52 protein-coding genes and 1 pseudogene (2 of these 53 running past the window's edge) are annotated in these 55,649 nt (G+C 69.5%); 28 read left to right on the top strand and 25 right to left on the bottom strand.

Annotation, left to right across the window (positions count from 1 at the left end; all coding sequences use genetic code 11):
- The 4 genes from gshA to gshB form a co-directional block, all read left to right on the top strand.
- A protein-coding gene (gene gshA, locus AC1RLW_RS24190; protein WP_062477724.1) for a glutamate--cysteine ligase crosses the window boundary here: on the top strand, positions 1–1,101 show its 3' portion. It extends 216 nt beyond the left edge of the window; only the last 1,101 of its 1,317 coding nucleotides appear in the window; the start codon falls outside the window, past its left edge; it ends in the stop codon at positions 1,099–1,101.
- Positions 1,102–1,256: 155 nt separating this feature from the next.
- The gene (locus tag AC1RLW_RS24185) at positions 1,257–3,125 is read left to right on the top strand and encodes a potassium transporter Kup (protein ID WP_159273598.1); all 1,869 of its coding nucleotides are present in this window, start codon (positions 1,257–1,259) and stop codon (positions 3,123–3,125) included.
- 41 nt (positions 3,126–3,166) lie between these two features.
- Positions 3,167–4,450 carry a benzoate/H(+) symporter BenE family transporter gene (locus AC1RLW_RS24180; RefSeq protein ID WP_493195437.1) on the top strand — a complete coding sequence of 428 codons (1,284 nt, stop codon included), beginning with the start codon at positions 3,167–3,169 and terminating at the stop codon, positions 4,448–4,450.
- Positions 4,450–5,403 carry a glutathione synthase gene (gene gshB / locus AC1RLW_RS24175; RefSeq protein WP_095743317.1) on the top strand — a complete coding sequence of 318 codons (954 nt, stop codon included), beginning with the start codon at positions 4,450–4,452 and terminating at the stop codon, positions 5,401–5,403. The genes AC1RLW_RS24180 and gshB overlap by 1 nt, the downstream gene beginning before the upstream one ends.
- Here the strand turns inward: gshB and AC1RLW_RS24170 are convergent, their stop codons facing one another.
- The 13 genes from AC1RLW_RS24170 to AC1RLW_RS24110 form a co-directional block, all read right to left on the bottom strand.
- Positions 5,404–7,620 carry a TonB-dependent receptor gene (locus AC1RLW_RS24170; RefSeq protein WP_493195436.1) on the bottom strand — a complete coding sequence of 739 codons (2,217 nt, stop codon included), beginning with the start codon at positions 7,618–7,620 and terminating at the stop codon, positions 5,404–5,406.
- 115 nt (positions 7,621–7,735) lie between these two features.
- Positions 7,736–8,503, bottom strand: a complete 768-nt coding sequence (locus tag AC1RLW_RS24165; RefSeq protein ID WP_493195435.1) for a class II glutamine amidotransferase — start codon at positions 8,501–8,503, stop codon at positions 7,736–7,738.
- A 20-nt stretch (positions 8,504–8,523) separates the two neighbouring features.
- A complete protein-coding gene (locus AC1RLW_RS24160; protein WP_493195434.1) occupies positions 8,524–9,144 on the bottom strand; it encodes a CHAP domain-containing protein in 621 nt (206 codons plus the stop codon).
- 63 nt (positions 9,145–9,207) lie between these two features.
- Positions 9,208–10,320, bottom strand: a complete 1,113-nt coding sequence (locus AC1RLW_RS24155) for a class II histone deacetylase (RefSeq protein WP_493195433.1) — start codon at positions 10,318–10,320, stop codon at positions 9,208–9,210.
- Complete coding sequence (locus AC1RLW_RS24150) at positions 10,317–11,351, bottom strand: branched-chain amino acid ABC transporter permease (RefSeq protein WP_493195432.1); 1,035 nt, start codon at positions 11,349–11,351, stop codon at positions 10,317–10,319. Before AC1RLW_RS24150 ends, AC1RLW_RS24155 begins: the two co-directional genes overlap by 4 nt.
- Before the next feature lie 10 nt (positions 11,352–11,361).
- Positions 11,362–12,228 (bottom strand): branched-chain amino acid ABC transporter permease, encoded by an 867-nt coding sequence (locus AC1RLW_RS24145; RefSeq protein WP_062477701.1) that lies wholly within the window; start codon positions 12,226–12,228, stop codon positions 11,362–11,364.
- A 12-nt stretch (positions 12,229–12,240) separates the two neighbouring features.
- Entirely contained in the window at positions 12,241–12,939 is a 699-nt protein-coding gene (locus AC1RLW_RS24140) for an ABC transporter ATP-binding protein (protein WP_493195431.1), read from the bottom strand.
- On the bottom strand, positions 12,926–13,681 hold the full coding sequence (locus AC1RLW_RS24135; protein ID WP_159278774.1) for an ABC transporter ATP-binding protein: 756 nt from the start codon (positions 13,679–13,681) through the stop codon (positions 12,926–12,928). Before AC1RLW_RS24135 ends, AC1RLW_RS24140 begins: the two co-directional genes overlap by 14 nt.
- A 10-nt stretch (positions 13,682–13,691) precedes the next feature.
- On the bottom strand, positions 13,692–15,002 hold the full coding sequence (locus AC1RLW_RS24130) for an ABC transporter substrate-binding protein (RefSeq protein WP_307636095.1): 1,311 nt from the start codon (positions 15,000–15,002) through the stop codon (positions 13,692–13,694).
- A gap of 107 nt (positions 15,003–15,109) precedes the next feature.
- Positions 15,110–16,093 (bottom strand): Bug family tripartite tricarboxylate transporter substrate binding protein, encoded by a 984-nt coding sequence (locus tag AC1RLW_RS24125; RefSeq protein WP_493195430.1) that lies wholly within the window; start codon positions 16,091–16,093, stop codon positions 15,110–15,112.
- A 65-nt stretch (positions 16,094–16,158) separates the two neighbouring features.
- Positions 16,159–17,613: an amidase gene (locus tag AC1RLW_RS24120; protein WP_493195429.1), complete on the bottom strand. Its 1,455-nt coding sequence runs from the start codon at positions 17,611–17,613 to the stop codon at positions 16,159–16,161.
- A 101-nt stretch (positions 17,614–17,714) separates the two neighbouring features.
- Complete coding sequence (locus AC1RLW_RS24115; protein WP_447740509.1) at positions 17,715–18,710, bottom strand: helix-turn-helix domain-containing protein; 996 nt, start codon at positions 18,708–18,710, stop codon at positions 17,715–17,717.
- 125 nt (positions 18,711–18,835) lie between these two features.
- Positions 18,836–19,366: a MarR family winged helix-turn-helix transcriptional regulator gene (locus AC1RLW_RS24110; RefSeq protein ID WP_070063702.1), complete on the bottom strand. Its 531-nt coding sequence runs from the start codon at positions 19,364–19,366 to the stop codon at positions 18,836–18,838.
- A gap of 143 nt (positions 19,367–19,509) precedes the next feature.
- On the opposite strand from AC1RLW_RS24110, the gene AC1RLW_RS24105 reads away from it, so the two are divergent.
- From AC1RLW_RS24105 to AC1RLW_RS24070, 8 genes are all read left to right on the top strand, one after another.
- Entirely contained in the window at positions 19,510–20,952 is a 1,443-nt protein-coding gene (locus AC1RLW_RS24105) for an NAD-dependent succinate-semialdehyde dehydrogenase (RefSeq protein WP_493195428.1), read from the top strand.
- Positions 20,953–20,984: 32 nt separating this feature from the next.
- Complete coding sequence (locus tag AC1RLW_RS24100; RefSeq protein ID WP_493195427.1) at positions 20,985–22,364, top strand: aminotransferase class III-fold pyridoxal phosphate-dependent enzyme; 1,380 nt, start codon at positions 20,985–20,987, stop codon at positions 22,362–22,364.
- Entirely contained in the window at positions 22,361–23,605 is a 1,245-nt protein-coding gene (locus tag AC1RLW_RS24095; RefSeq protein WP_493195426.1) for a Tm-1-like ATP-binding domain-containing protein, read from the top strand. Before AC1RLW_RS24100 ends, AC1RLW_RS24095 begins: the two co-directional genes overlap by 4 nt.
- A complete protein-coding gene (locus AC1RLW_RS24090; protein WP_493195425.1) occupies positions 23,602–24,273 on the top strand; it encodes an HAD-IA family hydrolase in 672 nt (223 codons plus the stop codon). The genes AC1RLW_RS24095 and AC1RLW_RS24090 overlap by 4 nt, the downstream gene beginning before the upstream one ends.
- An 11-nt stretch (positions 24,274–24,284) precedes the next feature.
- Positions 24,285–25,676, top strand: a complete 1,392-nt coding sequence (locus AC1RLW_RS24085; RefSeq protein ID WP_493195424.1) for a transaminase — start codon at positions 24,285–24,287, stop codon at positions 25,674–25,676.
- The gene (locus AC1RLW_RS24080; RefSeq protein ID WP_493195423.1) at positions 25,673–26,470 is read left to right on the top strand and encodes an SDR family oxidoreductase; all 798 of its coding nucleotides are present in this window, start codon (positions 25,673–25,675) and stop codon (positions 26,468–26,470) included. Before AC1RLW_RS24085 ends, AC1RLW_RS24080 begins: the two co-directional genes overlap by 4 nt.
- The gene (locus AC1RLW_RS24075) at positions 26,467–27,237 is read left to right on the top strand and encodes an SDR family NAD(P)-dependent oxidoreductase (protein WP_493195422.1); all 771 of its coding nucleotides are present in this window, start codon (positions 26,467–26,469) and stop codon (positions 27,235–27,237) included. Before AC1RLW_RS24080 ends, AC1RLW_RS24075 begins: the two co-directional genes overlap by 4 nt.
- A 61-nt stretch (positions 27,238–27,298) precedes the next feature.
- Positions 27,299–27,718, top strand: a complete 420-nt coding sequence (locus AC1RLW_RS24070; protein ID WP_493195421.1) for a hypothetical protein — start codon at positions 27,299–27,301, stop codon at positions 27,716–27,718.
- 19 nt (positions 27,719–27,737) lie between these two features.
- Here AC1RLW_RS24070 and AC1RLW_RS24065 read toward each other — a convergent pair whose 3' ends face one another.
- Both AC1RLW_RS24065 and AC1RLW_RS24060 read right to left on the bottom strand, forming a co-directional pair.
- On the bottom strand, positions 27,738–28,823 hold the full coding sequence (locus AC1RLW_RS24065) for an ABC transporter substrate-binding protein (RefSeq protein WP_240531278.1): 1,086 nt from the start codon (positions 28,821–28,823) through the stop codon (positions 27,738–27,740).
- A gap of 137 nt (positions 28,824–28,960) precedes the next feature.
- Positions 28,961–30,451 (bottom strand): DHA2 family efflux MFS transporter permease subunit, encoded by a 1,491-nt coding sequence (locus AC1RLW_RS24060; protein WP_493195420.1) that lies wholly within the window; start codon positions 30,449–30,451, stop codon positions 28,961–28,963.
- 139 nt (positions 30,452–30,590) lie between these two features.
- Between AC1RLW_RS24060 and AC1RLW_RS24055 the strand changes: the two genes are divergently transcribed.
- Positions 30,591–31,934, top strand: coding sequence for a zinc-binding metallopeptidase family protein (locus AC1RLW_RS24055; protein ID WP_493195419.1), 1,344 nt, complete (start codon positions 30,591–30,593; stop codon positions 31,932–31,934).
- On the opposite strand, the gene AC1RLW_RS24050 is transcribed toward AC1RLW_RS24055, so the two are convergent.
- From AC1RLW_RS24050 to AC1RLW_RS24030, 5 genes are all read right to left on the bottom strand, one after another.
- Complete coding sequence (locus AC1RLW_RS24050) at positions 31,925–32,143, bottom strand: cysteine-rich CWC family protein (protein WP_095743338.1); 219 nt, start codon at positions 32,141–32,143, stop codon at positions 31,925–31,927. The genes AC1RLW_RS24055 and AC1RLW_RS24050 overlap by 10 nt on opposite strands.
- Complete coding sequence (locus AC1RLW_RS24045) at positions 32,140–33,396, bottom strand: 6-phosphofructokinase (RefSeq protein ID WP_095949760.1); 1,257 nt, start codon at positions 33,394–33,396, stop codon at positions 32,140–32,142. The genes AC1RLW_RS24050 and AC1RLW_RS24045 overlap by 4 nt, the downstream gene beginning before the upstream one ends.
- A gap of 58 nt (positions 33,397–33,454) precedes the next feature.
- A complete protein-coding gene (locus AC1RLW_RS24040; RefSeq protein WP_493195418.1) occupies positions 33,455–34,612 on the bottom strand; it encodes an acyl-CoA dehydrogenase family protein in 1,158 nt (385 codons plus the stop codon).
- A gap of 7 nt (positions 34,613–34,619) precedes the next feature.
- Positions 34,620–35,450: an enoyl-CoA hydratase-related protein gene (locus AC1RLW_RS24035; protein ID WP_493195417.1), complete on the bottom strand. Its 831-nt coding sequence runs from the start codon at positions 35,448–35,450 to the stop codon at positions 34,620–34,622.
- 165 nt (positions 35,451–35,615) lie between these two features.
- Positions 35,616–35,972: a DUF2917 domain-containing protein gene (locus tag AC1RLW_RS24030; RefSeq protein WP_062479754.1), complete on the bottom strand. Its 357-nt coding sequence runs from the start codon at positions 35,970–35,972 to the stop codon at positions 35,616–35,618.
- Positions 35,973–36,054: 82 nt separating this feature from the next.
- Here AC1RLW_RS24030 and AC1RLW_RS24025 point away from each other — a divergent pair, with 82 nt between their 5' ends.
- A complete protein-coding gene (locus AC1RLW_RS24025) occupies positions 36,055–36,981 on the top strand; it encodes a LysR substrate-binding domain-containing protein (RefSeq protein ID WP_062479753.1) in 927 nt (308 codons plus the stop codon).
- A gap of 1 nt (position 36,982) precedes the next feature.
- On the opposite strand, the gene AC1RLW_RS24020 is transcribed toward AC1RLW_RS24025, so the two are convergent.
- Complete coding sequence (locus tag AC1RLW_RS24020) at positions 36,983–37,552, bottom strand: fasciclin domain-containing protein (RefSeq protein ID WP_101488342.1); 570 nt, start codon at positions 37,550–37,552, stop codon at positions 36,983–36,985.
- Between the two features lie 397 nt (positions 37,553–37,949).
- Between AC1RLW_RS24020 and AC1RLW_RS24015 the strand changes: the two genes are divergently transcribed.
- Complete coding sequence (locus AC1RLW_RS24015; RefSeq protein ID WP_062479749.1) at positions 37,950–38,177, top strand: hypothetical protein; 228 nt, start codon at positions 37,950–37,952, stop codon at positions 38,175–38,177.
- Positions 38,170–38,952, top strand: coding sequence for a hypothetical protein (locus tag AC1RLW_RS24010; RefSeq protein WP_493195416.1), 783 nt, complete (start codon positions 38,170–38,172; stop codon positions 38,950–38,952). The genes AC1RLW_RS24015 and AC1RLW_RS24010 overlap by 8 nt, the downstream gene beginning before the upstream one ends.
- A gap of 16 nt (positions 38,953–38,968) precedes the next feature.
- On the opposite strand, the gene AC1RLW_RS24005 is transcribed toward AC1RLW_RS24010, so the two are convergent.
- Both AC1RLW_RS24005 and AC1RLW_RS24000 read right to left on the bottom strand, forming a co-directional pair.
- A complete protein-coding gene (locus AC1RLW_RS24005; protein ID WP_493195415.1) occupies positions 38,969–40,246 on the bottom strand; it encodes an MFS transporter in 1,278 nt (425 codons plus the stop codon).
- A gap of 153 nt (positions 40,247–40,399) precedes the next feature.
- On the bottom strand, positions 40,400–42,574 hold the full coding sequence (locus AC1RLW_RS24000; RefSeq protein ID WP_493195414.1) for a malate synthase G: 2,175 nt from the start codon (positions 42,572–42,574) through the stop codon (positions 40,400–40,402).
- Positions 42,575–42,829: 255 nt separating this feature from the next.
- Between AC1RLW_RS24000 and hisC the strand changes: the two are divergent.
- A pseudogene (gene hisC / locus AC1RLW_RS23995) lies at positions 42,830–43,813 on the top strand (histidinol-phosphate transaminase); the annotation flags it as partial.
- A gap of 53 nt (positions 43,814–43,866) precedes the next feature.
- The gene (locus AC1RLW_RS23990; RefSeq protein ID WP_493195413.1) at positions 43,867–44,835 is read left to right on the top strand and encodes a Bug family tripartite tricarboxylate transporter substrate binding protein; all 969 of its coding nucleotides are present in this window, start codon (positions 43,867–43,869) and stop codon (positions 44,833–44,835) included.
- A 3-nt stretch (positions 44,836–44,838) separates the two neighbouring features.
- Here AC1RLW_RS23990 and AC1RLW_RS23985 read toward each other — a convergent pair whose 3' ends face one another.
- The gene (locus AC1RLW_RS23985; protein ID WP_493195412.1) at positions 44,839–45,579 is read right to left on the bottom strand and encodes an IclR family transcriptional regulator; all 741 of its coding nucleotides are present in this window, start codon (positions 45,577–45,579) and stop codon (positions 44,839–44,841) included.
- Positions 45,580–45,668: 89 nt separating this feature from the next.
- Between AC1RLW_RS23985 and AC1RLW_RS23980 the strand changes: the two genes are divergently transcribed.
- From AC1RLW_RS23980 to AC1RLW_RS23965, 4 genes are all read left to right on the top strand, one after another.
- On the top strand, positions 45,669–46,604 hold the full coding sequence (locus AC1RLW_RS23980; protein ID WP_493195411.1) for a hydroxymethylglutaryl-CoA lyase: 936 nt from the start codon (positions 45,669–45,671) through the stop codon (positions 46,602–46,604).
- The gene (locus AC1RLW_RS23975) at positions 46,597–47,787 is read left to right on the top strand and encodes a CaiB/BaiF CoA transferase family protein (RefSeq protein WP_062479735.1); all 1,191 of its coding nucleotides are present in this window, start codon (positions 46,597–46,599) and stop codon (positions 47,785–47,787) included. Before AC1RLW_RS23980 ends, AC1RLW_RS23975 begins: the two co-directional genes overlap by 8 nt.
- 41 nt (positions 47,788–47,828) lie before the next feature.
- Positions 47,829–48,755 (top strand): LysR family transcriptional regulator, encoded by a 927-nt coding sequence (locus AC1RLW_RS23970; RefSeq protein ID WP_062479733.1) that lies wholly within the window; start codon positions 47,829–47,831, stop codon positions 48,753–48,755.
- Between the two features lie 65 nt (positions 48,756–48,820).
- Positions 48,821–49,273: a DUF2214 family protein gene (locus AC1RLW_RS23965; RefSeq protein ID WP_056584391.1), complete on the top strand. Its 453-nt coding sequence runs from the start codon at positions 48,821–48,823 to the stop codon at positions 49,271–49,273.
- Between the two features lie 90 nt (positions 49,274–49,363).
- Here the strand turns inward: AC1RLW_RS23965 and AC1RLW_RS23960 are convergent, their stop codons facing one another.
- Positions 49,364–49,732: a hypothetical protein gene (locus AC1RLW_RS23960; RefSeq protein ID WP_493195410.1), complete on the bottom strand. Its 369-nt coding sequence runs from the start codon at positions 49,730–49,732 to the stop codon at positions 49,364–49,366.
- A 132-nt stretch (positions 49,733–49,864) separates the two neighbouring features.
- Between AC1RLW_RS23960 and argS the strand changes: the two genes are divergently transcribed.
- The 6 genes from argS to rpoN form a co-directional block, all read left to right on the top strand.
- Positions 49,865–51,550: an arginine--tRNA ligase gene (gene argS, locus AC1RLW_RS23955; protein WP_369631028.1), complete on the top strand. Its 1,686-nt coding sequence runs from the start codon at positions 49,865–49,867 to the stop codon at positions 51,548–51,550.
- Positions 51,551–51,564: 14 nt separating this feature from the next.
- Positions 51,565–52,329, top strand: coding sequence for an SPOR domain-containing protein (locus AC1RLW_RS23950; protein WP_095949698.1), 765 nt, complete (start codon positions 51,565–51,567; stop codon positions 52,327–52,329).
- A gap of 156 nt (positions 52,330–52,485) precedes the next feature.
- Complete coding sequence (locus tag AC1RLW_RS23945) at positions 52,486–53,130, top strand: thiol:disulfide interchange protein DsbA/DsbL (RefSeq protein ID WP_070063733.1); 645 nt, start codon at positions 52,486–52,488, stop codon at positions 53,128–53,130.
- Between the two features lie 122 nt (positions 53,131–53,252).
- Positions 53,253–53,972, top strand: coding sequence for a lipopolysaccharide transport periplasmic protein LptA (gene lptA / locus AC1RLW_RS23940; RefSeq protein ID WP_493195409.1), 720 nt, complete (start codon positions 53,253–53,255; stop codon positions 53,970–53,972).
- Positions 53,969–54,763: an LPS export ABC transporter ATP-binding protein gene (lptB, locus tag AC1RLW_RS23935; protein ID WP_070063734.1), complete on the top strand. Its 795-nt coding sequence runs from the start codon at positions 53,969–53,971 to the stop codon at positions 54,761–54,763. The genes lptA and lptB overlap by 4 nt, the downstream gene beginning before the upstream one ends.
- Positions 54,764–54,780: 17 nt before the next feature.
- On the top strand, positions 54,781–55,649 hold the 5' portion of the coding sequence (gene rpoN, locus AC1RLW_RS23930) for an RNA polymerase factor sigma-54 (RefSeq protein ID WP_493195408.1). Its footprint extends 721 nt past the window's final position; the window shows 869 of its 1,590 coding nt (coding positions 1–869); it begins with the start codon at positions 54,781–54,783; the stop codon falls past the right edge of the window.

Here is a 55,649-nt window from a genome sequence, read left to right as displayed (position 1 = left end):
GAAATGCTGCCGCTGGCGGTGCAGGCCGCGCAGGCGGCCATCGAGAAGATCTGTCCGGAGGCGCGCAACCTGCTCGTCATTCCTGAAAACCACTCGAAAAACACCTTTTATCTCGCCAACGTCGCGCAACTCGTGCGCATCTTCCATATGGCGGGCCTCAATGTGCGCATCGGCTCGATCGATCCGGCCATCAAGTCGCCCAAGAAGATCGAGCTGCCCAACGGCGAGACCGTGACGCTCGAACCGGTGGTGCGTTCCAAGCGCCGCCTGGGCCTGAAGAACTTCGATCCCTGCACAATTTTGCTCAACAACGAGCTTTCTGCAGGAACGCCCGGCATCCTCGAAGACCTGCACGAGCAGTACCTGCTCCCGCCGCTGCACGCGGGCTGGTCGGTGCGCCGCAAGAGCAACCACCTGCACAGCTACGAAGAGCTGTGCAAGCGCTTCGGCAAGCTGCTGGGCATCGACCCCTGGCTGATCAACCCGATCTACGCGCGCGCCGAAGGCGTCGACGTGGCCGAGGGACGCGGCATCGACGTGCTCACCAGCCATGTCGACGCGGTGCTCACCAAGGTGCGCCGCAAGTACAAGGAATACGGCATCAACGAGAAGCCCTTCGTGGTCGTCAAGGGCGGCCACAGCGGCAGCGGGAGCCCCGGCGTCGTGACCGTGCGCGACGCCAAGGAGGTCGAGGCGCTCATCGGCAAGTCGCGCACCGCCACCTCGTCGCCCGCCAAGACCAGCGCCGGGCGCGACCTGCGCGAGCCCACCGAGCTGATCGTGCAGGAAGGCGTGCTGACCAACGAGCGCGTGCACAACGGCGTGGCCGAGCCCGTGGTCTACATGATGGACCGCTACGTGGTGGGCGGCTTCTACCGCGTGCATGCCGAGCGCGCCGCCGACGAAAACCTCAAGCAGCCGGGCGCCAGCTACGTGCCGCTGGCGTTCTCGGAAAGCGCGCAGCTGCCGCAGCCGGGTGCCAAGCCCGGTGCCAGCGCCCCCAACCGTTTTTACATGTATGGCGTGGTGGGCCGCCTGGCCATGGTCGCGGCCAGTTACGAGATGGAAGCGACCGATCCGGACGCCGAAATCTACGAATGAGCGGCGGGGGCGGGTTGCGGCGTCGGCGGGCAACGGCAAAATAGCGGCCCCACAGCAACGGAACCAAAAGGGCGGAGGGATGCGCGGCGCGGCCGCGGCACCCCGGCGTGACTGACGCGTCGATCATTGCGAGCCAACCTTTTCCCATCGACCTCGTGTCAGCCCCCAAAAATATCTCTGCCGGCCTCATCGTCGGCGCCATCGGCGTCGTCTACGGCGACATCGGCACCAGCGTTCTCTATGCGGTCAAGGAAGTCTTCGGTCACGGCCATGTGCCGTTCACCGTGGAGAACGTCTACGGCATCCTGTCGATGTTCTTCTGGACCCTCACGGTCATCGTCTCCATCAAGTACGTCGTGCTCGTGCTGCGCGCCGACAACGAAGGCGAGGGCGGCCTGGTCGCGATGCTCGCACTGGCCTCCCAGGCCGTGGCCGACAAGCCGAGGCTGCGCCAGCTGCTGCTGATCGTCGGCATCTTCGGCACCTCGCTCTTCTATGGCGACGGCGTGATCACGCCGGCCATCTCGGTGCTCTCGGCGGTCGAGGGCCTGGAGGTGGTGTCGCCGCACTTCAAGCACTACGTGATCCCGATCACGCTGGTCGTGCTGTTCTGCCTGTTCGCGGTGCAAAAGCGCGGCACGGCGGGCATCGGCAAGTTCTTCGGCCCCGTCACGCTGGCTTGGTTCGCGGCCATCGCCGTGCTGGGCGTGTGGCAGATCGCGCACCACCCCGAAATCATCAAGGCGCTGAACCCCTGGTACGCGCTGAAGTTCATCTGGGACAACCCGGGCACCAGCTTCATCCTGCTGGGCGCCATGGTGCTGTGCGTGACCGGCGCCGAGGCGCTGTACGCCGACCTGGGCCACTTCGGCAAGAAGCCGATCCGCATCGCGTGGTTCTCGGTCGTCATGCCGGCGCTCACGCTCAACTACCTGGGCCAGGGCGCGCTGCTGCTGGAGAACCCCGAGGCCGTGAAGAACCCGTTCTTCATGATGGCGCCTGAATGGGCCCTCATTCCGCTGGTGCTGCTGGCCACGCTCTCGACGGTGATCGCCTCGCAGGCGCTCATCACCGGCGCCTTCAGCGTCACGCGCCAGGTGATCCAGCTGGGCTACCTGCCGCGCCTGAACATCGAGCACACCAGCGTGCGCACGGCCGGCCAGATCTACATTCCGCTGGTCAACTGGGGCCTGTTCGTGGCCATCGTGATGGCGGTCGTGATGTTCCGCACCTCGAGCAGCCTGGCCGCGGCCTACGGCATTGCGGTGACCACCGACATGCTGATCACCACGATCCTCACCTTCTTCGTGATCCGCTACGCGTGGAAGCTGCCGCTGGCGCTGTGCATCGCCTCGACCGCGATTTTCTTCGTGGTCGACTTCCTGTTCTTCGCCTCGAACCTGCTCAAGCTGTTCGAAGGCGGCTGGTTCCCGCTGCTGATCGGCGGCGCCGTGTTCACGCTGATGGTCACCTGGAAGGAAGGCCGCCGCCTGATGGGCGAGGCGCAGCATGCCGACGCGATCGACCTGAAGTCCTTCCTCGGCTCGGTGTTCATGAGCCCGCCCGCGCGCGTCGACGGCACGGCCGTGTTCCTCACGGCCGAGCCGGGCGTGGTGCCCAACGCGCTGCTGCACAACCTCAAGCACAACAAGGTGCTGCACGAGCAGAACATGTTCGTCACCGTGCGCAACCACGAGGTACCCTGGATTCCGATGGACAAGCGCATCGAGATCGAGGCGCTGGGCAACCACTGCTGGCAGGTCATCGTGCACTACGGCTTCAAGAACGACATCGACCTGCCGCGCGCGCTCGACAACGCGCGCATGCGCGGCTGCCAGCTCGAGCCGATGACGACCAGCTACTTCCTCTCGCGCGACGTCGTGATCCCCACGCTGGGCAGCGGCATGGCGCCCTGGCGCGAGAAGCTGTTCGCGCAGATGCACCACAACGCGAGCGGCGCGGCGGCCTTCCTGGGCCTGCCCAACAACGCCGTGGTCGAGTTGGGCTCGAAGATCGAGATCTGAGGCGCGCGGCGCCAGGCCGCGCGCCCCGGCAGAATCGCGGCATGCGATTCTTCAAGGACCTGAGCCTTTCGGCCTTCACCGCGGGCTTCGTCGCCGTGCTCGTGGGTTTCACGAGTTCGGTGGCCATCGTGTTCCAGGCCGCCCAGGCCTTCGGCGCCACGCCCGAGATGGTGGCCTCGTGGATGTGGGCGCTGGGCATCGGCATGGGGCTGGCCTCGGCGCTGCCCTCGCTGTGGTGGCGCAAGCCCGTCATGATTGCCTGGAGCACCCCCGGTGCGGCCGTGCTGGCCGTGGCCGGCGCGGGCTACGGCATGGGCGAGGCGGTGGGCGCCTTCATCGTCTGCGCGGTGCTGATCGTGCTCGCGGGCGCCACGGGCTGGTTCGAGCGCGTGATGAACAAGATCCCGATGGCCATCGCCTCGGCGCTGCTGGCCGGCGTGCTCGCGCGCTTCGGCATTTCGGCCTTCACGGCGGCGCAGACCGCGCTGCCGCTGGTGCTGCTGATGCTCGCCACCTACCTCGTGGGCAAGCGCCTGCTGCCGCGCTACGCGGTGCCGCTCACGCTGCTGGTGGCCATCGCCTTCACGGCCGCGCGCGGCGAGCTGGCTTGGTCCTCCGTGCACTTCTCGCTCACCTGGCCGGTGTTCACGGTGCCGGTCTTCACCTGGCAGGCTATCGTGAGCCTGGCGCTGCCGCTGTTCGTCGTGACCATGGCCTCGCAGAACCTGCCCGGCGTGGCGGCGATCCGCGCCAGCGGCTACAGCGACCTGCCGGTCAGCAAGCTCATCACGATCAGCGGCCTTGCCACGCTGGTGCTTGCGCCCTTCGGCGCCTTCGCGCTCAACCTGAGCGCCATCACGGCCGCCATGTGCATGGGCCGCGAGGCGCACGAAGACCCGGCGCGGCGCTACACGGCGGCCGTGAGCTGCGGCGCCATCTATGTGGTGATCGGCCTGTTCGGCGCGGCCGTCACGGGCCTGCTCACGGCCTTCCCGAAAGAGCTGGTCGCGGCCATCGCCGGGCTGGCGCTGCTGGGCACCATCGGCGGCGGGCTGGCGGCGGCGGTGCGCGACGAGGCGCACCGCGAGGCCGCGCTCATCACCTTCCTGGTCACGCTCTCGGGCGTGACGCTGGCCGGCATCGGCTCCGCCTTCTGGGGCGTGGTGGCCGGCGCGGTGGCGCTGGCGGTGCAGCAGGTCGGTCGTGCACAGGTGCAGGTGCCCGTTGAAAAAGCCCCGACCGGCAAGGACATCGCCGCTTCCGGCAACATGCCGCCAGAAACCCCCTCCACAGCCGCCGCTCCCGGCGCCGGAAAGAACGCCTGATGAAAAACATCCTCTTCGTCGCCGACCCGCTCGATCACTTCAAGATCTACAAGGACACGACCTTCTCGATGATGCGCGAGGCCCAGCGCCGTGGCCACCGCATCGCGGCCTGCCTGCCGCAGGACATCCAGTGGACCTCCGGCGGGCGCGTCTCGGCGGTGGTGCAGCAGATCACGCTGACGGGTGACCCGAAGGACTGGTACCGCGTCGACATCGTCGAGTCGAAGGCGCTGAAGGACTTCGACGCCGTGCTGATGCGCAAGGACCCGCCCTTCGACGCCGAGTACATCTACTCGACGCACCTGCTGCAGCAGGCCGAGCGCGAGGGCGCGAAGGTGGTCAACTCGCCGCGCGCGCTGCGCGACCACCCCGAGAAGCTCGCGATCATGGAGTTTCCGCAGTTCGTCACGCCCACGCTGGTCACGCGCAGCGCGCAGGCCGTGCGCGACTTCCATGCCGAGCACGGCGACATCATCCTCAAGCCGCTCGACGGCATGGGTGGCATGGGCATCTTCCGCGTGAAGCAGGATGCGCTGAACCTCGGCTCCATCGTCGAGACGCTCAACAAGGACGGCGCCGAAACCATCATGGTGCAGCGCTTCGTGCCCGAGGTGACGCAGGGCGACAAGCGCATCCTGATCATCGCGGGCGAGCCCGCGCCCTTCGTGCTGGCGCGCATTCCGCAGGGCACCGAGGTGCGCGGCAACCTCGCGGCCGGCGGCAAGGGCGTGGCCCAGCCGCTCACGGCGCGCAACCGCGAGATCGCCGAAGCGATCGGCAAGGTGCTCGCGCCGCGCGGGCTGCTGCTGATCGGGCTCGACGTGATCGGCGACTCGGTCACCGAGATCAACGTGACCAGCCCGACCTGCTTTCAGGAGATCACCGAGCAGACCGGCTTCGATGTGCCGAAGATGTTCATCGATGCGCTCGAGGCGCACCTGGCCTCGGCCTGATCAGAAGTCGACCGACGCCGACAGCGTGAAGGTGCGCGGCGCACCGAGCACCAGGTAGCCGTTGTTCGGGTAGCCGCCCACCGAGGCCCAGTAGTTGCGGTTGGTCAGGTTGTCGATGCGCGCGCGCAGCGTCACCAGCTTGCCGGCCACCTCGGTGAGGTAGCGCGCGCCGACATCGAAGCGCGTCCAGCCGGGCACGCGCAGCGTGTTGGCGGCGTCGGCGTAGCTCGGGCCCGTGGACACCACGCGGCCGTCCAGCGACAGGCCGCGCACGCCCGGCACGTCCCATTCCACACCCAAGGTGCCCTGCGTCTTCGCGATGCCGATGACGCGGCGGCCGTCGGTCGTGGCGTCGCCCGTGGCGCGCTGCTTGGCGTCCAGGAAGGTGATGCCGCCCATCAGGCGCACGCCCTTGGCCGCTTCGCCGAACGCGGTCAGCTCCAGGCCCTGGTGGCGGTCGCGGCCTTCGGCCACGTAGTAGCCGGCGCTGTTGACGAGGGCGCGCGGCTTGTCGGTCGTGAAGAAGGCCAGGCCGCCGCCGATGCGGCCGCCGTCGAACTTGATGCCGATCTCTTTCTGCTTGGACACATAGGGCGAGAGCTGCGTGCCCGCGTTGCGCACGGCGCCGCTGGTCGACACCGTGGGCGCGGTGTCGCCCTTGCTCAGGCCCTCGATGTAGTTCGCGTACAGCGACACCTGCGGCTGCAGCTTGAACACGAAGCCGGCCATCGGGCTGGTGCGGCTCTTCTCGTACGCGGTGGGCTTGCCGGTGTCGTAGGCGAAGTCGGTGCTCTCCAGCTTCTGGCGCCGCACGCCGAGCGTGAGCTGCGCGCGGTCGTCCAGGAAGGACAGGGTGTCGCCGATCGCCAGGCTGCTCAGGCGCGTCTGCGTCAGCAGCGCGGGGTTGTCCATGTCGTTGCCGCGGAACGCGCTCGCCGTGTAGGCCGGGATCGGGTAGCCGATGGGCGCGTACAGGTTGCTCCGCAGGTTGTTGAAGAAGTCCCACTTGTAGGCGTTCTTCTCCTTGAGCTGGTAGTACGAATACGAGGCCACCACCGTGTGGTTCACCGGGCCGGTCGTGAACTTGCCGCGCACGCCGGCTTCGGCCGTGCGGGTGCTGTCCTGGCGCTGGTTTTCGAAGCGAGACATGTTGCCCATGCCCAGGTTGTTCGTGAGCGTGAGGCCGGCCAGCGCATTGCCTTCGTGGCTCTTGCGCGCGCCGCCGGCGATCCAGGCCGTCACGTTGTCGGTGATGTCGTATTCGCCGCGCAGCGAGCCGAAAGTGTCGCGCTCGTTGGAGTAGGTCCAGGGCTGCGCGTAGTTGAGCTGGTTGTCGGGGGCCGACGGCACGCGCGTCACGCCGGCGCCGAGCGTCACGTTCGGGCGCGTGCGCGTGAGCCGGTGCTCCTGGTGGCCGATGTCGGCCGAGATGCGCGCGTTGCGGCTGCGCCAGTCGAAGCCGACCGAGGCCACGTCGAGCTTGACCTGCTCGGCGTTCACGCCGGTGCCGCCGTCGCGGTGGGCCGCGTTCAGGCGCACGCCCAGGCTCTGGTCGGGCCCGAAGCGGCGCGCGATGTCGGTCGACACATAGCTCTGCGAGCCGCTGGCCGTGCCCAGCGTGACCTGCGTGAGCGGGTCGTTCGGCGCGCGCTTGGGCAGCAGGTTGATGTTGCCGCCGATGCCGCCGCCCGTGGGCGTGGCGCCGTTCAGGAAGGCGCTCGCGCCGCGCAGCACCTCGACGCGCTCGAACAGCTCCGACGAGATGTACTGGCGCGGCAGCAGGCCGTACAGGCCGTTGTAGGCGATGTCGTCCGAATTCACCACGAAGCCGCGGATGAAGTACGACTCCTGGAAGTTGCCGAAGCCGCGCGCCACGCGCACCGAGGGGTCGTTCTGCAGCACGTCGGCCACGCTTTTGGCCTGCTGGTTCTGGATCAGCTCGTGCGTGTAGGCGGTGCTGGAGAAGGGCGAATCCATCATGTCCTGGTTGCCCAGGATGCCCACGCGCCCGCCGCGTGCCACCTGCCCGCCCGCGAAGGGCTTGGTCAGGCCTTCGGCCGAGGCGTCGGCGCTGGCTTCGACGGTGACGGTGCTCAGCGTGCCGCTGGCGGGGGCCGCCGGTTCTGCGGGCGGCGTCTGCGCCAGGGCCGTCAGGGCGTGAAGGGCCAGCAGCGAGGCGGCGACGGTCGGGCGGAGAAAGAAATGGGGAGCGGGCATGAAAGATCGACCGGATGCAAATGAGAACAGTTATTGTTCATTGTTTGCACTCACTCATCGATACTTTCTTGCGCTGTTGCAAAAAAGTGTCAGCCAAAAGACTGAATTTCAGGTCTCAGCGTGGCGTCCGTTGGCCGTCCACGAACACATGCAACTCGCCCGAGGTGAACGGCGTCCAGGTCTCGTTGGTGGTGAGCGGCGCTGTCACCACCACGGCCACGCGGTCGGTGGGCGTGGTGTGCTGGGCGAAGTCGATCTCCAGGTCTTCGTCCGAGAGCTGCGCCGTCACGAAGGGGTGGCGGCGCTCCACGTACCAGAGGTTGGTGGAGGCATGCGCCCACAGCGCCTGCCCGTTCGACAGCATGAAGTTGAAGGTGCCGTGCGCGGCCAGCTGCGGCGCCAGTTCGCGCAGCGTGAGCGTGAGCTCCTCGACGCTGGGCACGCCCGCGTGCGACTTGGCCAGCTCCTGCATGAGCCAGCAGAAGGCGTGCTCGCTGTCGGTGTTGCCCACCGGGTGGAAGTTGCCGTGCAGGCGCGGGCGGAAGTCCTTCAGGTCGCCGTTGTGGGCGAACACCCAGTAGCGGCCCCACAGCTCGCGCACGAAGGGGTGGCAGTTCTGCAGGTTGACCTCGCCCTGCGTCGCTTTGCGGATGTGCGCGATGACGTTGCGGCTTTGAATCGGGTAGCGCCGGATCAGCTCCGCCACCGGCGACTCGCAGGCCGGCTGGTGGTCGACGAAGTGGCGCAGCCCGCGGTCCTCGAAGAACGCGATGCCCCAGCCGTCGGCATGGTGGTCGGTGCGGCCACCGCGCTGCGCGAACCCCGTGAAGCTGAAGGTCACGTCGGTCGGCGTGTTGCAGTTCATCCCTAGCAATTGGCACATGGCTGTGATTAGACCGCGATTCAGGATTTGGAGGAGGCGGCGGGCAGCCGCAGCCACCCGAGCACGCGCTCGGTGCCCAGGTGCGTGCGTCCGTCAGCGAGCGCCAGCGGCAGGCGCTCGCGCGAGGTGCCGAAGGGCCCGGGGTTCCGCTGCACGATCTCGACCGCGTCGGCGTCCACGCGCGACACGATCGCCACGTGGCCGTAGGGATTGAAGAGCCACGGCGCGAACACCACGATGTCGCCCACCGCCGGGGCACTCGCGCCGCCGTTGCGGTGCTGCACCAGGTTGCGCGCCGTGTTCAGCGCGCCGTCCGCCACGGCCGCGTCGAAGAAGGCCTTGGCGTGGCCGCGCGCCTCGGGCATGCGGTGCTGGTGCCGCTCGTAGTAGTAGCGCTTGACGAACTCCACGCACTGCCAGCGCAGGCCGATGTTGTAGCCGTCGGGTGTCACGCTGCGCCCATCGACGTGGTTGATGGCGCCGTTGTAATACACCGGCACGCCCTCGAACTGGTCGATCACTTCGCCGGGCGCATGCGCCGGGTTGACGTTGAAGCGGCTCGCGCCCCACAGGCCGAGCAGGGCGACGAGGACGAGGGCAGAGAGAACGACGACGGTGCGGCGGTTGATGAAGCGGGGCATGGACGGTGAAGCAGGACGCGCGGCCACGGGCCGGCAGCGACGAGCTTAGTCCATGCCGCCGCCTCAGAGCCCGTGCAGCGCCGCCATCTCGCCAATCAATTCACGCTGGAACGCATCGAAGCGCGCCGACGGCTGCTGCAGCCCGAAGAACTCGCTGAACGGGTCTTCCACCTCGGTGCGGTGGCCCGACAGTTCTTCCACCACCGCCAGCCCGCAGAAGGGCACGCAGGCTTCCGAGTAGCCGCCTTCGTGCACCACCACCACGCGCCCGTCGCAGTGCTTCGCGGCCAGCGCGTTGACCTGCCGCATCATCTGGCGGAACGACTCGGGGTGCAGCTGCATGCGCGCCAGCGGATCGACGCCGTTGGCGTCCAGCCCGCTCGCCACCACGATCAGCTCGGGGCGGTAGCGGTCGATCACCGGCGTCACGATGCGCTCGAAGGCATGCATGTAGGCCGCGTGCCCGCCGCCCGGCTGCAGCGGGATGTTCACGTTGAAGCCCAGCCCCGCGCCCGTGCCCCGGTCTTCAGCGCCGCTGTAGCCGGGCGGGAAGCAGTTCTCCTGGTGCAGCGAGAGCGTGAGCACGTCGGGGCGGTCGTAGAAGATTTCCTGCGTGCCGTTGCCGTGGTGCACGTCCCAGTCGATCACGGCCACGCGGCCCAGGCCGTGGCGCGCCTTCATGGTCTCGATGGCCACCGCGATGTTGTTGAACAGGCAGAAACCCATGCTGTGCTCGCGCAGGCAGTGGTGGCCCGGTGGGCGCGTGAGCGCGAAGGCGTTGCGGTGGCGGCCCTGCAGCACGCTGTCCATCGCGGCAATGGCCAAACCGGTCGAGAGCTTCGCGATCTCGTAGCTGCCCGGGCCGAAGGGCGCCACCTCGCCCAGGTCGCCGCCGCCGGCGTCGCTGGCGGCCTTGAACTTCTGCAGGTAGCTGGCGGGGTGCACGCGCTGCAGGTCTTCTTCGCTGGCCATCGGTGCGCTCAGCACATCGAGCTGCGCGCTCAGGCCCGACACGTCCATCAGCGACTTGATGCGACGCTTGGAATCGGGCGACTCGGCCATGCCGCTGCCGGCCATGGGCTGCACCCAGCCGCCCACCGGCAGGAACAGGGCATGCAGCCCGCCGGGCACGTGCCAGAAGGTGCGTTCGTCGTGAAAGAAGGCGGTGGTCTTCATGCGGTGCGTCCTTGCGTGGAGGGAGGAAGGGGAGAAGAAGAAAGGGCGGTCTCGTCGCGCGGCGGCGGATGGCGCTGCACGCTCAGGCCGCGCCAGCCCCAGCGTTCGCGCGCCAGCCCCCACAGGCCGCGCGGTGCCAGCAGCATGACCGCAATCGCGATGCAGCCCATCGCGATCAGGTACCAGCCGCCCGACATCGCGAACCAGGTGTTGAACAGCTCACGCAGCCCGAAGTAGATGACGGTGCCGATCAGCGGTCCCTCGATGGTGCCGATGCCGCCGATGATCACGATGAACATCGCCGTCACCACCCAGTTGATGTCGAAGGCCGAGTCCGGCGAGACGAACATCGTGCCCATGAAGTGCGCCCCGCCGGCCAGCCCGAAGCCCAGCCCCGACAGCACGAAGGCGATGAAGCGGTTGCGCCACACGTTCACGCCGATGCTGGTGGCGGCCAGTTCGTTGTCGCGCACCGCCATCAGCCCCAGGCCGAAGGGCGAGCGCATCAGCAGGTACACGCCGGCCACTGCTGCGAGGCCGATGGCGCCCGAGATCCAGAACGCGTTCTGCTGGAAGCTCTCGGCCTCCACCAGCCGCACCGCCTGCAGCGGCACGCCTGACTCGCCGCCGAACAGCGGGAACTTGGCGACCAGCAGGCGCACGATCTCGGCCAGCACCCACATGCCGATCGAGAAGTAGGCGTCGCGCAGCCGGAACATCAGCGGCGCCACCACGGCGGCCAGCAGCGCGCCGCCCAGGCCCGCCACGGGCACCATCCAGTAGGGCGAGATGCCCAGCCGGTCGGAGGCCACGAACAGCAGGTAGGCGCCGATGCCGGCAAAGGCCTGGTGGCCCATCGACACCAGCCCGGTGTAGCCGGCCAGCAGGTTCCACATCTGGGCCATGGCCAGCGTGATCAGCACCTCGCTGAGCAGGCGCAGCAGGCCGCCGTCGGCCACGGTGGGCGCGAAGGCGATGGCGAGGGCCGCGGCGGTGAAGCCGACCCAGGGGGCGATGGACGGAGGACGCATCGAAGTCATCTCAGGTACGTGCGCCAGCGATGCCGTTGGGGCGCACCATCAGGACCGCGAAGAACAGCAGGTGGGCGTACAGCGCGCCCGCGTTGGAATCGAGCCGCTGGCCCACGAGCTGCGCCACGCCCAGCGCGATGCCGCCGACCAGCGCCCAGCGGAACGAGCCCAGGCCGCCGATGATCACGACCTCGAACGCGCCCAGCAGGCGCTCCACGCCCGAGAAGGGCGTGAACGAAGTGCGCAGCGCCAGCAGCAGCCCCGCCACCGACGCGAAGGCCAGCGACAGCCCCATCACCACCGCATACACATGGCGCGGGCGCACGCCCATCGTGCGCACGATCTCGCGGTGGTCCGAGGTGGCGCGCACCACCAGCCCGAAGCGCGAGTGCTGCAGCAGCCACTGCAGCGCGCCGAAGGCCAGCACCGCGAGCACCAGCACCAGCACCGGGTACCAGCCGATGCGCAGCCCGCCGATCTCGAAGCCCGCCGTGGCCAGCGCGCCGCCGTCCAGTGCGCGCGGGTCGGCGCCGAACAGCTCGACCATCAGGTTGCGCAGCACCACCGCGATGCCGAAGGTGACCAGCACCGGCGTGAGCGGATCGTCGGTGGCCACCGCGCGGTTCAGCAGCAGCCGCTGCAGCAGGTAGCCCATGCCGAAGGCCGCCAGCGCCACCGGTGCGATGAAGAAGAGCGGCGACACGCCGGGAAACTGCGTGGCCAGAAAGACCGCGAAGTACGCCGCGAGCACCACGAACTCGCCATGCGCGAGGTTGACCATGCGCATCACGCCGAAGACCAGCGCCAGCCCGAGGCCGAAGAGCGCATAGAGACCGCCGAGCAGCACGCCGTTGATGAGGGTTTCGAGCCAGGCCATGGGGAGATGTGTTCAGTGTCCGAAGTAGGCGTTGGCGATCTGCGCGGCGCTGAAGTCCGTGGCGTGGCCCGCCAGCGTGACGCGGCCCTTGAGCAGGCAGTACACGCGCTGCGCGATGCGGCAGGCGCGCGTCACGTCCTGCTCCACCACCAGCAGCGCCGTGCCCTGTGCGCGGATGTCGCCGAAGGCGCGGTAGATCTGCTCGATGACCACGGGCGCCAGGCCCAGCGAGATCTCGTCGCACAGCATCAGGCGCGGGTTGGCCATGAGCGCGCGGCCGATGCTCACCATCTGCTGCTGCCCGCCCGACAGCTGCGTGGCCGGCCGGTGGCGAAACTCCTGCAGGATGGGGAACAGCGCGTACACGGTGGGCAGCGTCCAGTGGCCCGTGCGGCCGCACAGCGCGCCCATGCGCAGGTTCTCTTCGACGGTGAGCGAAGGGAACAGCATCCGTCCCTCGGGCACCAGCGCGATGCCGCGGCGCGCGATGCGCTCGGCCGGCTCGGCCTCGATGGCCTGGCCGTCGAAGCGGATGGCGCCGCGGCTGCGTGAGCCCAGCCCGGCAATGGCGCGGATCAGCGTCGACTTGCCCGCGCCGTTGGCGCCGATGAGCGCGGTGGCTTCGCCTTCCGCCACGTCGAGCGACAGGTCGAACAGCGCCTGCAGGTCGCCGTAGTGGCTGCACAGCTCGCGCACTTCAAGCAGCGGCATGGGTGTGCTCCTCTTGCGCGTCTTCGTCGCCCACGCCCATGTAGACCTCGCGCACCTCGCGGCTGGCCATGGCGGCGGCGGGTGTGTCTTCCAGCAGCTTGCGGCCGAAGTTCAGCACCATGATGCGGTCGGCCACGGCCATCAATGCTTGCGCGATGTGTTCGATCCAGATCATCGCCACGTCCTGCTTCAGCTCGAGCACCAGCGCCACCAGCACCTGCACCTCGGCCTCGGTGAGGCCGCCGGCGATCTCGTCGAGCAGCAGCAGGTGCGGTCGGGCCGCCAGGCCCTTGGCCAGCTCGAGGCGCTTGCGGTCCAAGAGCGGCAGGCGGCCGGCCGGCACGTCGGCGCGGTCGGCCAGCCCGGTGCGCTCCAGCACGGCCCAGGCCTGGCGCGCGGCCTGCGCGCGCGGCAGCCGCGCGGCGAAGGTGGCGGCGGCCAGTGCGTTCTCGTAGGCGCTCAGGTGCGCGAAGGGCTGCGGAATCTGGAAGGCGCGCGCCACGCCCAGCCGCGCCCGCGCATCGGCGCGCAGCCCGACGAGTTCGCGGCCTTCGAGGCGGATGCTGCCGGCGTCGGGCACGGCCACGCCGGTGATCAGGTTGAACAGCGAGCTCTTGCCCGCGCCGTTCGGCCCGACCACGCCCAGGCACTCGCCGCGCGCGAGCGAGAGCGCCACCTGGTCGGCCACGACGATCTCGCCGTAGCGCTTGCACAGGCCGTCGATGACGAGGCAGTCGGTCATGCGGATGCGCTCAGGCAGCCTTCAGCTGCGACAGCAGCTTGAGCTCGTCTTCCACCGGAATCTGCTTGGCCGTGCTGTTGTGCGTGATGACCAGCTCGTACGGGAACTTGCTGCCCGCCTTGGTCTTGCGCCACTGGCCCGCCACCATCGGCGTGACGGCCACGCTCTTGATCGGGCTGCCCTTGAAGTCGATGCGCCCCACCACCGAATCGAGCTGCAGGTTGGCCAGTGCGTCGCGCACGGCCTTCTTGTCCTTCGGGTTGGTGGCGTTCTTCAGCGCGGCGATGCCGACCTCGAACAGCGCATGGCCGTAGCCGATGGGCTGCGTCCATTGCTTGCCGGTGGTGGCCTCCCAATCGGCCGCCAGCGCCTTGGCGCTCTGGCCCGTGAGCGACGACTTGAACGGGAAGTTGGGCGTCCACCAGACCTCGGTCGACATGCCGTTGCCCGCCGCGCCCAGCGACTCCACCGCGCTCGGGAACAGGAACGACGCCGCCATCGTCACCACCTCGGGCCGGTAGCCCGCCTGCTGCGCCTGCTTCCAGAAGGTGGCGAAGTGGTTGGCGTAGGCAAAGCCCGAGACGATGTTCGCGCGCGCCGCCTTGAAGCTGGAGACCTGGTTGCTGAAGTCGTCGGTCGCGATCTTGAAGAAGCCGCCGTTGGTCTCCTTGTAGCCGCGCTGCTTCGCGCCGCCCGGGATGCCCGTGGCCGGATCGGCGAAGGCGTGGCCCGGGCCGTTGTCGATGTACAGCGTGCCCAGCGTGCGCTCCACCTTCAGCGGCTCCCACATGCCGAAGAAGTTCTTCAGCACGTCGTCGGCGCCCCAGAAGAAATGGAAGGAGAACGGAAAACCTTTTTGCGGCGTGGAGCCGCGACCGAAGGTGATGGCCTGCCACGGCCCCATGGTCGACACCATCGGCACGCCGTTGACGTCGCACAGCTGGCCGGCGGCCAGTGCGGCGTCGCTGTCCTGCACCAGCAGCAGGTCGACCTTCTCGCGCAGCAGCAGCTCGCTGGACATGGTGGCGCCGCGGTTGGCGTCGGACTGCGTGTCGCGCACCACGATCTCCACCTTGTAGGTCGTGCCGCCGATGGTCAGGCCGTCCTTCAGCGCGGCGCGCACGCGCTCCAGGCTCCAGGGGTCGGCCTCGCCGAAGTTGGCGCGAACGCCCGACAGCGTGGTGAGGTAGCCGATCTTGATGGTCTTCGATTGCGCATGCGCCAGCGCGGGCACGCCGGCCAGCGCGGCCGCGCCGCCGCCGATGACGAGTTGGCGGCGCGTGAGGGCGCCGGAGGCTGCGGGGAAAAGGTCGGCGGACATGGAGGTTCTCCTTGGCGGATGAAGGATGGACAGGTCCGCATCCTCTCTCTGCGCGCCGCCGCGGCGTTATCGAAAACTGGCAAAACGCGGGCCCGCGCCCGCGGAAGTCATTCGGGCCGCAGGTTCACCGACTTGGCGATGGCGCGGTAGCGCTCCATGTCGGCCAGGTAGCCGCGGCGCAGCTCGGCCAGCGTCTGTTCGGGCGCCACCTTGCTGCCGCCGAGTTCCAGCGCGCGGCGCAGCTCGGGCTTGAGCATCATCTGGTTGAAGGCCGTGTGCAGCCGCTGCTGCGCTTCCTCGGGCACGCGGTGCGACACCTGGATGCCCGCCCACAGGCTGTAGACGAAGTCGTCCAGGCCCTTGCTGTTGCGGATCAGCGGAATGGCCGTGAAGCGCTCGTGCGGCGCCGAGGCCGCGATGCCCAGCGCCTTGACCTTGCCGGCGTCCAGCAGGTCGGGCACGTTGCCGGCCAGCGGCGCAAACACCAGGTCGATCTGCCCGCCCAGCAGGTCGTTCACCAGCGGCGCGAAGCCCTTGTAGGGCACGTGCAGCATCTTGGTGCCCGTCTGCTGCATGAAGCGCTCGCCCAGCAGGTGGTAGAGCGACCCGGGGCCGATGCTGCCGTAGCTCAGCTCTTTCGTGTCGGGGCGGCGCAAGAGCGCGATGAGTTCGTCGACGCTGCTCGCGCCCAGGTCCTTGCGCGCCAGCAGCACCATCGAGGTGACGGCCATCACGCCGATGGGGCGGAAGTCTTCGGCCTTGTAGCGCGCGCTGCTGAGCGTGAGCGGCGTGAGCATCAGCTCCATCGGCGAACCCACCAGCAGCGCCGAGCCGTCGGCCGGTGCGTTGGCCGCCTTCATCACGCCGAGCGAGCCGCTGGCGCCGGGCACGTTGTCGACGATGGCCGGCTGGCCCAGCAGCCGCGACAGCTCGGGCGCGGCCAGGCGCGCGTTGATGTCGGAGCCGCCGCCCGCGGGGTAGGGCACGATCAGGTTCAGGGTCTTGCCCCCCAGGCCCTGCGCCAGGGCGGGCAGGGCGATGGGGGACAGGCCGGCGGCCAGGCCGGCAGCAATCAGCGAACGTCTGCGCATGGGTTCTCTCCTCGGGTTGTGTGAGATGTGTCGGAGTACGGGAAACAGGGGGCTTGTTGTTGCTGCTACGGCTGCAGCAGCGGCGACTGCACGTTCGCGAAGGGCACGGCCTGGTGCCAGCCGTGCGCCATGCGCAGCACGTCGAGGTCGGCGCCGGGGCGGCCGATGAGCTGCAGGCCCATCGGCAGGCCGCGCGTGCAGTCGGCTTGCGAGAAGCCGGCCGGGATCGCCATCGCGGGCAGGCCGGCGAGCGAAGGGCCGATGGTCACTTCCATCCAGCGGTGGTAGGTGTCCATGGCGCGGCCGCCGACCTCGCGCGGCCAGTGCGTGTCGACCGGCAGCGGGAACACCTGCGCGGCCGGCAGCACCAGGAAGTCGAAGCGTTCGAAGAGCTGCAGCAGCGCGGCATGCCACTGCGTGCGCGTGACGGCCGCCTCATGCAGCGCGGCGGTGCTCAGGCGTTCGCCCTGCTCGATCTCCCAGCAGGCCTCGGGCTTGAGCTGCGCGCGCGTGGCCGGGTCGGCATGCAGCCCGCGCAGCGCGCCGGCCACGATGAAGCCGCGCAGGCGCAGCCAGGCGGTCCACAGGGCGTTGAAATCGAAGGCGGGCACGGCGGGTGCGACGCTGCAGCCCAGCGTGTCGAAATGCTGCAGCGCCGATTCGCACAGCGCCATCACGCCCGGGTCCATCGGCAGGTGGCCGCCGAGGTCGCCGAGCCAGGCGATGCGCTTGCCGCGCAGTTCCGCATCGAGCGGCTGCGCAAAGGCCTCGCCGTCACCGGCCAGGCTCAGCGGCGAGCGCGCGTCGTAGCCGGCCTGCACCGACAGCAGCCAGGCCACGTCCTCGGGCGTGCGGCCCATCGGCCCTTCGCAGCCCAGCTGCTGGAAGAACAGCTCCGGCCCCGGCCCGGTGGGCACGCGGCCCAACGAAGGCCGCAGGCCGTAGACGTGGTTCCAGGCCGCGGGGTTGCGCAGCGAACCCATCATGTCGCTGCCGTCGGCCACCGGCAGCATGTGCAGCGCGAGCGCCACCGCGGCGCCGCCGCTGCTGCCGCCGGCCGCGTGGTCGAGGTTCCATGCGTTGCGCGTGGTGCCGAACACCGTGTTGTAGGTGTGCGAGCCCAGGCCGAACTCGGGCGTGTTGCTGCGCCCTACGAAGAGCGCACCGGCGCGGCGCAGGCGCTCGACCATGATCGCGTCGTGCGGCGTGACCTGCCTGGCGAACACCGGGCTGCCCATCGTGGTCGGCAGGCCGGCGGTGGCGACGAAATCCTTCGGCGCCATCGGGAAGCCGTGCAGCCGACCGACCGCGTCGCCGCGCGCCAACTGTGCATCGCAGGCATCGGCCTGGCGCAGCATCTCCTCGGCGGGTTGCCGCGACACGAGTGCGTTGACCTGCGGGTTGAGGCGCTCGATGCGCGCGAGGCAGGTCTGCATCAGTTCGCGGCACGAGAGCTCGCGGCGTTGCAGGGCGGCGGCGAGCGAACGGGCGCTGGGAAGGGGTGGCAGCGTGGCGGACATATGGCGGTCAACGATAGCGACCGCCTCCGCAAGCAGGTATCAAAAAACGGCAAAACTGGCGCTCCGAAAACCGAGGGATTCCCCTCGGCCCGTGCACCGGATCAGTGCCTCGTGAGCGCCGCGCCGCGCAGCGTCTGCGAGGGCAGCTCGCCGAACTGGCGCCGGTAGTCCGTCGCGAACTGGCTCAGGTGCCAGAAGCCCCAATGCGCCGCGATGTCCTGCACCGAGCGCGACTCGGGCCGCTTCAGTGCGCGGCGCACGCCGTTCAGGCGCAGCGCCCGCAGGTAGCGCGCGGGGCTCAGGCCCAGCGTTTCCTGGAAGCAGTAGTTCAGCTTGCGCTGGCTCGCGCCGATGCGGCTGCACACCTGCAGCATCGACAGCGGCTCGTCGGGCCGCGACATCATCAGCTCGCAGGCGCGGCGCACCACGCGGCGGTGCGCCTCGGTGGAGCGCAGCTCGCGCAGGTCGACGTCTTCGGGCAAGGCGTTGAGCCAGGCCAGCAGCACGTCGTCGCGCAGCTGCACCGTGGCGACGGGGTCGTCGAGCAGCGCGGGCATGGCGTCGAGCGCACCGAAGGCGCCGCGCAAGGTGCCGCGCAGTGACTGCATGGTGGGGTCGTCGAAGTGCAGCACCACGCGCCGTTCGAGCCAGGCCGGCGGCGCGCGGTCGTTCAGGCGTTCGGTGAGCGACTGCAGCAGCGCGTTGTCGACCACGATGCCCGTCAGCTCGAAGCCCGGCGGGCTGCACAGGTCGAGCTCGTCGCAGCGCCCGACCATCACCGATTCGGTGTCCAGCCGCTGGCCCGAGAAGCGCGCCTCGCCGTCCTGCCGGCAGGTGAGCGCGAAGCCGCAGCAGTCGGGGTTCATCTCGCCGTGCTGGCGCAGCGCGCGGTTGGTGGTCTCGCGCACCAGCCGCAGGCCGGGCAGTTGCACATGGTCGAGAAAGCCGGCGAAGCTGCCGCCCGAGAGCATGTCGCACGCCAGGTGCCAGCCGTTCTGGCCGCTGGCGTAGGCGTCGATGTCGTGCGTGGACAGGGTCCAGCGCGTCGCGACGGTGGGGGCGGGGGCGGGAAGAACGGAGGCGGTCTGGCTGGTCATGGCGGTCCGGCGAAGCGGTGGCAGGGGTGCGAAGACCCGTGCCGGAAGCAATCTCCAGACCAGATTGTTTCGTTGACAACGATCTTAAAGTGACAGGGCAAACCCCTAAGCCACCCGATCGCGCCTTATTCGAGCTCGCCGCTGGGCTCGAAGCCGGTGGTGCTGTCGAACAGCTTCTGCACGATGGTCTGCAGCACCTGGCGCTCGTCGGCCGTGAGCTGAGAAAACAGGCGCTGCGCCGTGTCGTGCGCCAGCGGCACCATGTCGCGGTACAGCGCCAGGCCTTCTTCCTCGAGCGACACGATGACCTTGCGGCGGTCGTCGGCCGAGGGGTGCATGTTGGCCAGGCCCAGGTCCACCAGCCGGTGCTGCGCGCGGCTCACGCGGGCCTTGTCCATGCTCGTCTTCTGTGCAATTTCGAGCGCCGACAGCGCACCGTACTTGCCCAGCACCACGACGATGCGCCACTCCGGAATCTGCAGCGAGAAGCGGCTGGCGATCGACTGGCCCACCGTCTGGCTCACGCGGTTGGCGACCACCGAGAGCTGGAAGGGCAGGAAGGTCTCGAGGTCGAAGGCCGGGGCGCTCGCGGCGCTGCTGCGTGCCTTGGGCAGGGGCTTGGCGCTGGGCCGGGAAGGGGTGCGTGAACGGGGCACGGTGAGGTCGTGGCGTGGAGGCGTCGTGAAAGAAGATCGGCGCGGACAGTATAGGAAGGCCTGTGTGCGCGACGCACGAGGCCGCGCGAGGTTTGCCAGTTTTCGATAACGCGGCAAGGGGCTCGCTCCCTATCGTGCAGGGCATGGACTACCCCGAACTCGCACTGCACATCGCCGGCCAATGGCGCACGCAGACCGCCGGCGGCCGCCGCGCGGTCGTCAACCCTGCCACTGAAGAAGTCATCGCGCAGCTGCCGCTGGCTGGCCGCGACGAACTCGCCGAAGCGGCCGCGTCCGCGCGCCGCGGCTTCGTGCAGTGGCGCGGCAAGAGCGCGCTCGAGCGCTGCAACATCCTGCGCACTGCCGCGCAACACATCCGCGAGCAAGCCAAGGCCATCGCGCATGTGCTCACGCTCGAGCAAGGAAAGCCGCTGGCCGAGTCGCTGCGCGAGGTCACGCTGTCGGCCGACATCATCGACTTCCAGGCCGAAGAGGCCAAGCGCCTGTACGGCCGCCTCGTGCCGCCGCGCGTCGAGGGCATCCTTTCGCAGTCGGTCATGCGCCAGCCCGTGGGGCCGGTGGCGGCCTTCACGCCGTGGAACTTTCCGGCCAACCTGCCGGCGCGCAAGCTCGCGAGCGCACTGGCCGCGGGCTGCAGCGTGGTCATCAAGCCGGCGGAAGAAACGCCGGGCACCTGCATGCTGCTGGTGCGCGCCTTTCTCGATGCGGGCGTGCCGCCCGACGCGCTGAACATGGTGTGCGGCGACCCGGCCGAGGTGTCGTCCTTCCTCATCGACCATCCGGCGATCGCCAAGGTGTCGTTCACCGGTTCGGTGGCCGTGGGCAAGCTGCTGGGCGAGCAGGCGGCGCGGCATGTGAAGCGCTTCACCGGCGAGCTCGGCGGCCATGCGCCGGTGATCGTCTGCGACGACGCCGACTTTCCGTTCGCGCTCAAGCAGTCGCTGGCCGCCAAGTTCCGCAACGCGGGCCAGGTGTGCGCGTCGCCGATCCGTTTCTATGTGCCGCGCGCCCGCTTCGGCGAATGGAGCGAGGCCTTCGTGCAGGCCGCGCGTGCGCTGCGCCTGGGCGAGGGCACCGACCCCGCCACGCAGATGGGCCCGCTCGCGCACGCGCGCCGCATCGAGGACATGCAGCGCTTCGTCGACGACGCCGTGGAACGCGGCGCGCAGCTGCTGTGCGGCGGCCACCGCGTGCAGCGCCCCGGCTTCTTCTTCGAGCCCACCGTGATCGCGAACGCACCGGCCGACAGCCGCGTGATGCGTCAGGAGCCTTTCGGCCCCATCGCCGTGCTGCAACCGTACGACACGCTCGACGAAGCCATCGCGCAGGCCAACGCCTTGCCCTACGGCCTGGGCGCCTACGCCTTCACGCGCGACCTGCACACCGCGCACCGCCTGGGCGACGCGCTCGAGGCCGGCATGGTCGGCATCAACCACTTCGGCGTCTCGCAGCCCGAGATGCCCTTCGGCGGCTGGAAGGAAAGCGGCATCGGCCAGGAGATGGGCGCCGAAGGCCTGCTGCACTACACCGAGGTCAAGACCCTCACCGTCGGCGTGCCGTGCTGAGCACACCCCATCGAATACTTCCGGAGACCTGCATGACAACGAAAGAAGCCGCCGCCGTGGCGGCGCTCAAGCAAGACAACGCCCAGTACCTGTGGCACCCCATGGCGCATCCGCAGGCCATGCTCAAGACCAAGCCCGACATCATTGCGCGCGGCCAGGGCTGCTGGATCTGGGACGTCGACGGCCACAAGATGCTCGACGGCGTCGGTGGCCTGTGGGCCGCGAACCTGGGCCACAGCAACCAACCGGTGCGCGACGCCATCGTGGCGCAGCTCGACGAGCTGCCCTTCTACAACGTGTTCCGCGGCACCACGCACCCGCGTGCCATCGAGCTGTCGGCGCGCCTGGTCAAGACCATGGAACCCGACGGCGTGGCCGCGGTGTTCTTCAGCAACGGCGGCTCCGACGCGGTCGAGGGCGCGCTCAAGCTCGCGCGCCAGTACTGGAAGCTCAAGGGCCAGGCCGACCGCTTCAAGTTCATCGCGCTGCGCCAGGGTTACCACGGCGTGCACTTCGGCGGCATGAGCGTGAACGGCAACCTGAACTTCCGCCGCGCCTACGAGCCGCTGCTGCCGGGCTGCTTCCACGTCGACACGCCGTGGCTCTACCGCAACCCCTACACGCAGGACCCGGAAGAACTCGGCGAGATCTGCGCCACGCAGCTGGAGCGCGAGATCCAGTTCCAGGGCCCCGACACCGTGGCCGCCTTCATCGCCGAGCCGATCCAGGGCGCGGGCGGCGTGATCGTGCCGCCGCCCAACTACTGGCCGCGCGTGCGCGAGATCTGCGACAAGTACGGCGTGCTGCTCATCGCCGACGAGGTCGTCACCGGCTTCGGCCGTGGCGGCGCCATGTTCGGCACGCGGCTGTGGAACGTGAAGGCCGACCTGTGGTGCCTGGCCAAGGGCATCTCGTCGGGCTACGTGCCGCTGGGCGCCACCGCCATCGGCAACAAGGTGGCCGAGGTCTTCCTCAACGACCCCACGGGCCAGGCCGCGGTGGGCCACGGCTACACCTACAGCGCGCACCCGGTGGCCGCAGCCGCCGCACTCGCCACGCTGGACCAGATCGAGGCGCTCGACGTGCCCGGCAACGCGGCGCGCGTGGGCGCGCATTTCCAGGCGCGCGTGCGGCCCTTCGTCGACAAGTTCAGCTTCGTCGGCGACGTGCGCGGCATGGGCCTCATGCTGGGCATCGAGATGGTGGCCGACAAGGCCACGCGCACCACGCTGCCGCGCGGCAACCCGATCGCCGCGAAGGTGGCGCAGGCGGCCTACCAGCGCGGGTTGATGGTGCGCATCTCGGGCCCGAACCTCATCCTCTCGCCGCCGCTGGTCATCACGCGCGAAGAGGTGGACTTCATGGTCGATGCGCTCGAAGGTGCGTTCGCCGACGTGGAAGCGACGCTGTGAGTGCATCGCCCACGATCCTGCTGATCGGCACCGCCGACACCAAGAGCGCCGAGCTGCTGTTCATGCGCGAATGCATCGAGGCCGGCGGCGGCCGCGTCGTCGTGATGGACGTGGGCGTGCTCGACGGCGCGCCCTTCACGCCCGATATTCCCAACACCGAGGTGGCCGCGGCCGCCGGCAAGACCGTGGCCGAGGTGGCGCAAAGCGGCGACGAGAACAGCGCCATGACGCTGATGGCGCGCGGCGCCGCCAGGCTCGCCGCGCGCTGGCAGGCCGAGGGTCGCATCGACGGCCTGCTCGCGCTGGGCGGCACCATGGGCACCGACCTCGCGCTCGACGTGGCGCAGGCGCTGCCGCTGGGCGTGCCGAAGGTGCTGGTGTCGACCATCGCCTACTCGCACCTGCTGCCGCCCGAGCGCATTCCGCCCGACCTCATCATGGTGCTGTGGGCCGGCGGGCTCTACGGCCTCAACAGCCTGTGCCGCTCGGCCCTGAGCCAGGCCGCGGGCGCAGTGCTCGGCGCCTGCCGCCAGGCCTGCGTGCCGGCCTTCGAGAAGCCGCTGGTGGGCATGACCTCGCTGGGCTCCAGCGCGCTCACGTACATGAAGACGCTCAAACCCGCGCTCGAGGCGCGCGGCTACGAAGTCGCCGTGTTCCATACCACCGGCATGGGCGGGCGCGCCTTCGAGGCACTGGCCGCCGAGGGCCGCTTCTGCGCGGTGATGGACTTCAGCCTGCAGGAGCTGGCCAACCAGCTCGGCGGCTCGTGCGTGACGGCCGGGCCCGATCGCCTGCTCGGTGCGGGCCGCGCGGGCACGCCGCAGATCGTCGCGCCCGGCGCCATCGACATGCTCGACTACCCGGCCTGGCAGTCCACGCCCGAAGGCCTGGAAGGCCGGCCCACGCACATCCACAACCGGCTGCTGGCCTCCGCACTGAGCGCGCCCGCGTTCCGCCGTGGCGTGGCCGCCGAGATCGCGCGCCGCCTCGCGCGCGCCGAGGGCGCCACCTGCCTGCTGATGCCGCTGCAGGGCATCGAAGGCTGGGACCGCCCCGGCGAGCCGTTGCACGATCCCGAAGGCCTCGCGGCCTTCACCGAGGCACTGCGCGGCAGCGTGGACCCGGCGCGGCTCGTCGAGCTCGATGCGCACATCAACGACAGCGCCTTCTGCGACGCCGCACTGCGCGTGTTCGACGCCTGGGTGGCCGACGGCACCGTGCCTGCAGGGAGCCACGCATGAGCCCCGGTACGCAAGCCCTCGTGCTCGACTTCGGCGGCGTCATCAGCCGCACGCTCTTCGAGACCCACGCACTGACCGAAGAAGCGCTGTCGCTGCCGCGCGGCGCGCTCACCTGGCGCGGCCCCTTCGATCTCGCGAGCGATCCGCTGTGGCGCGACATGCAGGCCGACAAGCTCTCGGAGCGCGACTACTGGATGGCGCGCACCCGCGAAGTGGGCGCGCTGGTCGGCGAACGCTGGGACCGCATGGAGACCTTCGTGCAGCGCGCACGCGGCGCCGACCCCGAAGCCGCCATCCGCCCCGAGGCGCTCGCGGCCATCGAGGCGGCGCGACGTGCCGGCTGCCGGCTCGCCATCCTGTCGAACGAGCTCGACCTGTTCTACGGCGCGGGCTTCCGCCAGCGCCTGCCCTTCATGAGCGCCTTCGACGTGGTGGTGGACGCCACGCACACCGGCATCCTCAAGCCCGATGCGCGCGCCTACCAGCAGTGCCTGGACCAGCTCGGCCTGCCCGCCGACGCCTGCGTGTTCGTCGACGACCAGCTGCGCAACATCGCCGGCGCGCAGCGCGTGGGCCTGCGCACCGTGCACTTCGACGTGATGCATCCGGGCGCGAGCTACGCGCAGGCGCTGTCGATGCTGGGCGTTTCTCCTTCTTCTTCCCTTTGACCGAGTTTGCGATGACCCCGACCTTCGAATCCACCGTGCCGCGCGAGCGCGTGCAGGCCCTGATGCAGGCCGAACAGGCGCGCTATGCGCGCACTCACGCGCGCAGCGGCGAACGCTTTGCGCAGGGCCAGCAGGCCTGGCTCTACGGCGCGCCCTCGCACTGGATGCGCCGCTGGATCGGCGGCTGGCCGCTGTACGTGCAGGACGCACAGTTGCCCTACGGCGCGCGCTTTGTGGACGTGGACGGCAACGGCTATGCCGACTTCTGCCTGGGCGACACCGGCGGCATGTGTGGCCACGGCCACCCGGCGGTGGTCGAGGCGCTCACGCGGCAGGCGCGCGTGGGCAGCTCGCTGATGCTGCCGACCGACGACGCGGCCTGGGTCGGCGAAGAGCTGTCGCGCCGCTTCGGCCTGCCGTACTGGAACCTCACGACCTCGGCCTCGGACGCCAACCGCGCCTGCATCCGCCTGGCGCGCATGGTCACGGGCCGGCCGCGCGTGCTGGTGTTCTCGGGCTGCTACCACGGCTCGGTGGAAGAAGCGCATGTGGAGCTGCGCGACGGCGCCGTCGCGATGCGCAACGACATCCACCCCAACGGCTTTCCGCACGAGCAGCTGTCGGCCGTGGTCGAGTTCAACGACGTGCCCGCGCTGGAGCGCGCGCTGCGCGCCGGCGACGTGGCCTGCGTGTTGGCCGAGCCGGCCATGACCAACTACGGAATGATCGCGCCCGCGCCCGGCTTTCACGATGCGCTGCGCCGCCTCACGCGCGAGACCGGCACGCTGCTGGTCATCGACGAGACGCACACCATCTCCAGCGGGCCGGGCGGCTACACGCGACAGCACGGGCTCGAGCCCGACATGTTCGTGATCGGCAAGGCCATCGCCGGCGGCATTCCCGCCGCGGCCTTCGGCCTCAGCGCCGAGACCGCCGAGCGCGTCTGGCAGGTGCTGCCCAAGCTGCACCCGACGAAGCGCCAGTCGGCGCACGCCGGCTTCGGCGGCACACTGGCGGGCAACGCGCTCACGGTGGCCGTGATGCGCGCGGTGCTCTCGCAGGTGCTCACGCCCGAGGCCTTCCATCGCATGCTGGTGCTCGCGCAGCGCCTGGCCGAAGGCGTCAACGCCAGCATCGCCGCCGCGGGATTGCCGTGGCATGCCACGCAAGTCGGTGCGCGCGTGGAGACGCTCTTTTGCGCCGATGCGCCGCGCAACGCGAGCGACGTGCGCCGCACGCGCGACGGCGAACTCGAGGCGCTGCTGCACCTGTACATGATGAACCGCGGCGTGCTCATCACGCCCTTCCACAACATGATGCTGTGCTGCCCCGGCACCACCGAGCGCGAGGTGGACGAGCACAACGCGGCCTTCGCCGAGTTCGTGCGGGAGTGCAAGGGATGAGCACGCCCGATCTCTTCGGCCTGCAGGGCAAGGTGGCGCTGGTGACGGGCGGCGGTCGCGGCATCGGCGCGGCCATCGCGCAGGTGTTCGCCGAAGCCGGCGCCTCGGTGCTCATCGCCAACCGCACCGGCAGTGCGGGCGAGGCGGTGGCGGCGGAGCTGCGTGCGCGCGGCCTCGCGGCGCAGGCGATGGCCTGCGACATCGGCCGGCGCGACGAGGCCGAGCGCGCGGTGGCCGAGGCGGTGCGCGTGTTCGGCGCGCTCGACATCGTGGTCCACAACGCGGCCGTCAACCCCTGGGCCGCCATCGACGCGATGACCGACGAGCAGTTGGAGCACACGCTGGCCGTCAACCTCAAGGCCTGCTTCTGGCTCACGCAGGCCGCTGTGCCGCACTTGCGTGCGCGCGGCGGCGGGCGGCTGCTCGTCACCTCGTCGGTGACCGGGCCGCGCGTGGCCATGCCGGGCAGCGCGCACTACGCGGCCAGCAAGGCCGGCGTGAACGGCTTCATCCGCACCGCGGCGCTGGAGTACGCGCGCGAGGGCATCACCGTGAACGGCGTGGAGCCGGGCTACATCGCCAAGCAGGGCGGCTCGCTGCTGTCCGACCCGGCGAAGGCCGCGCGCATCGCGCGCCACATCCCGGCCGGCGAGCTGGGGCGGCCCGAAGACATCGCCTACGCGATGCGCTTCCTGGCGAGCCCGGCGGCGCGCTACATCACGGGGCAGACGATCGTGGTCGATGGCGGCTCGACGCTGCCTGAGAGCCCGTTCTTCGCGGAGGCATCGGAATGACCGCGCGCCTGCAAGGCAAAGCCTGCCTCGTGGTCGGCGCGGCCACCGGCATCGGCGCCGCCGTGGCCGCGCGCTTCGCGGCCGAGGGCGCGCGCGTCGCGGTGGCCGGCTGGCCGCGTCCGCAGTCGGTGGGCGAGGGCCCGGCCTTCGATTGCGACGTGACCGACGACGCGGCCGTGCGCGCCACCGTGGCTGCAGTGCAGGCCGCGTTCGGGCGCATCGACGTGCTCGTGAACTGCGCGGGCATCGTGCGCAACGACGATGCGGCCGACATCGACGACGGCGACTGGCACCGCCTGCACGAGGTCAACCTCGGCGGCACCATGCGCTGCCAGCGCGCGGTGCTGCCCGGCATGGTGGCGCAGGGTGGTGGCGCCATCGTCAACATCGCCTCGGTCGCGGCCTTCAATGCCGGCGCCGGTATGGCCAGCTATGCGTCCAGCAAGGCCGGCGTGGTCGCGCTCACGCGCTCGGCCGCGCAGGCCTACGGCCCGCACGGCGTGCGCGTGAATGCGCTGTGCCCCGGCTGGGTCGACACGCCCATGAGCCGCCAGGAGATGCGCGACCTCGCCGCCGAACGCGGCATCGATGAGGACGCCGCACGCGCGCAAACGGTGGCGCGCATCGCGCTGGGCCGCATGGCCACGCCCGAGGAGATGGCCGCCGTGTGCCTGTTCCTGGCCAGCGACGAAGCCTCGTTCGTGACCGGCGCGGCGCTGGTGGCCGATGGCGGGGCGCGGGTGCCGGCCGCCGCACGCGCTGTGTAAGCGCCGAGAGACGCCACGCCCGCCCGGGCGTATGCTTGCGCGCCGCGGAGGGTTTTCAAAGATGCTTCCCATCGTCGTTGCGCTCATGGCGACCGTCATCCTGCTGGTCTGGATGGGGTTCTTCATGATGGGCTCGCTGCCCTTGCTCGTGCTCTCGCACGACACCCCGCTGGATTCGCGCTTCATCCGCGGCCTGTTCAACGTGTACTACGTGGCCGTGGTGCTCATCGCGAGCGCGGCGGCGCTCAGCTATGCGTGGTGCGGCAAGCCTTTCTTCGCGGTCGGCATGGCCTTCATCGCCGGCCTGGCCTTCGCGCTGCGCCGCTGGCTCATCATTCCGCGCATGGACCTGCTGCGCCACACGATCCCGGCCACGGACACGTCGATCGTGCAGTTCCGCAAGCTCCACATCGCGGGCATGGTGCTCAACGTGATGCAGCTGGGCACGGTGGCCTGGGCGCTCACGCAGCTGGGGTTGTGAGCGGGGCCGGCCTCTGTCTCTATCGCAGGAACCGCCCTTCCTTCGTCACCCGCACCATCTCGATGAAGCGCGAGCCCGTGTTGCTGGCACCCGTGAAGTCGATCTCCATGTTGCCGATGCGCAGCTTCATCGCCTTCAGCGTGGCGTGCAGCTTCGCGCGCGTGAGGTCGCGGCCGGTGCGGCGCAGGGCCTCGATCATCACGAGCGCGTTCACATAGCCTTCGTAGCTGAGGTAGCCGATGTCGACCTTGGCGCGCTCGGCCAGCTGGCGGAACTCGCGCGCGGTGGCGTCGACCTCGCTCCAGGGGTAGGGCACGATCTGCGAGATGGCCAGGCCGCTGGTCTTGTCGCCCACGAGCTTGGCAGTGACGTCGCCCGGCACGATCGACATGCCGTAGAACATCTGGCGCCCGCCGGCGGTCCAGGCGCTCTTCATGACCTCGCCGCCGATGCCGCCGCCCAGGTACATGAGCACGGCCTGCGCCTGGCTGTCGGCCAGCGCCTTGCCCGCGGCCTCGTTGGTCGTGCCGTCGCCTTTGACGGGCACCGCCGCCACGGGTTTGAGCTTGAGCGTGTCGAGCGCCGCCTCGACCAGCCGCGCCACTTCGGCACCGCCGGGGTTGTCCAGGTAGGCCACGGCGATGCGCGAGACGCCGATGGTGCTCAGGTGCTGCACCAGCGCCTGCGCCTCGCGCGCGAAGGTGGCGCGCACGAAGTAGCCTGCGCCGGCGACCTTCTCGCGCGCCGAATCGGACACCGCGTAGCCGCCCACCATCGGCGCGCCGCTCTGGCCCAGCACCTTGGCCGCGGCGGCCGTGGTGCCCGAGCCCACGCAGCCGAAGAAGGCGAAGGCACGGTGCTCGGCGAGCAGCTTCTCGTAGTTGGCGACGGCCTTCTCGGGCTTGAGCTCGTCGTCGAGCGAGACCAGCTTGAGCTTGCGGCCCGCGAGCCCGCCCTGCGCATTGACCGCGTCGAAGGCCAGCCCGGCGCCGGCCATCACGACCTTGATCGGCACGCCCAGCGGCCCACTCAGGATGCCGGTGTGGCCGAGCACGATCTCGCCGTCGCTGACGCCGTTCTCGGCGGCCAGGGCGGTGGAAGGCAAGGAAAGGAGGGGGCCGAGTCCGGCCGTCGCCGCGGCCGAGGCGGCGAGAAAACGTCTGCGATGCATGGAACCGATTCCGCTTTTAGATACAACTGATAACAATTGAAAGCGAAAGCGAGTCCCCGCGCCGCCGGGGTTTACCCCCTGTGTTGCGCCGTGTCCTCGCCGGGTGGCTCGCGCAACTGCCAGGCCGCGCAGACGGCCAGCGCGCACAGGCCGGCCAGCATCAGGAACACCTCGTCGAAGGCGGCCAGCCGCGCCGGCGTGCTCACCGGGTTGGCGAGCGAGTCGCCGTGCGCCGCCAGACGCCATTCGAGAATGATGGCGCACAGGCTCACGCCCACGGCGCCACCGAGCATGCGCACGAAGCTGATCGCGCTCGCGCCCTGCGGGATGAGCGGCTTGGCCAGCGGGCGCATCGACCCGAGGTTGAGCGAGGGCAGGATGAAGCCCAGCCCGATGCGCCCGACGATCGCGAACACCACCAGCAGCCACAGCGGGCTGTCCAGCCGCAGCACGGCCATGAGCGCGAACGACACCGCCAGCAGCGCCAGGCCGATGCTCACCAGGAGCCAGGTCGGCTGCTTGTCGGCCAGCCGGCCCACGCCCGCGATGGTGAAGGCCAGCACGATGCCGGCCGGCAGCAGGGTGGTGCCCACGTGCGAGGCCGACAGGTGCAGCCCCACCTGCATGTACACCGGCAGCAGGTAGGTCGAGCCGAACAGCGCGGTGCCGTAGATGAAGGCGACCAGGCTGCCCATGGCGAACTGGCGGTAGCGAAAGAGCGCGAGGTTCATGAGCGGCGCGCCGCCCGAGGCCATGAGCCGGCGCTGCCACCACACGAAGGCGGCAAACGAGACGAGCGCGCCGGCCAGCAGCAGCGTGGCCTGCAGTGGCGAATCGCCGCGCAGCTCGACCAGCCCGTTCAGCAGGCACAGCGTGCCCACGGTGCCCAGCGCCAGGCCGCGCGCATCGAGCCCGCTGCCGCGCGTCGCGGCCACGCCGCCGGGCGCGGTCTTGGGCACGAACTTGTAGGCCAGCCAGATCGAGGCCAGGCAGAAGGGCACCACCATGAAGAAGATCGAGCGCCAGCCGAACAGGTCGACCAGCACGCCGCCGATGCTCGGCCCGATGGCCGGCGCCAGCACCACGCCCATGCCGAAGATGCCGCTGGCGCGGCCCTGCTCGTGCGGCTCGAAGGCGCGCAGGATGATGATGGCCGGAATGGGCTGCACCACGCCCGCCGCCAGCCCCTCGGCCACGCGCGCCAGCAGCACCAGCGGGTAGTGGTTGGCCAGCCCGCCGACGATGCCGCCGGCCAGCAGCAGGAGCATGGTGCCCACGTAGGTGCTCCGGTAGCCGTAGCGCGACAGCAGCCAGGGCGTGGTGAGCATCGACACCGTCATGGCCACCATGAAGCCCGAGCTGACCCACTGCGCGCGCTCCTGGCCCAGCGCGAAGTGGTGGCTCATGTCGGGGATCGCCACGTTGACGATGGTCGAGGACATGATGGACGCCATCGTCCCCACCATGACCGACAGCAGCAGGTACCAGCGGTAGCGCTCGCCGTAGCGGGCGCGCAGGACACCCATGGAGGGCGGCGTGTCAGGGGTTTGTGGGGAGGTCATGGGGCGGCGCAGGGACGGTCGCGGGTCCGTCGTCCTACAAGCATATCGGTGTTTGCGGCGTCGACCGCGCGCGGGCCGGTCGCACAATGCGGCGGCTGTCCCCTGTGCGTCAAGTCGTCATCAAAAGAACAAACAAGCCATGAACCCGTCGATCCAAGAACCCGTCACTGAACCGGCCGACCCCGCCGTGCCCGACGCCGCTCCCACGCTCGCGGCCGAACTCGCCGCCCCCACCGTCAGCCGCGCCTACCGCTGCCAGTGCGGGCGCCCCGTGTTCCTGCGCAACAGCGAGTGCCTGGCCTGCCACACGCCGCTGGGCTACGTGATCGACCGGCTCGGCGTGGTGCCGCTGGCGCCGGCCGAAGGCGAGGGCGCGCTGCCCGACACCTTCACCGTCTTCGGCGATCCGCACGGCGCCACCTACCGCCGCTGCGCCAACCTCATGACGCCGGCCGCCTGCAACTGGATGGTGGCGCAGCCGCGCGAGGGCGAAACGATTCCCGCCGACACGCAGGGCCTGGCGCCCGGCTACTGCCTGGCCTGCAGCGTCACGCGCACCATCCCCGACCTGTCGGTGGAGGCCAACGGCGAACTCTGGCGCAAGCTCGAGATGCCCAAGCGCCGCCTGATCTCGCAGCTGCTCGCGCTCGGCCTGCCGGTGGTGAGCCGCCATGCCGACCCGGTGCACGGGCTGGCCTTCGACTTTCTCAGCAACATGCCGGGCGCCCCGCACGTGATGACGGGCCACGAGCACGGCCTGATCACGCTCAACGCCGAGGAGGCCGAAGACGCCGTGCGCGAGCGCATCCGCGCCGAGATGCACGAGCCCTACCGCACGCTGCTGGGCCACTTCCGCCACGAGATCGGCCACTACTACTGGGACCTGCTGGTGCTGCCCACGCGCTGGATCGACGACTTCCGCGTGCTCTTCGGCGACGAGCGCGCCGACTACGGCGCCGCGCTGCAGCAGCACTACGAGCAGGGCCCGCCGCCCGACTGGGCGCAGCGCTTCGTCAGCAGCTACGCGAGCATGCACCCGTGGGAAGACTGGGCCGAGACCTGGGCCCACTACCTGCACATGGCCGACACGGCCGACACGGCGATGAGCTTCGGCATCGACGCGAGCAACGTGGAACTCACGAGCGACCTCTTTACCGCCGCCGACCTGTGGCAGCCCGAGCATCCCGATGCCGCGAAATTCCTGGACTTCATCAACGGCTGGGTGCTGCTGACCAGCATGCTCAACGAGCTGTCGCGCAGCATGGGCCAGCCCGACTACTACCCCTTCGTGCTGCCGCGCGCGGCGGTGGGCAAGCTGCAGTTCATCCACGGCGTGGTCACCGCGCAGCGCAGCGGCACGGCGCCGACGATGGTGACGGCGGGGGATGTGGCGGAAGCCGCGACGGAAGCTGCCGAGCCTGCACAGGGGCAGACCCAGTCGCAATCCCAATCGCCGTCGCAGGGCGACGTCGCTCAGTCCTGAGGCGGCGGCTTTCCTGCGGCGCAGCGCGCGCAGATGCAGGCCTGGCCGCGCAGCGCCGGCGGCAGCGTGTCGAGCGGCGCCAGCGAAAAATCGGCGGCCATGCACCAGCAGGGCGGCTGCGCCTGCCCGGTCTCGCGCTCGACCTCCATCGCGCAGCGGTTCGCCTCGCCGCACAGCGGACAGCGCGCGGTGTCGATGACCACCGTCATGCGAGCGCGAAGGCCGGCAGCTTCTTCGGCACCGCCACGTTGCGCAGCGTCGCGTACACCGGCAGGCCGTCGCGGTAGGCGGGGTAGTCCTCGCCCGCGATCAGCGGCAGCAGGTAGCGGCGGCACTTCTCGGTGATGCCGTAGCCGTCGTCCGAGATGAAGTCGCGCGGCATCGGCTTCTCGACATTGGCCACCGCTTCGAGCGGCGCCGCGCCCAGCGTGTACGCATAGGGCACGTCGCTCGTGCGCTCGATGGTCGGCATCACCGCGTTGCGGCCTTCGAGCGCCAGCTCGACCGCGCGCTGGCCCAGCTCGTAGGCCTGCTTCACGTCGGTGGCCGAGGCGATGTGCCGCGCCGCGCGCTGCAGGTAGTCGGCCACCGCCCAGTGGAACTTGTGGCCCAGCGCTTCCTTCACCATCTGCGCCACCACCGGCGCCGCGCCGCCCAGCTGCGCATGGCCGAAGGCATCGCGCGCGCCCTGTTCGGCCAGGAAGGTGCCGTCGGGATGGTGGCAGCCTTCGGACACCACCACCGAGCAGTAGCCGTGCTGCTGCACCATGGCATCGACGCGCGCCAGGAAGCGGGCCGCATCGAACTCGATCTCGGGGAACAGCACCACCACCGGAATGCCATGGTCGGCCACCAGCCCGCCGGCCGCGGCGATCCAGCCGGCGTGGCGGCCCATCACCTCGAGCACGAACACCTTGGTGGAGGTGGCGGCCATCGAGCGCACGTCGAACGAGGCTTCGAGCGTGGACACCGCCACGTACTTCGCCACCGAGCCGAAGCCCGGGCAGCAGTCGGTCAGCGGCAGGTCGTTGTCGATGGTCTTGGGCACGTGGATGGCCTGCAGCGGGTAGCCCATCGACTGCGACAGCTGGCTCACCTTGAAGCAGGTGTCGGCCGAGTCGCCGCCGCCGTTGTAGAAGAAGTAGCCGATGCCGTGCGCCTTGAACACCTCGATCAGGCGCTCGTATTCACGACGATTCTTCTCGAGCGACTTGAGCTTGTAGCGGCACGAGCCGAAGGCGCCCGAGGGCGTGGTGCGCAGCGCCGCGATGGCCTCGGCCGGCTCGGCGCTGGTGTCGATCAGGTCCTCGGTGAGCGCGCCGAGGATGCCGTTGCGACCGGCATAGAGCGTGCCGATGCGGTCCGGGTGCTGGCGCGCCGTCTCGATCACGCCGCAGGCCGAGGCGTTGATGACCGAGGTGACGCCGCCCGACTGGGCGTAGAAGGCGTTGAGGATGGGCATGCGCGGCATTCTCCCGCAGCCCTTTCCATGGCGCCAGTGGTGCCAAATGCGGGGCGCTTCAGCGCCCGCCGAGGCCCATCGAGCGCGTGATCACCTCTTTCATGATCTCGTTGGTGCCGCCGTAGATGCGCTGCACGCGCGCGTCGGCGTAGGCGCGGGTGATCGGGTACTCCCACATGAAGCCGTAGCCGCCGTGCAGCTGCACGCACTCGTCCATCACCTTGCACTGCAAGTCGCTGGTCCAGTACTTGGCCATGCTCGCGGTGGCGGTGTCGAGCTTCTCGGCCATCAGCAGCTCGATGCACTTGTCGACGAACACCTGCGCCACCTGCACCTCGGTCTGCAGCTCGGCCAGCGTGTAGCGCGTGTTCTGGTAGTTGCCCACGGGCTGGCCGAACACCTTGCGCTCCTTCACGTAGGCCACGGTGTGGTCGATGGCGGCCTGCGACGCGGCCACCGCGCTGATCGCGATCTGCAGCCGTTCCCACGGCAGCTGCTCCATCAGGCAGACGAAGCCGCGGTTGACCTCGCCCAGCAGCGCCTCGGCCGGCAGGCGCACGTCGTTGAAGAACAGCTCCGACGTGTCCTGCGCCTTCAGGCCCAGCTTCTTCAGGCGCTTTCCCTTCTCGAAGCCCGGCATGCCGCGCTCGACGAGGAACAGGCTCGTGCCCTTCGCGCCCGCGGCCGGGTCGGTCTTGGCGACCACGATCACCAGGTCGGCATGCCAGCCGTTGGTGATGAAGGTCTTGCTGCCGTTGAGCAGGTAACTGCCGTCGGCCTGGCGGATGGCGCTGGTCTTCACGGCCTGCAGGTCGCTGCCCGCGCCGGGCTCGCTCATGGCGATGGCGCCGACCATCTCGCCGCTGGCGAGCTTCGGCAGGTAGTGCTGCTTCTGCGCCTCGGTGCCGTAGCGCAGGATGTACGGTGCCACGATCTCGTTGTGCAGGCCGAAGCCGATGCCCGTGAAGCCGCGCGCCCACAGCTCCTCGAACTGGATCACCGAATAGAGCAGGTCTGCGCCCGCGCCGCCGTAGGTGTCGGGCAGCGCCATGCACAGGAAGCCGTTCTCGCCGGCCTTGGACCAGACGGCGCGGTCGACGTAGCCCTGCTCTTCCCAGTCGTCGTGGAAGGGCGCGATCTCCTTGTCCATGAAGCGGCGGAAGCTGTCGCGGAAGGCCTCGTGGTCGGCGGTGAAGAGGGTGCGTTCGATGGTCATGGGAGCGTCAGCGGGTTTCGAAAACAGGGGGGCGCTTCTGCAGGAAGGCGCTCACGCCTTCACGGAAGCTGGGGCGGTCGATGAGCGCGCGCTGGCGCTCGCTCTCGTAGTGCAACTGTTCCTTCAGCGTGTGGTGCTCCGAGGCCTCGAAGGCCTCGCGCGCTTCGAGCACCGCGTGCGCCGGCAGGCGCGCCAGGCGCTGCGCGATGGCGCGGGCCTCGTCCATCAGTTGCTCGTCGTCGGCGCAGGCCCAGATCAGGCCCCACTGGACGGCGCGTCCGGCGCTCAGGCGCTCGTCGAGCAGCGCCATGCCCATCGCGCGCGCACGGCCGGCGCGGCGTGGAATGGCCCAGGTGCAGCCCAGGTCGGGCACGATGCCGAGCTTGGGCAGGAAGGGCAGGTAGAAGTAGGCGCTGCGCGCGGCGATGGTCACGTCGGCCGCAAGTGCCAGGCCCACGCCCGCACCGGCCGCCGGGCCATTGACGGCTGCCACCACCGGCACCGGCAGCGTGCGCAGCGTCTCGATGAGCGGGTTGCTGAGCTTCTGCATCCACTCGGCGGTCTGGTCGCCGAGCGTCTGGCCGGGCTCGCCGGGCTCGCCGGGCGGCGCCATCGCGCTCAGGTCGGCGCCCACGCAGAAGGCCTTGCCGGCGCCCGTGAGGATCACGGCGCGCACCGTGCGGTCGTCGCGGATGCGCTCGAGCGCGTCGCGCAGTTCGACCTGCAGGTCTTTCGCGATCGGGTTCAGCTTGTGCGGCAGGTTCAGCGTGAGCGTGGCGATGCCGTCGGCCTGTTCGCACAGGACGCAGGGTTGGGGTGTGGGTTGCGGCGCGGTCATGCGAGCGCTGCGCCGGAAGTGGTGGTCATGGGCGTGTCCCTTTCAAGGCCAAGAAGGAAAACGGACGCCCAAAGCAAAAAGCCGCCTGTCGTCACGGCGGCGCGCGGTGCTGCTCCCTGCGGGGGCGGTCCATGGCATCGAGGTTCGATGCCACGGCGCCCGCGGTCAAGCCGGGGACAACCCGTGCAGCGCCAGTCGCCAAGGCGACCGCACGCGAGCCTGTGCGCGCGAGGCGGGGTTCGGCAGCGCGGCGGGTTGCGCGTCCGACACCGAGATGCACGACGACTCCAGCGCCGACACCAGCACGCGCCGGTGCTCGGTGCTCTCGAAGCGCTCGCCCGGCCCGAGCACGATGTCGCGCGGGTCGCGGTCGAGCGTGATCCACACCGCGCCGCTGCGGCACTCGATGCCCACGCCCGCGCCGTCGGGCACGGCGAAGACGGCGCGGCTGGGCAGGCTCACGTGGAAGCGCGAGCTCGACGAGGAGAAAAAGGTGGAAGGGGACCGGTCGGTGGTGCTCATGGGAACCTCCATTGCATTCGTGATACGAATGAATATAGTGAGCCGAACCCTCTCTTACACGCGGTCATTCGGAACTCGTTGCATGCCTCCAGAGAATGCGAAAACCCCTGCCGGCGAGCTCCCGCCGCTCGAGCTGCTGCGCAGCTTCGAGGCCGCCGCGCGCCGGCTCAGCTTCACCTTGGCGGCGGGCGAGCTGCACCTCACGCAGTCGGCCGTGAGCCGGCAGATCCAGCAGCTCGAAGCCAGCCTGGGCGTGCTGCTGTTCGAGCGCCGCCACCGTGCGCTCGCGCTCACCGAGGCCGGCGGCGTGCTGCAGCGCGCCGTCACCGACAGCCTGGAGCGCCTGCGCGACGCCACCGCCCGCGTGCGCGCCAGCGCCGCACCGCGGCAGGTGTCGATCACCACCACGCCGGGCTTCGCGTCGCTGTGGCTCATTCCGAAACTGGCGCGCTTCACCAGCACGCATCCGCAGGTCGACGTGCGCGTGTCGGCCACGCTCGACGTGCTCGACCTGGACGTGAGCCGGCTCGACCTTGCGGTGCGCTTCGTGCCCATCGGCCGCGGCGTGGGCCCGGCGCTGTTCGAGGAGTCGGTGATCCCGCTGTGCGCGCCGCAGGTGGCCGCGTCGCTGCGCGAGCTGTCCGATTTTTCCAAGCTCACGCTGCTGACCATCGAATACCCGGACCACAGCGAAGCCCCGACCGCCGACTGGGAGCCGTGGCTCAAGGTGATGGTGCTGGAAGACCTGCGCATGAAGAGCACGCTGCGCTTCTCGCAGTACGCCGATGCGGTGGCCGCCGCGGTGGCGGGGCAGGGCGTGGTCATCGGGCGCCTGCCGCTGCTGCGCGAACTGGTGCGCGACGGCCGGCTCGTGGCGCCACTCGGCCAGGGCGTGGCATCGCACCGCGGCTACTTCATCGAGATGTCGCGGCGCGCCGCGGGCAACCGCGACGCGCAGGACTTTGCGCAATGGCTGCGCGACGAGGCGGAGGCAGCGCAGCGGAGCTGAATCAACCCGGCAGCAGCACCTTGTTGACGACGTGGATCACGCCGTTCGACTGGTAGACATTGGCGATCGTCACCGCCGCCGTGCCGCCCTTGGCGTCGGTCACCCACACCGTGCCGCCGCTCATCGTCGCCGTGAGCGTGCCGCCGCTGGCGGTCTTGAGCATCGCCTTGCCGCCGCCCGCGTTGATCGCGCTCATCAGCGCCGCGCTGTCCATGCGACCGGGCACCACGTGGTAGGTCAGCACCTTGGTGAGCGTGGCCTTGTTCTCGGGCTTGAGCAGCGTGTCGACCGTGCCGGCCGGCAGCGCCGCGAACGAGGCGTTGGTGGGCGCAAACACCGTGAACGGGCCCGGGCTCTTGAGCGTGGCCACGAGGTCGGCCGCCTTCACCGCGGCGACCAGCGTCGTGTGGTCCTTCGAATTCACCGCGTTGTCGACGATGTCCTTCGTCGGGTACATCGGCGCGCCGCCGACCATGGGGGTGGCGGCACTGCTGCTGGCGTTGCTCATGCCACTGCCGGCGCACGCGCCGAGCAGGACCGACACGCCGAGGGCGATCACGAGTTTTTTCATGGATGTCTCCTGGAAGAAAAGGCTCTGTGGAAACCGCCAACAGCTCGGAGGCGCGATGCGCTTGAGATGCCATACGGCGCGATGCGTGAAGCGGATTCAACCGATGTGCCCTGTCAGCTTTGCGCCACAGCGCGCCGCGCCGGGCTTGCGCACGGCGAAGGCCCTCGCCAGAATCCGCCCTTCCTTTTTCAGCGACAGTTTTTTCCGACACCACGCCCGGCGACGATCAACCTCCCGGGCGAGAACACCAACCAATGAACCGTTCACTGAGCACCTGACGCACACCGACCGCCCCGGCCGGATGTGCTCCTTCGCATCCGCCGCGGCCGAATCGACAAGGGCCCCGCGCGCAACTGCATTCGCCGGGGCCTTTTTGTTTCTTTCGGAGTGTGCGCACATGAGTGCTCAACGAAAGGCCCGCGACGACGACAAGCGTCTGGGCCGGTTCTACTTTGCGGTGCCCGCGTCGGCACCGCGCAATCCCGTGGTGGCCGCGATGGCGCGCCGCGAATCCAGCCAGGGCGCGGGCCGCCACCTGCGCACCCACCGCGCAGAGCGGCGCGCGCAGAAGGTGGCGCTGCAGAAAGCCGCGCGCGATTTCGGGCGGAGGGCCGACGATGCGTGACGACATGGACAAGGTGATCGTCGAGCGTCCGCGCGGCGGCTGGCGCGTGCAGGGCGATGGCCGCCCGTGGCGCAACAGCCCCGAGCGCGGTTCGCACCTGGGCATGAAGCGCGGCCTGCAGCATCCGAAGTGGCTGAGCGAAAACCTCCAGCCGCTCAAGCGCTGGCTGCACAAGCAGGTGCACCGGCCGTGGGACAAGGTGTACGCCGAGCTGTGCAGCGGCATCGATCGCCGCAGCACGGTGCAGGCGCACATCTTCCTGCACGTCGACGACTTCGTGGCGCGCGACGCGGTGCTGTGCGACGGCGAGGTGCGGGTGCGGCCCTACCGCTGGGGAACCCGCGACGGCGTGCCGCTGCACGAGGCGCCGGGCGTCGAGCTGTTCGTGCACCCGGTCACCGGCATCCTGCTGCCGAACCGGCGCCTGCGCGAGGCGCGTGCGGCGCGTCGCCTGGACCGGGCCGCGCGGCGCGGCGACACGCCGCATGCGGTCTACCACGTGATCGACGAGACCACGCAGTGGCACTGCGTCGACGGCTGCTGGTTCGAGGTCGTGCTCGCGAAGTTTCCCGAGCGCGCAAGCGCGGCGCAGCAAGAGCCCAAGTGCTATGACGTGCTGCGCCGCTGCATGGTCACGCGCTGCGGTGCGGCGCGACGTTCAGCGCCGGGCCTGCCTACGCACGTCGACATGTATGGGCGTCACGACGTCTATGCCGTCGCCAAGCGACAGTTGAGCCGGCGCGAGGTGCGGGCGCGGTTGGGGGATGCGGTGTGAGGCCGCGTGTCGGCGATCAGGGCGTGGGACGCACTGGCACCTTCGCCCGCGGCAGCAGCAGAAACGCCAGCGTCCCCGCCGCCAGCATCCCGCTCACCGTGAGGAACACCGCGCGAAACGGCTCGCTGCCCTGGGCCACGGCCCAGGAGGCGGCGACGCCGGTGGTCCATTGCATCAGCGAGACGCCCAGGAACATCGCCATGTTGAGCAGCGCCATCGCGCGGCCCGTGACGGCCGCCGGGTAGGCGTTCTTGGTGTACGCGTACAGCAGCACGCTGTAGCCCGAGAGCATGCCGTAGACGATCGGCAGGCCGATGTCGATGGCGCGCGATTGCGTGAGGGCCATGGCGGCGAACATCGCCGCGCCGGCGAAGGCGCAGCGCATCATCCAGCGCGTGCGGCGCGCGCCGCCGGGGTCGAGGCGGCCGAACAGCATGGGGCTGGCCATGCCGGCGACGGTCATCACCAGCGCCACGTTGCCGCTGGCCACGAGCGAGAGGCTGTGGCGGTCGTGCAGCACGGGGCCGAGCCACAGGCCGCGCAGCGTGATGAAGGCCGCATACGACACGCAGGCGAAGCACAGCAGCCCGAGCGTGTGCGGCATGGCGAACAGCGGCAGCAGGTCGCGCACGGCCTGGCGCAGCGACTGGCGCTCGGGCGCGGGTTCGTCCGATGCGATCGTTGTTGTTGTCGTCGTGCGTGCGGGCTCGTGCACGCGCCAGAAGATGACGATCCACGAGAGCACGGCGAAGGCGGTCAGCGCGGCATAGCCGGCGCGCCACGAGGCGGCCTCGATCAGCAGCGCCAGCGGCGTGCCGGTGAACAGGATGCCCATGCCCGCGAGGCTCATCACCAGCCCCGACATGGCGGTGAAGCGCGCGGCGTCGAAGTGCCGCGCGATGAACACGGTGCAGGCCAGGAAGGCCGGCGCGCAGCCCACGCCGATCAGCGCCTGCCCCAGCAGCAGCGCGCCGAAGCCCGGCGCCACGGTGCACAGCGCGGCGCCCGCGATGGCCAGCGGAAAGGCGGTGAGCACGGTGCGGCGCACGCCGAAGTGGTCGATCGACACGCCCATCGCGAGCTGCATGATGCCGAAGGTGAAATGGAAGGTGCCGGCCCACGTGCCCAACGCCTGCGGCGTGAGGCCGAAGTGCTGCGTGAGCGGCGTGGCCATCATGGCGCCGACGGTGCGAAAGGCCTGGCTCAGCGCGAAGGCGGTGGCCAGTGCGACCAGCATGGCCGCGGCCGAGGTCGACCCGCGGGTCGGGGGCGGCGTAGCCGCGTGCTTGTTCATCGAAAGAGACGGAGACCGGAGAGAGGGAGAAGAGGGCGGCGTCGATGCTACCGGCATGTCGCGCCCCATGCAGAACGGCGCCCGAGGGCGCCGTTCGTTGCGTGTCTCCGAGGCGTCAGCGCCGGCGGTGGCCGGCGCTGCGCAAGGCGCGCGTCAGGCCGCGGCCTTGACCTTCAGGCGCCAGGCGTGCAGCAGCGGCTCGGTGTAGCCGCTGGGCTGCTCGATGCCCTTGAACACCAGGTCTTGCGCGGCCTTGTAGGCGGGGGAGGTGTCGAAGTGGCCGGCCATCGGCTGGTACAGCGCGTCGCCGGCGTTCTGCTCGTCGACCACCTTGGCCATGCGCTGGAAGGCCTCGTCGACCTGGGCCTTGGTGACCACGCCGTGCAGCAGCCAGTTGGCGATGTGCTGGCTCGAGATGCGCAGCGTGGCGCGGTCTTCCATGAGGCCGACGTTGTGGATGTCGGGCACCTTCGAGCAGCCCACGCCCTGGTCGACCCAGCGCACCACGTAGCCCAGGATGCCCTGCACGTTGTTGTCGATTTCCTGTTGCTTCTCGGCGTCGGTCCACTTCGCCTCGGCGGCGATCGGCACCTGCAGCAGCGCGTTCAGGATGTTCTCGCGCTCGCCGTCGGCGTCGATCTTCTCGAGCTCCTGCTGCACCGCGGTCACGCTGACCTGGTGGTAGTGCAGCGCGTGCAGCGTGGCGGCGGTGGGCGAGGGCACCCAGGCGGTGTTGGCGCCGGCCTTGGGATGGGCGATCTTCTGCTCGAGCATGGCGGCCATCAGGTCGGGCATGGCCCACATGCCCTTGCCGATCTGCGCCTTGCCGCGCAGGCCGCAGTTCAGGCCGACGAGCACGTTGTTCTTTTCGTAGGCGCTGATCCAGGCGCTGGACTTCATGTCGCCCTTGCGGATCATCGGGCCACCCTGCATGGCGGTGTGCATCTCGTCGCCGGTGCGGTCCAGGAAGCCGGTGTTGATGAAGGCCACGCGCGCGGCGGCCTCGGCGATGCAGGCCTGCAGGTTCACGCTGGTGCGGCGCTCCTCGTCCATGATGCCGAGCTTGACGGTGTTGGCGGGCAGGCCGAGCAGCTGCTCGACGCGGCCGAACAGCTCGCTGGCGAAGGCGACTTCGGCCGGGCCGTGCATCTTGGGCTTGACGATGTAGATGCTGCCGGTGCGCGAGTTGCCCTTGCGCTTGAGGTCGATCATGGCGATGGTGGTGGTGACCACGGCGTCCAGGATGCCTTCGGGGATTTCCTTGCCGCCTTCGTACAGGATGGCCGGGTTGGTCATCAGGTGGCCCACGTTGCGCAGGAACATGAGCGAGCGGCCGTGCAGCTTCAGCGGCTGGCCGTTGGCGCCGGTGTATTCGCGGTCGGCGTTCAGGCCGCGCGTGAAGGTCTTGCCGCCCTTGGCGACTTCTTCGGTGAGCGTGCCCTGCACGATGCCCAGCCAGTTGGCGTACGCGACGACCTTGTCGGCCGCGTCGACCACGGCCACCGAGTCTTCCAGGTCGAGGATGGTCGAGAGCGCGGCTTCGAGCACGAGGTCGCTCACGCCGGCCGCATCGCTCTTGCCGATGGCGGTGCTGCGGTCGATGCGGATGTCCAGGTGGATGCCGTTGTGCTTGAGCAGCACCGACGACGGCGCGGCGGCGTCGCCCTGGTAGCCGATGAACTGCGATGCGTCGGCCAGGCCGGTGGTGCTGCCCTGCAGCGCGACGACCAGCTGGCCGTCCTTCACGCTGTAGCCGGTGGCGTTCTTGTGCGAGCCGTTGGCCAGCGGTGCGGCCTGGTCGAGCACGTTGCGCGCGAACTCGATGACCTTGGCGCCGCGCACGGGGTTGTAGCCCTTGCCCTTTTCGGCGCCGCCGGTTTCGGGAATGGCGTCGGTGCCGTACAGCGCGTCGTACAGCGAGCCCCAGCGCGCGTTGGCGGCGTTCAGGGCATAGCGCGCGTTCAGGATCGGCACCACCAGCTGCGGGCCGGCCTGCAGCGCGAGTTCGGAGTCGACGTTGGCCGTGGTGGCCTTCACGCCCTTGGGCTGCGGCAGCAGGTAGCCGATCTTTTCCAGGAAGGCGCGGTAGGCCGGCATGTCGGCGATCGGGCCGGGGTTCTTCTTGTGCCAGGCGTCGAGTTCGCTCTGCAGGCGGTCGCGCTCGGCGAGCAGGGCGACGTTCTTGGGCGCCAGGTCATGGACGATGGCGTCGAAGCCCTTCCAGAACACGTCGCTGGCCACGCCGCTGGCGGGCAGGACCTTCTCTTCGACGAAGCGGTGCAGTTCGGTCGCGACCTGGAGTCGGTGGGCGGTGGTGCGGTCGGTCATGTGTTTCTCCTTGGGGAACGCAATGCAAAAAACAGGAAATCGGGGGCGGCGCAGCAGTGGGGCGCACTTGCCCCAGGTGAAGCCATGGGAGAACTGTATTCGATACTTTGCGGGCCAGTAAGAGCCGAAAGTGAGATTTATCTGTGACAAAAATGAAGGTAATCGATAAGAGCCCAAGCGCCGCTTCAAAGGGTAGGCCCTGAGGCCGGGCCGGTGGCAGCTGTATATATTTAACTTCTTAAATAATCAGCTCCCGCCGCAATGATCCTCCTGGCTTCCAACGAAAACCCGCTCGGCATGCCCGAGTCGGCCCGCCGCGCCGCCGCTGCCGCCCTCGAAGGCGCGGGCAACTACCCCGACAGCAACGGCACCGCGCTCAAGCAGGCGCTGGCCGCGCGGCTGGACGTGCCGCCCGAGTGGCTCACGCTGGGCAGCGGGTCGAGCGAAATCCTCGAGCTCGCGGCGCAGGTCAGCCTCAAGCCGGGCGAGAACGTCGTCTATTCGCAGTACGGTTTCATCGTCTATGCGGCGGCCACGGCGCACGCCCACGCGCGCGCCACCGTCGTGCCCTCGCGCGACTTCGGCCACGACCTGGACGCGATGCGCGCCGCCATCGGCGACGACACCAAGCTGGTCTTCGTGGCCAACCCGAACAACCCGACCGGCACCTTCATCGATGCTGCGCCGCTGCGCGACTTTCTGCAATCGGTGCCCGCGCACGTGACGGTGCTGCTCGACGAGGCCTACACCGAGTACCTGGCGCCCGCGCAGCGCTACGACAGCATCGAATGGGTGCGCCGCCTGCCGAACCTGATCGTGGCGCGCACCTTCTCCAAGGCCTTCGGCCTGGCGGGGCTGCGCATCGGCTACGGCGTGTCGCAGCCGGCGCTCACGGCGCGCCTGAACGCGCACCGCCCGCGCTTCAACGTGACGACGCCGGCCCAGGCCGCGGCCGTGGCGGCGCTGGGCGACACCGACTTCCTGGCGCGCACCTACGAACTCAACACCGCCGGGCGCGAACAGCTCGCCACGGGCTTCGCCGCGCTGGGCCTGCCGCACGTGCCGTCGTCGGGCAACTTCGTGATGGTGCAGGTCGGCGATGCGCCGGCCGTGCACGCGCGCCTGCTGGCCGCCGGCATCGAGGTCTCGCTGCTCGGCCCGTATGGCCTGCCGCAATGGCTGCGCGTGAGCGTCGGCCTGCCGGCGCAGAACGAGGCGCTGCTGGCCGCGCTGCGCTGACAGCCACGCGCACAGAGCACACCGAAGAACAACCACCCCGAGGAGACCGCCCCATGCAACGCCGCCAGTTCGCAGTGCAGGCCGCTGCCGTCATCACCGCCACGGCCCTCGCGCCGATGGCGTTCGCGCAGGAGCGCACGGTGCGCATCCTGATCGGCTTTCCGCCGGGCGGGTCGGCCGATGTGGTCGCGCGCATCCTGGCCGACAAGATGCGCGTGTCGCTCGGACAGAACGTCATCGTCGACAACAAGCCCGGCGCGGCCGGCCGGCTGGCGCTGGCCGAACTCAAGCGCTCGCCGCCGGACGGCAGCGTGCTGATCTTCTCGCCCAGCGGCGCGATGGTGATCCACCCGTGGCTGTATTCGAACCTCGGCTACGACACGGTGAAGGACTTCACGCCGATCGCGCTCGGCAGCACCTTCGACTTCGCGGTCACGGCCGGGCCGGGCGCGCCGGCGGGCGACCTGAAGGCGGTGCTGGCCTGGATGAAGGCCAACCCGGGCAAGGCCAACTACGCGACCTCGGGCGCCGGCACGGTGCCGCATTTCGCGGGCCAGCTGCTGGCGCAGGCCTCGGGCGTGCCGATGACGCACGTCGCCTACCGCGGCGGCGCGCCGGCCGCGCAGGACCTCATCGGCGGACAGGTGCCGCTGATGGTGGACACCGCCTCGGAAACCATCGAGCACCACCGCGCGGGCAAGGTCCGCATCCTCGCGGTGACGGGCGAAAAGCGCAGCCGCGCGCTGCCCGACGTGCCGACACTGAAAGAAGCGGGCATCAACGTGACGGCCGATGCCTTCTTCGGGCTGTATGGCCCGCCGGGCATGTCGCCCGAGCTGGTCGCGCGCATCGACAAGGCCGTGGCCGACGCGCTGCGCATGCCCGATGTGCAGGAAAAAATCTACGCGCTGGGCCTCGTGCCGGCACATGCGGGGCCGGCGGAACTGGCGAGCATCCAGGCGACGCACCTGAAGCGGTGGGAGCTGCCCATCAAGAACTCGGGCTTCAAGGCTGAGTCCTGAAGTTCACACCTGCCCGCTGAGCGCCTTCGCCGCCGCGCGCACGGGCTCGATGTAGCCCGCGTCGTAGCGGTGCGTCGGCATCGTCAGCGTGACCGCCGCGGCCAGGCCGCCATCCGCATGGAACACCGGCGCCGAGATGCCCGCCAGCTCGGCCGTGCGGTCGCCCACCAGCGCGCAATAGCCTTGCGCGCGGATCGCGTCGTACAGCTTGCGCTCCTTCGCGCCACGCGGCCGTTCGCCTTCAGGCCCGAAGGCGATCAGCACGCGCGCGCCCGCGCCCCGGTCGTTGGGCAGCAGGTCGCCCGCGCGCACGTGGTCGCGCACGACATGCGAGGAATCGACGCGGAACTGGCACAGCCGCACCCAGCTGTCGCCCTGGTCCTGCCGCACGTGGTACGCCGCGCTCTCGCCGGTGGCGGCGGCGAGCGTGCGCAGCACCGGCAGCACGAGGCGGTCGAGCGACTGCGACGCCGCATACAGCCCGTGCAGCCGCGCGATCTCCAGCCCCAGCGCATAGCGCCCGTCGTCCTGCCGGCGGATCAGCCGCGCATGTTCGAGCGAGGCCAGCAGGCGCAGCACCGTGCTCTTGTAGAGCTGCGTGCGCTCGGCGAACTGGGCGAGCGACAGCGCCTCGTCGCCGGGCCGGAAGGCCGACAGCAGGCTCAGCGCGCGGTCGACCGCGGCGGCGCCGCCGGGGGCGGCGTTGAGGTCGGACACCGATTCGGTCTGGGCTTTGCGGGGCATGGCGTGGCTTGACAGTCGGCGGGCTTGCCGATTTAATTCTGTTTAACAGAATATAGTTCTGCAAGATAGAACAGTCAAGAAAGCACCCGATGACCTCCCCCGACGTTCTCATCAGCGAGGTCGGTCCGCGCGACGGCCTGCAGTCCGTGAAGGCCACCATGCCCACGGCCGACAAGCTGCGCTGGATCGACGCGCTGCATGCCGCCGGCCTGCGCGAGATCGAGGTCGCTTCGTTCGTGCCCGCGAAGCTGCTGCCGCAGATGGCCGACGCCGCCGAGGTGGTGCGCCATGCCGTCACGCTGCCCGGCCTCGTGGTGATGGCGCTGGTGCCCAACCGCAAAGGCGCGCAGGCCGCGCTCGAGGCGGGCGTGCACAAGCTCACGATGCCGGTGTCGGCCAGCGTCGCGCATTCGCTGGCCAACGTGCGCAAGACGCCGACCGAGATGGTCGAGGAGGTGCGCGCCATCGCCGAGCTGCGCGGTGCCCTCGCGCCGCAGGTGAAGCTCGAAGCGGGCATCTCCACCGCCTTCGGCTGCACGCTGCAGGGCCAGGTGCCGGAAGACGACGTGATCCGCCTGGCGGTGCAGTGCGTCGAGGCCGGCGCGCAGGAGGTCGGCCTGTCGGACACCGTGGGTTATGCCAACCCCGCGCAGGTGCGCCGCCTCTTCAAGCGGCTGCGCGCCGAACTCGGCGTGCACGCGGGTGCGGCCCACATGCACAACACGCGCGGCCTGGGCATCGCCAATTGCCTGGCCGCGTGGGACGAGGGCGTGCGCACCTTCGACGCCTCGCTCGGCGGCCTTGGCGGCTGCCCGTATGCGCCGGGCGCGTCGGGCAATGCCGTCACCGAAGACCTCGTCTTCATGTTCGAGGCCATGGGTGTGCGCACCGGCATCGACATCGACAAACTCATCGCGGCGCGCGCGCCGCTCAAGGCCGGCCTGCCCGGCGAGCCGGTCTACGGCATGACGCCCGAAGCCGGCCTGCCCAAGGGCTTTGTCCAGGAAACCCTCTCTCATGTCTGAAGCCAATCCCTTGCCCTACGCGGGCGTGCGCGTCGTCGAGTTCACCCACATGGTCATGGGCCCGACCTGCGGCCTGCTGCTGGCTGACCTGGGCGCCGAGGTCATCAAGGTCGAGCCCATCGAAGGCGACAACACGCGCCGCCTGCTGGGCTCGGGCGCGGGTTTCTTCCCGACCTTCAACCGCAACAAGAAGAGCATCGCGCTCGACCTGAAGAAGCCCGAGGGCGTGGAGGCCGCGCTGCGTCTCATCGCCACCGCCGACATCGTGAGCGAGAACTTCAAGCCCGGCACGATGAAGAAGCTGGGGCTCGACTACGACACGCTGGCCAAGCTCAACCCGCGCCTCATCTACGTGAGCCACAAGGGCTTCCTGCCCGGCCCGTACGACCACCGCACCGCCCTCGACGAGGTGGTACAGATGATGGGCGGCCTGGCCTACATGACCGGCCGCGCCGGCGATCCGCTGCGCGCGGGCACCAGCGTGAACGACATCATGGGCGGCATGTTCGGCGCCATCGGCGCGATGGCCGCGCTGCGCCAGCGCGATCTCACCGGCAAGGGCTGCGAGGTGCAGTCGGCGCTGTTCGAGAACAACGTGTTCCTGGTCGCGCAGCACATGATGCAGTTCGCCGCCACGGGCAAGGCGGCCGACCCGATGCCCAGCCGCATCTCGGCCTGGGCTGTGTACGACGTGTTCACGGTGAAGGACGGCGAGCAGATCTTCCTGGCGGCCGTGAGCGACAAGCAGTGGGCCATCTTCTGCAAGGCCTTCGGCCTCGAGGAGATGCTGGCCGACCCGCGCCTGAAGACCAACAACGACCGCGTGCGCGCACGCGAGTGGATGATGCCGATCCTGCGCTCGCACCTCGCCAACCACAGCGCGGCCGAACTGAGCGCGGTGTTCGAGCAGAACGAGCTGCCCTTCGCGCCCATCACCAAGCCGCAGGAGCTGTTCGACGACCCGCACCTCAACGCCACCGGCGGCCTCGCGCCCGTGCGCATGAACGACGGCCACATGGCCAAGGTGCCGCTCGCGCCGTTCACGCTGGGCGGCGAACGCCCCGGCATCCGCCTGCAGCCGCCGCACATCGGCGAGCACAGCGAGGCGCTGCTGAAGGAGGTGGGCTACAGCGACGGCGACATCGCCGCGCTGCGGGCGCAAGGCGTCACGGCCGGCGACTGAGCCCCTGCTCCATGCGCGGCGGGCGATATAGTTCCCGCGCCATGGACCGCCTCAAGCAGCTCGAATCCTTTGTCTCGGTCGCGACCCGCGGCAGCCTCACCGCGGCGGCCAAGGCGGAAGGCGTGGCGCCCGCGATCATGGGCCGGCGCATCGACGCGCTCGAAGAGCGCCTGGGCGTCAAGCTGCTGGTGCGCACCACGCGCCGCATCGCGCTCACGCACGAAGGCAGCGCCTTTCTCGAAGACTGCCAGCGCCTGCTGACCGAGTTCGCGAACGCCGAGGCCAGCGTGAGCGCCGGCGGCGTGAAGGCCAGCGGCCACCTGCGCGTGACGGCGCCGGCCGGCTTCGGCCGCCGCCACGTCGCGCCACTGGTGCCGCGCTTTCATGCGCTGCATCCCGAGGTGACGATCTCGCTGAACCTCAGCGACCGCGTGGTCGACGTCACGGGCGAGAGCTTCGACTGCGCGGTGCGCGTGGGCGACCTGCCCGACTCGTCGCTCGTGAGCGTGCGCCTGGCCGACAACCGCCGCCGCTGCGTCGCCACGCCCGAGTTTCTGCGCCGCCACGGCGCGCCCAAACACCCGGGCGAACTGTCGCGCTTTGCCTGCCTCACGCTGTCGAGCGACGCCTCGCAGACGCGCGGCTGGGCCTTTCGCATTACCAGCGAGGAGGGCGTGCAGGAACTCATTCACCTGCGCCCCAGCGGCCCGCTCGATTGTTCCGACGGCCAGGTGCTGCACGACTGGTGCCTGGCAGGCCACGGCATCGCCTGGCGCAGCACCTGGGAGGTCGAGGCCGAGATCGACGCCGGCCTGCTCGTGCCCCTGCTCGACGACTTCGCCGCGCCGCCCAACGGCATCTATGCGGTGTTCACAGGCACCAAGCACCTGCCGCTGCGCGTGCGACTGTGGCTTGATTTCCTCAAAGCGCAGTACGGGCAGCCGGAATTCTGGGGCGGGCGGTCCTGAAATCGTGACCGGGCGGCACAATGCTTTTTGCATTTGCTTGCAACCCCCGATGAAGAAAGTTTCCGATGACCCTCGAAGCCATCCTCGCCTACCTGCATCTGTTGGCCATCCTCACGATGGTCGTGTTCATCTCCAGTGAAGCCGCGCTGTGCCGCGTGCAATGGCTCAATGCCGCCGTGGTCGAGCGGCTGGCCAAGGTCGACATGGTCTACGGCATCGCCGCGATCGCCGTGCTGGCCACGGGCATCGCGCGCACCTGGTGGGGCGTGAAGGGCACGGCCTGGTACTGGACCAACCCGCTGCTGCACGTGAAGCTCACGCTGTTCATCATCGTGGGCGTGCTGTCGATCTTTCCGACGCTGACCTACTTCCGCTGGCGCAAGACGCTGCGCGCCACGGGCAAGCTGCCGGCAGAGGCCGACATCCTGAAGACGCGCAAGCTGGTGATGATCCAGGCGCACCTGATCGCGCTGATCCCGCTGGTGGCGGTGTTCCTGGCGCGCGGCTTCGGCAAGTAATCAATACAAAGACAAAAAAGAAAAGGCCCGCATGAGCGGGCCCCTTCGGGAGTAACAAATGTCAGCGCCGCAGGGCGGCGCCGCGCCGGATCAGGCCTTGGCCGCGTCGGCTTCGCACTTCTTCATGAAGCTGTTCTTGGCGGCGCCAGCCAGGGCCTTGCCGTTCTTGTCGACCGCCTTGGCGGCGCAGGCGGGAGCGGCGGCGGCCTTGGTGCACTTCTTCATGAAGCTGTTCTTGGCAGCGCCGGCCAGGGGCTTGCCGTTCTTGTCGATGGCCTTGGCATCGCAGCTGGCGCCACCGGCGGGTGCGGCCGCAGCGGCAGGGGCTGCCGCAGGGGCGGCGGCGGCGGCAGCGGGGGCCACGACCGGGGCGGGAGCCTTGTCCTGCGCGTAGGCGCTGAACGACAGGCAGGCGCCGAGCGCGACGGTGGAGGCGACCAGGGAAAGGAGCTTCTTCATGGTGGATATGTCCTTGCAAGGTTGGGTTGTGACAGACGCCCCGCCTCGGGGCCGACCATCCTAACGGGCGACATCGCCCATCGGATGACGATCGTTAACTGGGTCCGGGTTTGCCCCCGGTAAAATTCACAGATGCTATTGGTCAAACAGGAGCTGCTCGCGGCGCTCGCGAACACGCTCGAAACCCTCTCTCCCGGCGCCGGTGCCAAAGCCGCGTTCGAGTCGCCCAAGGTGGCGGCGCACGGCGATTTCGCCAGCACCGCTGCCATGCAGCTCGCCAAGCCGCTGGGGCGCAAGCCTCGCGAACTGGCCGAGGAACTGAGCGCTGCGCTGCTCGCCACCCCCGCTTTCGGCCAATGGGTCGAGGCCATCGAGATCGCCGGCCCCGGCTTCCTCAACATCCGCCTGAAGGCTGCCGCCAAGCAGCAGATCGTGCGCGAGGTGCTGGCCGCCGGCGAAGGCTTCGGCCAGCAGCCCGCCACCGGCGAAAAGGTGCTGGTCGAGTTCGTGTCGGCCAACCCGACCGGTCCGCTGCACGTCGGCCACGGCCGCCAGGCCGCGCTGGGCGACGCCATCTGCAACCTGCAGGCCTCGCAGGGTCAGAGCGTGTGGCGCGAGTTCTATTACAACGACGCCGGCGTGCAGATCCAGACGCTGGCCAACAGCACGCAGCTGCGCGCCAAGGGCTTCAAGCCCGGCGACCCCGAGTGGCCCAGCGGCGAAAAGGCCCCGGCCTACAACGGCGACTACATCGCCGACATCGCCGAGGACTTCAAGGCGAAGAAGACCGTCAAGTCGGACGACCGCGAGTACACCGCCAGCGGGGACATCGACGACCTGGACAGCATCCGCGAGTTCGCCGTGGCCTACCTGCGCCGCGAGCAGGACCTCGATCTGCAGGCCTTCCGCGTGCGTTTCGACAACTACTACCTCGAGTCCAGCCTCTACACCAGCGGCCGCGTCGAAGCCGCCGTGGCCAAGCTCGTGGCCGCCGGCAAGACCTACGAGCAGGACGGCGCGCTGTGGCTGAAGTCGACCGACTACGGCGACGACAAAGACCGCGTGATGAAGAAGAAGGACGGCACGTACACGTACTTCGTGCCCGATGTGGCGTATCACATCGCCAAGTGGGAGCGCGGTTTCCACAAGGTCGTGAACATCCAGGGCACCGACCACCACGGCACGATCGCGCGCGTGCGCGCCGGCCTGCAGGCCGCGGGCGAAGGCATTCCCGAGGGCTACCCCGACTACGTGCTGCACACCATGGTGCGCGTCATGAAGGGCGGCGAAGAGGTCAAGATCAGCAAGCGCGCCGGCAGCTACGTCACGCTGCGCGACCTGATCGAGTGGACCAGCACCGATGCCGTGCGCTTCTTCCTGCTCAGCCGCAAGCCCGACACCGAATACACCTTCGACGTCGACCTGGCGGTCACCAAGAACAACGACAACCCCGTGTACTACGTGCAGTACGCCCACGCGCGCATCTGCTCGGTGCTCGCGGCCTGGGGCGGCGACGTGGCCGCGCTCAAGGCGGTCGACCTGTCGCCGCTGGACAGTCCGGCGGCCCAGGCGCTGATGCTGCTGCTGGCCAAGTACCCGGCCATGCTGACGGCGGCAGCGAAGGATTTCGCCCCGCACGACGTGACTTTCTACCTGCGCGAACTCGCGGCCAGCTACCACAGCTACTACGATGCCGAGCGCATCCTGGTGGACGACGAGCCGGTCAAGCTGGCGCGTCTCGCACTCGTCGCAGCGGCCGCGCAGGTGCTGCACAATGGCCTCGCGATCCTCGGCGTCAGTGCGCCGAGCAAGATGTGAATCACCCTCTGAACATGAAGAAGACAAGCAGACAACGCGGCAACATCGTCATCGGGCTGATCATCGGCCTGGTGCTCGGTCTGGGCGTCGCCCTGGGCATCGCGGTCTACGTCACCAAGGTGCCGATCCCGTTCGTCAACAAGACGCAACGCGGCGGTGCCGAGCAGGACGAAGCCGAAGCCCGCAAGAACCGCGACTGGGACCCGAACGCGCCGCTGGCCGGCAAGGCCGGCGCGCCCAAGCCGGCCGCCACGCCGCCGGCCGCCACGGCCACCGGCCCGGTGAACCCGATCACCGGCGCGCCCGCCACCGTGGCCCCCGGCACGCCGCCCGTCGCCACCGCGCCGGTCACCGCCCCGGCCCCCGTCGTGGTGGCGCCCAAGCCGGCACGCCCCGCGCCGGTGCCGGCCGAAGCCAACGCCCTGCCGCCGTCGAACGATCCGCTGGGCGACCTGGCCCGCGCCCGCGCAGGCGGCAGCACGACCACCGCGTCCGCCGCGCCGAGCCACACGGCCGCCGCGCCGTCGTCGTCGGGTGCCGATCCCTTCATGTACTTCGTGCAGGCCGGCGCCTTCCGCACCACCGACGACGCCGAGGCGCAACGCGCCAAGCTGTCGCTCATGGGCGTCGAGGCCAAGGTCACCGAGCGCGAGCAGGCCGGTCGCACGGTCTACCGCGTGCGCGCGGGCCCGTTCAACAAGAAGGACGACGCCGACCGGCTCAAGGAACGGCTCGACGGCGGCGGTCTCGAATCGGCGCTGGTGCGCGTGCAGCGCTGACCCGTCAGCGCCTTTCTTGAACAGCCTTTAAGCTCTCGCCCGCGCGGCATCCGCCGCACTCGTTTGTCAATTCCAGCGCCTCGGTCGCGCCGCCCAAGGGGAACTCCCGGCGGCGCGCCGGCTCTGTACTGCGGTACCCACAGGAGAACCTTTTCCATGAAACGTCGTGACTTTTCGCTGGCCGCCACTTCGATCGGGCTGCTTTCGCTGGCTGCCGTTCCGGCACACGCGCAGCGCGCCCCCAAGGCCGGCACCGATTTCCTCGTGCTCGACAAACGCGTGCCCGTCGATGCACCCGCCGGCAAGGTCGAGGTGGTCGAGTTCTTCTCGTACAACTGCCCGCATTGCAACGACTTCGAGCCCTCGCTCGAAGCCTGGGTCAAGGCGGCCCCGAAGGAAGTGGCCTTCCGCCGCATCCCGGTGCCCTTCGTGGGCAACGACGTCGAAGCCAAGCAGCGCCTGTACTTCACGCTCGAAGCCATGGGCAAGCTGGAGGAATACCACCCGAAGGTCTTCGCCGCCATCCACGCGCAGCGCCAGAACCTGAACGGCGACGCCAACATCCAGGCCTGGGCCGAGCGTGCCGGCCTCGACGGCGCCAAGTTCAAGGAAACCTTTGCGTCCTTCGGCGTGGCCAGCAAGGCCCGCCGCGCGGCGCAGCAGACCGAGGCCTACAAGGTCGCCGGCGTGCCGGCCCTGGCCGTGGCGGGCCGCTGGTATGTCGACGGCGAAACCGCCGGCAGCATGTCCAAGGTGCTGCAGGTCGCGACCTTCCTCATCGGCGAAGCCAAGAAGGGCTGACCGATCCGACGACCTGCTTTCTTGGTCGAATGCAAGGCCCGCTTCGGCGGGCTTTTTCATTGGCGGCGGTGGGCAATTGCCATCCCACGCATACAATGTTTCAGAGCAAGTTTCGTGCCTTTATGACATTGCCCTCCATCCCCACATTCCCCACCCTTCGTCGCCTCGGCCGCCTGGCTTTCGGTGCGCTGTTGCTGGCCGGTGCCGCCTCGGGCGTCCTGGCCGAAACCGCCGACCGCACCAAGCCGATGAACATCGAGTCCGACTCGATGCGCTACGACGACCTGAAACAGACCAGCGTGTTCACCGGCAACGTGCTGGTCACGAAGGGCACGATCATCATCCGCGGCGCGCGGCTGGACGTGCGCCAGGACGCCGAGGGCTACCAGTACGGCGTGGTCACGGCCGCGCCCGGCAAGCTGGCCTATTACAAGCAGAAGCGCAACGCCGGCGACGAGTGGATCGAGGGCGAGTCCGAAGTCATCGAGTACGACAGCCGCGCCGACAACGTCAAGTTCATCCGCCGCGCCGTCATGCGCCGGCTGATCGGCGCCACGGCCAACGACGAGAGCAGCGGCGCGCTGATCGTCTACGACCAGAGCAACGACACCTACACCGTCAACGGTTCCCTCGTGCCGCCGAACGCCGGCGTCTCGGCGGGCGGTGGCGGCCGCGTGAAGGCCATCCTCACGCCGAAGGCCACGCCGGCCCCGGCGGCGCCCGGCTCCGCACCCGCGGCCGGCGGCAAGAAGCCTGCGGCCCCGGCACCCACCCCCGCGCCCGGCGCCGGGCTGCGCCCGAGCACCACGCTGGGCGGCACCGAAGGGGAAGGGCGCAAGTGATCGAAACCGCAGGAACCCAGACCGCCGACGGCATTCCGGGCAGCCGCCTCGTGGCGCGCGGCCTCAAGAAGAGCTACGGCAGCCGCACGGTCGTGAAAGACGTCTCGCTCGATGTGCAAAAGGGCGAGGTCGTCGGACTGCTCGGCCCCAACGGCGCGGGCAAGACCACCTCGTTCTACATGATCGTCGGGCTGGTGCGCGCCGACGCCGGCGAGATCACCATCGACGGCGAGCCCATCGCCCACATGCCCATCCACCGCCGCGCGCGCATGGGCCTGAGCTACCTGCCGCAGGAGGCCTCGATCTTCCGCAAGCTCACGGTCGAGGAAAACGTGCGCGCCGTGCTCGAGCTGCAGCGCGAGCCCGACGCCAACGGCCGCATGATGCCGCTGACCAAGCAGCACACCGAAGAGCGCCTGGCCGACCTGCTGGCCGACCTGCGCGTGGACCACCTGCGCGATTCGCCCGCGCTTGCGCTGTCGGGCGGCGAGCGCCGCCGCGTTGAAATTGCACGCGCGCTGGCCACGCAGCCGCGCTTCATTCTGCTGGACGAGCCCTTCGCCGGCATCGACCCGATCGCGGTGATCGAGATCCAGCGGATCATCAGTTTCCTGAAAGAGCGCGGCATCGGCGTGCTCATCACCGACCACAACGTGCGTGAGACGCTGGGCATCTGCGATCACGCGTTCATCATCAGCGACGGGCACGTGCTGGCACAAGGCACACCCTCGGAGATCGTCGACAACGCCGAGGTACGCAGGGTGTACCTGGGCGAGCACTTCCGCATGTAAGGGAGGGTCGGGTCTCCATGAAGCAAGGGCTGTCCCTTCGCGTCTCGCAGCATCTGGCCTTGACGCCACAGCTGCAGCAGTCCATTCGCCTGCTCCAGCTCTCCACGCTCGAACTGAGCCAGGAGGTGGAGCAGATGCTGGACGAGAACCCGTTCCTCGAGCGCACCGCGGAAGAAGCGGCGCGCGAGGAGTTCGGGCTGGACACGGCCGACGCGCCGGTGCCGCGCGACGACGCGGGCGAGGGCGAGGCCGAGTTCACGCCGTCCGCCGCCAGCACGTCCTCCACGTCCAGCGACACCACCACCTCGACCCCCGACACCGACGGCCCCGCCGCCGAGATCGCCGAGCGCGAGCCCGACTGGGAAGGCGACGGCACCGTCGACATGGCGCCCGACGACAGCGAGTGGGGCAGCGATGCGCCCGCACGCCAGAACAACCTGGGCGACGACGAGCGTGCCGACGCCACCGAACTCGCGCGCAGCCAGGAGTCGCTGCAGTCCTTCCTGCATCGCCAGGCGCTGAGCCTGCGCCTCAATGAAAACGACTGCGCCGCGCTGCGCTTTTTGATCGAATCGCTCAACGACGACGGTTACCTCGAAGACTCGCTGCCCGCGCTGGCCTCGGGCCTGGCGGGCGACGACAACGACCAGTTCGACGACCTCGTGCACCACTTCCAGGTGGCGCTGGGCCTGCTGCAGAGCCTGGAGCCGGCCGGCGTCGGCGCGCGCGACCTCGGCGAATGCCTGAGCATCCAGCTGAAGGCGCTCGCCAGCGAAGACGAGACCGAGGCCGAAGCGCTCATCCGCAAGACCGCCATCGCGATCTGCAAGCAGCCGATGGAGCTGCTCGCGCGGCGTGACTTCAAGCGCCTGGCCACGCTCACGCG

Source organism: Variovorax sp. GW822-FHT04A09 (genome assembly GCF_058801005.1).
This window is presented reverse-complemented; position numbering and strand designations above follow the sequence as displayed.

Bases quoted from the DNA above. Each gene is read 5' to 3' on its own strand.
- AC1RLW_RS24180 (WP_493195437.1), top strand. From the start codon at position 3,167: ATGCGATTCTTCAAGGACCTGAGCCTTTCGGCCTTCACCGCGGGCTTC.
- gshB (WP_095743317.1), top strand. From the start codon at position 4,450: ATGAAAAACATCCTCTTCGTCGCCGACCCGCTCGATCACTTCAAGATC.
- AC1RLW_RS24170 (WP_493195436.1), bottom strand. From the start codon at position 7,620: ATGCCCGCTCCCCATTTCTTTCTCCGCCCGACCGTCGCCGCCTCGCTG.
- AC1RLW_RS24165 (WP_493195435.1), bottom strand. From the start codon at position 8,503: ATGTGCCAATTGCTAGGGATGAACTGCAACACGCCGACCGACGTGACC.
- AC1RLW_RS24160 (WP_493195434.1), bottom strand. From the start codon at position 9,144: ATGCCCCGCTTCATCAACCGCCGCACCGTCGTCGTTCTCTCTGCCCTC.
- AC1RLW_RS24155 (WP_493195433.1), bottom strand. From the start codon at position 10,320: ATGAAGACCACCGCCTTCTTTCACGACGAACGCACCTTCTGGCACGTG.
- AC1RLW_RS24150 (WP_493195432.1), bottom strand. From the start codon at position 11,351: ATGCGTCCTCCGTCCATCGCCCCCTGGGTCGGCTTCACCGCCGCGGCC.
- AC1RLW_RS24145 (WP_062477701.1), bottom strand. From the start codon at position 12,228: ATGGCCTGGCTCGAAACCCTCATCAACGGCGTGCTGCTCGGCGGTCTC.
- AC1RLW_RS24140 (WP_493195431.1), bottom strand. From the start codon at position 12,939: ATGCCGCTGCTTGAAGTGCGCGAGCTGTGCAGCCACTACGGCGACCTG.
- AC1RLW_RS24135 (WP_159278774.1), bottom strand. From the start codon at position 13,681: ATGACCGACTGCCTCGTCATCGACGGCCTGTGCAAGCGCTACGGCGAG.
- AC1RLW_RS24130 (WP_307636095.1), bottom strand. From the start codon at position 15,002: ATGTCCGCCGACCTTTTCCCCGCAGCCTCCGGCGCCCTCACGCGCCGC.
- AC1RLW_RS24125 (WP_493195430.1), bottom strand. From the start codon at position 16,093: ATGCGCAGACGTTCGCTGATTGCTGCCGGCCTGGCCGCCGGCCTGTCC.
- AC1RLW_RS24120 (WP_493195429.1), bottom strand. From the start codon at position 17,613: ATGTCCGCCACGCTGCCACCCCTTCCCAGCGCCCGTTCGCTCGCCGCC.
- AC1RLW_RS24115 (WP_447740509.1), bottom strand. From the start codon at position 18,710: ATGACCAGCCAGACCGCCTCCGTTCTTCCCGCCCCCGCCCCCACCGTC.
- AC1RLW_RS24105 (WP_493195428.1), top strand. From the start codon at position 19,510: ATGGACTACCCCGAACTCGCACTGCACATCGCCGGCCAATGGCGCACG.
- AC1RLW_RS24100 (WP_493195427.1), top strand. From the start codon at position 20,985: ATGACAACGAAAGAAGCCGCCGCCGTGGCGGCGCTCAAGCAAGACAAC.
- AC1RLW_RS24090 (WP_493195425.1), top strand. From the start codon at position 23,602: ATGAGCCCCGGTACGCAAGCCCTCGTGCTCGACTTCGGCGGCGTCATC.
- AC1RLW_RS24085 (WP_493195424.1), top strand. From the start codon at position 24,285: ATGACCCCGACCTTCGAATCCACCGTGCCGCGCGAGCGCGTGCAGGCC.
- AC1RLW_RS24080 (WP_493195423.1), top strand. From the start codon at position 25,673: ATGAGCACGCCCGATCTCTTCGGCCTGCAGGGCAAGGTGGCGCTGGTG.
- AC1RLW_RS24075 (WP_493195422.1), top strand. From the start codon at position 26,467: ATGACCGCGCGCCTGCAAGGCAAAGCCTGCCTCGTGGTCGGCGCGGCC.
- AC1RLW_RS24070 (WP_493195421.1), top strand. From the start codon at position 27,299: ATGCTTCCCATCGTCGTTGCGCTCATGGCGACCGTCATCCTGCTGGTC.
- AC1RLW_RS24060 (WP_493195420.1), bottom strand. From the start codon at position 30,451: ATGACCTCCCCACAAACCCCTGACACGCCGCCCTCCATGGGTGTCCTG.
- AC1RLW_RS24055 (WP_493195419.1), top strand. From the start codon at position 30,591: ATGAACCCGTCGATCCAAGAACCCGTCACTGAACCGGCCGACCCCGCC.
- AC1RLW_RS24050 (WP_095743338.1), bottom strand. From the start codon at position 32,143: ATGACGGTGGTCATCGACACCGCGCGCTGTCCGCTGTGCGGCGAGGCG.
- AC1RLW_RS24045 (WP_095949760.1), bottom strand. From the start codon at position 33,396: ATGCCCATCCTCAACGCCTTCTACGCCCAGTCGGGCGGCGTCACCTCG.
- AC1RLW_RS24040 (WP_493195418.1), bottom strand. From the start codon at position 34,612: ATGACCATCGAACGCACCCTCTTCACCGCCGACCACGAGGCCTTCCGC.
- AC1RLW_RS24035 (WP_493195417.1), bottom strand. From the start codon at position 35,450: ATGACCGCGCCGCAACCCACACCCCAACCCTGCGTCCTGTGCGAACAG.
- AC1RLW_RS24030 (WP_062479754.1), bottom strand. From the start codon at position 35,972: ATGAGCACCACCGACCGGTCCCCTTCCACCTTTTTCTCCTCGTCGAGC.
- AC1RLW_RS24025 (WP_062479753.1), top strand. From the start codon at position 36,055: ATGCCTCCAGAGAATGCGAAAACCCCTGCCGGCGAGCTCCCGCCGCTC.
- AC1RLW_RS24020 (WP_101488342.1), bottom strand. From the start codon at position 37,552: ATGAAAAAACTCGTGATCGCCCTCGGCGTGTCGGTCCTGCTCGGCGCG.
- AC1RLW_RS24015 (WP_062479749.1), top strand. From the start codon at position 37,950: ATGAGTGCTCAACGAAAGGCCCGCGACGACGACAAGCGTCTGGGCCGG.
- AC1RLW_RS24010 (WP_493195416.1), top strand. From the start codon at position 38,170: ATGCGTGACGACATGGACAAGGTGATCGTCGAGCGTCCGCGCGGCGGC.
- AC1RLW_RS24005 (WP_493195415.1), bottom strand. From the start codon at position 40,246: ATGAACAAGCACGCGGCTACGCCGCCCCCGACCCGCGGGTCGACCTCG.
- AC1RLW_RS24000 (WP_493195414.1), bottom strand. From the start codon at position 42,574: ATGACCGACCGCACCACCGCCCACCGACTCCAGGTCGCGACCGAACTG.
- AC1RLW_RS23990 (WP_493195413.1), top strand. From the start codon at position 43,867: ATGCAACGCCGCCAGTTCGCAGTGCAGGCCGCTGCCGTCATCACCGCC.
- AC1RLW_RS23985 (WP_493195412.1), bottom strand. From the start codon at position 45,579: ATGCCCCGCAAAGCCCAGACCGAATCGGTGTCCGACCTCAACGCCGCC.
- AC1RLW_RS23980 (WP_493195411.1), top strand. From the start codon at position 45,669: ATGACCTCCCCCGACGTTCTCATCAGCGAGGTCGGTCCGCGCGACGGC.
- AC1RLW_RS23975 (WP_062479735.1), top strand. From the start codon at position 46,597: ATGTCTGAAGCCAATCCCTTGCCCTACGCGGGCGTGCGCGTCGTCGAG.
- AC1RLW_RS23970 (WP_062479733.1), top strand. From the start codon at position 47,829: ATGGACCGCCTCAAGCAGCTCGAATCCTTTGTCTCGGTCGCGACCCGC.
- AC1RLW_RS23965 (WP_056584391.1), top strand. From the start codon at position 48,821: ATGACCCTCGAAGCCATCCTCGCCTACCTGCATCTGTTGGCCATCCTC.
- AC1RLW_RS23960 (WP_493195410.1), bottom strand. From the start codon at position 49,732: ATGAAGAAGCTCCTTTCCCTGGTCGCCTCCACCGTCGCGCTCGGCGCC.
- argS (WP_369631028.1), top strand. From the start codon at position 49,865: ATGCTATTGGTCAAACAGGAGCTGCTCGCGGCGCTCGCGAACACGCTC.
- AC1RLW_RS23950 (WP_095949698.1), top strand. From the start codon at position 51,565: ATGAAGAAGACAAGCAGACAACGCGGCAACATCGTCATCGGGCTGATC.
- AC1RLW_RS23945 (WP_070063733.1), top strand. From the start codon at position 52,486: ATGAAACGTCGTGACTTTTCGCTGGCCGCCACTTCGATCGGGCTGCTT.
- lptA (WP_493195409.1), top strand. From the start codon at position 53,253: ATGACATTGCCCTCCATCCCCACATTCCCCACCCTTCGTCGCCTCGGC.